This is a genomic window from Mesocryomonas fontinalis, from assembly GCF_055730125.2.
Genome location: NZ_JBUZWG020000005.1, coordinates 223,829 through 281,104 on the forward strand (window position 1 = coordinate 223,829; position 57,276 = coordinate 281,104).

Consider the following 57,276-nt stretch of genomic DNA (forward strand, 5'->3'; position numbering starts at 1 on the left):
CGAGGGACGCCTCGCGCCTTCGGTGGACGATGTGATGGCGCTGGCGGAGCCGATCCTGCAGCACCGCATGGCGCTGAATTTCTCGGCCCGCGCCGAGGGGATGACGGTGCGCGACGTCGTCGCCGCGCTGAAGCGCGACGCAGCGAAGGGCTAAGCGATTGACCATCGGCCAGACGGTCGACCTCACCGGTTCCGCCGATGCACTGACGCGCGCCCGCCAGCGGGCGGCCCTGATGCCCGACCTCCTGGTGGAGGCACGCCGCGTCGTCGCCACCGTCATCGCCGGCTGGCACGGCCGCCGCCGCCGCGGCATCGGCGAGAATTTCTGGCAGTTCCGCCCCTTCGTAGAGGGCGAGCAGGTCTCGCGTATCGACTGGCGCCGCTCGGCCCGCGACGACAGCCTCTACCTGCGCGACCAGGAATGGGAGGCGGCGCAGACCGTCTGGCTCTGGGCCGACCCCTCGCCGTCGATGCTCTACCGCTCCGATGCCGCGGCGGTATCGAAGGAGTCGCGCGCGCTCGTTCTGGTGCTGGCGCTGGCCGACCTGCTCTCCGGTTCCGGCGAGCGGATCGGCTATCCCGGCGTGATCGATCCGATCTCCGCCCGCAATGGCGCCGAGCGCATCGCCGCGGCGCTGGTCACCGGCCGCCCCGGCGGCTTCCCGCCGGACGACCGCCTGAAGCGCTTCAGCGAAGTGGTGCTGGTCAGCGACTTCCTCGATCCGCTGGACGAGATCCTCGAGCGCGTCGACCGCATCGGGCGGCGCGGCATTCGCGGCCATCTCGTCGCGATCGCCGATCCGGCCGAGGAAACCTTCCCGTATGCCGGACGCACCGAGTTCCGCGACCCCGAGACCGGCGCGAAGCTCACCGCCGGCCGGGCGGAACTGTTGCGTGCGGACTATGAGCGGCTCTACCGCGCACGGCGTGATACGATCGGCGAGCACTGCCGCCGGCTCGGCTGGAGCTTCATCTCGCACCGGACCGACCGGCTGGCGTCCGAGGCGCTGGTCGCGGTGCACAGCCGACTGAGCGGCATGCCGCAGGCCGTGGCCAAGCGCGGGGTCCCCGCATGATCGGCGGTCTGAGCTTCGGCGCGCCGCTGGTGCTGTTCGGCCTTCTGGCGCTGCCGGTGATCTGGTGGCTCCTGAAACTGACCCCGCCCCGGCCGCAGACCGAACCCTTTCCGCCGCTGAAGATCCTCGCCGAGGTTTTGAAGCACCAGGAAACGCCGGCGAAGAGCCCGTGGTGGCTGACGCTGCTGCGGCTGCTGCTGGCCGCGCTGATCATCCTGGCGCTGGCAGCGCCCGTGCTGAACCCCCGCGAAGGCCTCCTGTCCGGCAGCGGCCCGCTTGCGGTGATGGTCGACAATGGCTGGGCCAGCGGTGCCAACTGGGAAGCCCAGCGCGATGCCGCCGAGGCGCTCGTGCAGGATGCCGCCCAATCCGGCCGCCCCGTCTCGCTCACCTTCACGGCCGACGGCCCGACCGACGATGCGACGCCCGTCGAGGCCAGCACCGCGCTCGAGCGCATCGCGGCCGCGACGCCCCGCCCGATCCCGACCGACCGACCCGCCGCCGTCGCCCGCCTGACGACGGCTCTCGCGGGCAACCCGCCCGGTTCGGTCGCGCTCCTCAGCGACGGCATCGACAGCGACGGCGCCCCTGCCGCGCTGAAGGCGCTCGGCAGCCTCGGCGCCGGACAGACGATCTACTACCGGCCGGAGATCGCGGGTCTCGTCGGCCTGACGCGAACCGACAATGCCACCGACGCGCTGGTGATCCAGGGCGTACGGCCCGAAGCCGGCGCCGCCGCATCGTTCGCACTGCGGGCCGTCGATGCCCAGGGCCGGGCGATCGGCACTGCCGCCCTGGCCTTCACCGCCGATGCCACCACCGGGGAAGCGCGCTTCACCATTCCCGTCGAACTGCGCAACGACATCGCCCGCCTCGAGCTCGAGGGCGCGACGACGGCGGGCTCGGTGCGGCTCGTCGACGACAGTTTCCGGCGGCGCCGTGTCGGTCTCGTCTCCGGCGAGGCGGCCGATGCCGCGCAGCCACTGCTGTCGCCGCTCTACTACATCAGCCGGGCCCTCGAGCCCTTCGCCGACGTGGTGCGCGCGGACAGCGCCGATCTCGGCACCGCCATCCCCGCGATGATCGCCCGCAAGCCGTCGGTCATCGTTCTCGCCGACATCGGCGTCATGCCGGCGGCAGCGCGGACGGCGCTGACCGAGTTCGTCGACAAGGGCGGCTTCCTGCTGCGCTTTGCCGGCCCCCGGCTGGCGGCGACCACCGGCGAGGATACGCTGGTGCCGGTGCGGCTGCGCAGCGGCGAGCGCCAGCTCGGCGGCGCCCTGTCCTGGGCGCAGCCGCAAAAGATCGCGCCGCTGACGCCGACGAGCCCGCTGGCCGGCATCGCCATCGGCGAGGACGTCACCGTCTCCCGCCAGATCCTCGCCGAGCCCTCCGTCGACCTTGCCGACCGAACCTGGGCAAGCCTCGCCGACGGCACGCCGCTGATTACCGCCGGCCCGGTCGGCGCCGGCACGATCGTGCTGTTCCACGTTACCGCCGAGGCGACCTGGTCGAACCTGCCGATCTCCGGCGCCTTCGTCGACATGCTCCGCCGCATCGTCACTCTGTCGCGCTCCACCGGCCCGGCGGCAGTCGGCGGCACCCCGGGCGAGCCCGCAGCAGCTGCGCAGAGCCTTCCGCCCTACCGGTTGATGGACGCAGAGGGACGGCTGGCGGCACCCGGCCCCGACGCCGAGCCGTTGACCATCGCTGCCGACGCGGCACCGTCAGTTTCACGCCGGAACCCGCCCGGCCTCTACGGCACCGAGGAAGGATACGCCGCCTTGAACCTTCTTGCGCCCAACGCCGTGCTGCGGCCGCTGGCGGAAAGCGATTTCGGCGTGCCGCTGGTGCAGCGCGGCTACGCCCGTGCCGATACCCTCGATCTGACCCCCTGGCTTCTGGCCGCCGCCCTCGCGCTGTTCGCCGTGGATGCGCTGGCCCTGTTGTGGCTGAACGGCGTCATTTCCCGGCTCGGCCGACGGAGTGCCGGACGGCGGGGCGCCGTTGCGCCTGCCATCGCGGTCCTCGCTTTCGGTCTGGCTCTCGGTCTTGGCGGAACCGGCAAGGTCTTCGCGCAGCAACAGAGTGCCCCTGCCGCCGCGCGTTCCGCCGATGATGCCGAGCGCGCGAAGGCCGCGATCGCGGCGACCGAGACGACGCACCTTGCCTATGTCGAGACCGGTGACGGCAGCGTCGACGAGATCTCGCGCCGCGGCCTCGACGGACTGTCGCAGTTCATCGCCGCCAAGACCGCGCTGGAGCCGGGGCCGGCCGTCGGCGTCGACATCGCCCGCGACGAACTCGCCTTCTATCCCATCCTCTACTGGCCGATCGATGCAGCGGCGGCGATGCCGGACGCCGCCGCCGTCAGCCGGGTCGACGCCTACATGAAGCAAGGCGGGACGGTGCTCTTCGACGTCAAGGACGACGATCTATCGTCGCTGACCTCCACCGCCGTATCGCCCGGTCAGCGCCGCCTGCGCGACATCCTCGCCGACCTCGACATCCCGCCGCTGGAGCCGGTCCCTTCGGATCACGTGCTGACGAAATCCTTCTACATCATGGACGCGTTTCCCGGCCGTCACTCCGGCGGGGAGCTCTGGGTCGAGGCGCTGGTGCGCGATCCCAACGCGGAAAGCCGTCCGGCGAACGCCGGCGACGGGGTCTCGTCGATCATGATCACGTCCAACGACATGGCCAGCGCCTGGGCGGTCGATGATGCCGGGCTGTTCCTCTATCCGACCGATTCCAGCGATGCGTCGCAGCGCGAATATGCCTACCGGGCCGGCGTCAACATCGTGATGTATGTCCTCACCGGCAACTACAAGGCCGACCAGGTGCACGTGCCGGCTCTGCTCGAGAGGCTCGGCCAATGACCTGGTCCATCGACTTCGCGCCCTTCTTCTCCTGGACGGTGCTGGCCATTCTTGCGGTTCCGGCGCTGCTTCTGGCGCTGGCGCTCGTCTTCGCACGGTTGCGCGGCTCGCTGCTGCGCGTTGTCGCCATCGCGGCGCTGATGCTGGCACTGCTGAACCCGGTCGTGCTGCGCGAAGAGCGTGACCCGCTGAAGAGCGTCGTGGCGCTCGTCGTCGACGATAGCCAGAGCCAGACCATCGGCCAGCGAACCGCCGAGACGACGGCAGCGGTCAAGGCCCTGCAGGACAGCCTGGCCCGCTTCCCCGAGTTCGAGGTCCGGACCGTCAACGCCAAATCCGGTGCCGCCAATGCCGACGACGCGACGACGGCGCTGTTCGGCGCGCTGGGCTCGGCGCTCTCGGACGTCGCGCCGACGCGGGTGGCCGGCGCCATCATGGTCACCGACGGGCAGATCCACGACATCCCCGCCGCAGCCAGTGCGCTCGGCTTCGATGCCCCGGTGCACGGCCTCGTCACCGGCCGGCCCGACGAGTTCGACCGGCGCATCGAGATCACCACCAGCCCGCGCTTCGGCATCGTCGAGCAGGACCAGAAGCTCGCTTACCGCGTCATCGAGGACGGACCGCGGGCATCGGCCACGCCGGTCGAAGTCCGCGTCTTCCTCAACGGCGACCTGATCGGCCGACAGCAGGCGCGGCCGGGTACTCTCGAAAGCTATGACTTTAAACTGCCGCGCGCCGGCAAGAACATCGTCGAGCTCTCGGTCGCCCGCGACCCCGACGAGATCACGCCGATCAACAACCGTGCCATCGCGGTGGTCGACGGCATTCGCGAGAACCTGCGCGTGCTGCTCGTCTCCGGCGAGCCACATGCCGGCGAGCGGACCTGGCGCAATCTTCTGAAATCGGACGCGTCGGTCGATCTCGTCCACTTTACCATCCTGCGCCCGCCGGAAAAGCAGGACGGCACGCCGATCGACGAGCTGTCGCTGATCGCCTTCCCGACGCGTGAGCTCTTCGTCGAGAAGATCGATGATTTCGACCTCATCATCTTCGACCGCTACCAGCAGCGCGGCGTGCTGCCGGCGCTCTATTTCGACTACATCTCGCAATATGTGCAGAACGGCGGCGCGATGCTGATCGCCTCCGGCCCGGAATATGCCGGTGACGACTCCGTCGCCTCGACCTCGCTGGCCTCGATCCTGCCGGCGTTGCCGACCGGCGAGATCGACGAGGTGCCGTTCCGCCCGGCTTTGTCCGAGCTCGGCAAGAAGCACCCGGTGACGCGCGACTTGCCCGGCTCCGACCAGACCCCGCCGGCCTGGAGCGAGTGGTTCCGCTCCATCGGCGTCGGCGAGCCGCGCGGCGAGACCGTGATGACCGGCCCCGACAACAAGCCGCTGCTGGTGCTGGAGCGCGCCGGCGAGGGCCGCGTCGCGCTGCTCCTGTCGGACCAGGGCTGGCTCTGGTCGCGCGGCTTCGAGGGCGGCGGCCCGCATGTCGCCCTGTTCCGCCGGCTAGCGCACTGGCTGATGAAGGAACCGGAACTCGACGAGGAGGCGCTGAACGCCGAGGCGCGGGGCACGGACCTCATCATCACCCGCCAGACGATCGGTGACGATCCGGGTCCCGCAACGGTGGTGACGCCATCCGGCAAGGCGGAGCAGGTTCCGCTGACGCGCATCGGCGAGGGCCAGTGGCAGGGCGCGCTGAAGACGGAAGAGCTCGGGCTTTTCCAGGCGGCGAATGGCGAGTTGCGGACGCTGGCGAATGTCGGCCCGGTGAACCCGCGCGAATACCGCGAGGCCGTGTCGACGACGGCGAAACTCCAGCCCATCGCCGACGCGACCCGCGGCAGCGTCCGCCGCATCGCCGCCGACGGCACCGTTGGAGTGCCGCGGATCGTGCCGGTCAGCGGCCGGGCGGATGCGGAGGGGCGGGACTGGATCGGCTTGAAGACGACGGACGAGACGGTGCTACGCGGGGTCGAGCGGACGCCGCTGTTTGCCGGCTTCCTCGGTCTGGCGGTTCTTCTCCTGGCGATCTCCGCAACCTGGTTCCGCGAGGGTCGCTGACACCCGGCAAACCAGAGCGCGCCCTATCTTATTGAGGGTAGAGCATTGCGCGCCCGGACCACGCCGGACAAATTCTCCAAAGCACCCTCGACCAGCGGCAAGCCGAGGATGCGCGTCCGGTCCACCGGGCCCGGCATGATGACGGACCCGACCGGCAGCGGACGGTAGCCGATCGGCATGTAGTAGGCGCGGTCGCCGACCAGCATGATGACGCGCTCGCCCGCCATCAGCGCGGCGGTCTCCGCCGTCGCCATCAGCCGCCGGCCGATGCCTTTTCCCTTGAAACTTGGACGAACCGCCAGCGGCCCGAGCATCAGGCAAGGGGCTTCGCCGATCCGGATCGGCGTCAGCCGTACCGATCCGATCACCACGCCGTCGAGCAAGGCGACAAAGGACAGGCGCCGATCATGCGGCGCCATTTCCCGCACTCTTTCGGCCGCGCGGACAAAGCGACCAGGACCGAAAGCCTCGTCGGCAATGGCATCGATGACGGCATCATGCTCGGCGGTTTCAGGGATATAGACGACGTCGAAGAGAAGGGAGGACATGCAGCTTCCGGGGGACGGGCGCAGTCTGTCTCATGGACATCCGCGCGGGTACGGCTGTGACGGGTGGCGACCTAGAATGTCGTTCGTCGTCGCAGCATCACCGCCATGGTCGTCTTCTCCAACGGCATGGTGCCGGTTGAGGCGGGTTGTTATAGCGCTGGGAGCCGGACGGCAAGCGGCGATGACCGCGGACCATTATCGATGGCCCGTTCCAGGTCGTTGGCTCGTCGTTCGTCGCGTCCGCCTTACTTCCCTGGATATCATTCCGAAAGGACACAAAATGGGACTTCTGGTCGACGGCGTCTGGCAGGACAAATGGTACGAGACCAAGGACGGCGCGTTCCAGCGAACGACGACGAAGTTCCGGGACTGGATCACGCCCGACGGTGCGCCGGGGCCGGACGGGCAGAAGGCCTATCCTGCCGAAGCCGGGCGGTATCACCTCTATATTTCGCTCGCCTGTCCCTGGGCGCACCGGACGCTGATCGTCCGCCGACTGAAGAGGCTGGAGGACGTGATCTCGCTCTCGATCGTCGACTTCCTGATGGCGGAAAACGGCTGGGAATTCTCCGACAGGGCCGGCACCATTCCCGACACCGTCCTCGGCAAGACGAAGCTCTACGAGGTCTACACGGCGGCCGAGCCGCAGTTCAGCGGGCGGGTGACCGTCCCCGTCCTGTGGGACAAGAAGACGGGGACGGTCGTCAACAATGAGTCGGCCGAGATCATCCGCATCTTCAACTCGGGCTTCGGCGATCTGGCCGATGCCTCGGTCGACCTGTCGCCCTCAGCGCTGCGGAGCGAAATCGATACGGTGAATGAGGCGGTCTACGATGCCGTCAACAACGGCGTCTACAAATGCGGCTTCGCCACCACGCAGGAGGCCTACGAGAAGCCGTTCCATGCGCTGTTCGCCATGCTCGACCGGCTCGAGGAGCGCCTGGCCTCGCAACGCTTCCTCGCCGGCAGCGCGATGACCGAGGCGGACATCCGCCTGTTCACGACGCTGATCCGCTTCGACGCGGTCTATCACGGGCACTTCAAGTGCAACGCCCGGCAGATCCGGGACTATCCCAACCTCTTCGGCACCATGCTCGACGTCTACCAGACCGAGGGCATCGCCGAGACCGTCAATTTCGAGCACATCAAGGGGCACTATTACCAGAGCCACACCACGATCAATCCGACCCGGATCGTCCCGCTGGGGCCTGAACAGGACCTCTGGCAGCCGCATGGGCGGGAGCGCCTCTCCCGCCGCTGATGGCTACCAGTGCGGATCCCGCGGACCGCCCCCGAGTTCCGCGAGACGCCGCCGGGTCGATGCGGTGGTTCCCTCCGGCAGAGCGCTCAGGGAAAAGAATCCGCTCTCGGCGATCTCGCGGTCGGCCTCCTTCGGTGCCGTCTGCCGCACCGAGCGGCAGACGTAGAACAGCACGTGGTCGCGGCGGGAGGCACGTCGGTTGAAATAGATGCCGACGAGGCCCGGCGCTTCCAGAAGCTCGAGATTTCCCTCTTCGCGCAATTCGCGGCGCAGCGCCTCCTCCACCGTTTCGCCGGCATCGACCCCGCCGCCCGGCAGATACCAGCCGGGGACATAGGTGTGGCGCACCAGGAAGACGCGGCCCTCCCCGTCGAAGGCTGCGCAGCGCATGCCGAGCGTCATCGGTCGCATCAGCACGTGGGCGAGATGGAAAATCCGGGTGCGAAGCCTCGACATCAGCACCGTCGCAGGCCTCCGCCGCTCTTTCCCTTTGCGGCAGAGCGGCTAGATGGAGGCATATGTTCACCCTTGCGCATCTCTCAGACATCCATCTCGGCCCGCTTCCGGAGCTCTCGTTTCGCGAGCTCGCATCCAAGCGCGTCACCGGCTACGTCAACTGGCACCGCAACCGGCGGAGGGTGATGTTCGGCGATACCCTGGTCTCGCTGGTCAACGACCTGAAGGCCCAGAAGCCGGATCATGTGGCCGTCACCGGCGATCTCGTCAACCTCGCCACCAAGACCGAGATCGTCGGCGCCGGCCTATGGCTGCAGGATTTCGGACTGGCCCGGGACATCTCCGTCATTCCCGGCAACCACGACGCCTACGTGCCGGGGGCGCTGAAGCGGGCTTGCGCGGAGTGGCACGACTATATGGTCGGCGATACGCCGCAGCGGTCGATCGGCGGAATGTTTCCCTATGTGAGGATGCGCGGCAACGTCGCCATCTTCGGCGTCTCCAGCGCCGAGGCGACCGCGCCGTTCTTTGCGACCGGCACGTTCAAACGGCGCCAGGCCTTGGCGCTGGCCGAGATGCTCGGCGCCTGCCGCACCACCGGCCATTTCTGCGTCGTCATGATCCACCATCCACCGATCTCGGGCGCCGCTTCCTGGCACAAGCGATTGATCGGCAAGCAGTTCTTCTGGAAGGTTATCCGCGAGGTCGGGGCCGACCTCGTGCTGCACGGCCATACCCATCTCGACACGCTGAACTGGATCGCCGGGACCGATGGGCTGGTGCCCGTCGTCGGCGTTCCGTCGGCCAGCCAGAACGCCGGCAGCGAGAAGCCGGCGGCGCGCTACAACCTCTTCGATATCGACGGCGAGCCGGGCGCCTGGACCCTCGTTCAGCGCGAGCGCGGCCTCTACAAGGACGGCAGCGGCATCGGCTGGATCCGTCAGCGGCAGTTGATGGGCAATGGCGAGGCGATCGATGTCGCTCCATCCGCAGACGCGCTGGCGGCGATGCCAAATCTGCCGGCGGCGCGATAGCAGGCAAGACTGCGGTTGCGGTGCGACGCAGGGTGGCGATAGTCAGGCCATCTGTTTCCTGCGGTAGTCATCCTCATGCGCGCTCCCCCTGCCCCTGCGATCACCGCCGGCCTGCTCGCGGCCTTCGTCGGCTTCACCTCCTCCTTCTCGGTCATCCTCCAGGGACTCTCCGCGATGGGCGCGACGCAGGCGGAGGCGGCCTCCGGGCTGATGGCGCTGTCGATCGCGATGGGCGTCTGCGCCATCGGGGTCAGTCTCTGGACGAGGATGCCGGTCTCCATCGCATGGTCGACGCCCGGCGCCGCACTGCTGGCGACCTCCGGCCTGCCGGAAGGCGGGTTCCCCGTGGCCGTCGGGGCCTTTGCCGTGGCGGCGGGGCTGGTGATCGCGTCCGGTGTCTTTCGTCCCCTCGGCCGGCTGATCGCGGCGATCCCCGGCTCGCTCGCCAATGCCATGCTCGCCGGCATCCTGTTCTCGCTGTGTCTTGCACCGGTGAAGGCGGTCGCCGCCGATCCCGCCGGCGGCCTTGCGATCGCGGTGACATGGCTGGTGATGGCACGGATCAAACGCCTTCTCGCCGTCCCGGCCGCGGCGATCGTCGCCATCGCGGTGATCCTTCTGAAAGCGCCCGCCGGTGGGGTGGAGCTCGGGCACATGCTGCCCTCCCCCGTCCTGGTGATGCCGGCGTTCACCTTGGCAAGTCTCGTCGGCATTGCCTTGCCGCTGTTCCTGGTGACGATGGCCTCGCAGAACATTCCGGGCCTCGCGATCCTGAAGGTGAACGGCTACACGCCGCCGGCCGGGCCCCTCTTCGCCGCGACCGGCGTCTTCAGCCTCGCGGCGGCCCCTTTTGGCGGGCACGCTGTCAACCTTGCCGCCATCACCGCGGCGATCTGCGCCAGCGATGAGGCGGGGCCGGACCCACGGCGGCGCTACTGGTCGGGTGTCGTCTCCGGTGTCGCCTATGTCGGCTTCGGGCTCATCGCCGGCGTGGTCACCGCCTTTGCCAGCCTGTCGCCGCTGTTGATCCAGGCCGTGGCGGGACTTGCGCTGATCGGCGCCTTCTCCAGCGCCGTCCACGCGGCGATGGCGCGGCTCGACGAGCGGGAGGCGGCAACGCTGACGTTCCTCGTGACAGCGTCGGGCATTGCGTTCTTCGGGATCAGCGCCCCGTTCTGGGGCCTCACCGCCGGCGCTGGCGTTCTCGCCGCCTCGCGGTGGAGAACCGCGCACCCTGCCGCCACCTTGCCAGCAGAGACGGCCAAGCCGCCGCACTGATTCAAGGTTCCTACCGCGGAACAAGTCCGCGATAGGCGGCAAGCCCGTAGAGAATGCCGGCGCCGATCACGATACCGATCAACAGCCAGCCGATCGCCAGAAGGATCGTCGAGGGACGCTTCTGCGCCGCTGCAACAGGCCGGATCGGCTCGGCAGCGGCCGTGTCCGCCGTGCCCGAGCGGACCACCGCGCGCTGCCCCAGGCCGTCATTGTCGGCAAAAGCCTTTTCCCGCTCGACGATGCGCTCGGCGATATAGTCGGTGACGCGGTCGGCGATCACCGCCGTTTCGAGCGATTCGGCAAGCGTCAGGCGGCCGAGACGGGTCTCGCGGACGAAGCGATAGGTGCGGCGGTCACGCGCCATGCTCACATGGGCCGTCACATCGATCCAGAACCGCGGCTGCTGGCCGCCCGAAATGGAAAAGTCGAAACGGTCGTCGCCGGCCGGCACCTCGTCGATGACGCCGGCGAGTTCCTCGGCGAAGATCTCGAGCCGTGCCCGATCGGCCTCGCGGATGTCGACGGTGACGTCGCTGCGGTGGGCAGCCGCAATTTTGGCCGCGCGGACGGCATCGGCAAGCCGACGCGTGCCCATCAGGGAAGAGACGTTGTCCTTTCCTTCGCCCATCGCCGTTTCAGGACCCCGTTCCAGACTTGTCGTCTCCTCGAGCTTAAATGTCTTGTGTGCAATTGCAACGCGCTGCCGCGATCGCGGGACTATCGCCGGGACAACCGGGATGCCGCCGAAATCCGGTCGGGATCGACGACGAGATGCAGAAGCGCCGGCCCGTCGCTCGCCATCGCGGCTTCGAAGGCGGCGGCAAAATCGGCGTTGCAGTCGACCCGTTCCGAAAAGGCACCGTAACTTCTGGCCAGCGCGGCGAAGTCCGGATTCTGCAGCGCCGTTGCGGATATGCGGCCGGGATAATGCTTTTCCTGGTGCATCCGGATCGTGCCGTACTGGCTGTTGTCGACGACCAGCACGATCACCGCGGCGCCGACCTGGCAGGCGGTACCGAACTCCTGGCTGGTCATCTGGAAACACCCGTCACCGGCAAGGCAGATTACCTTGCGTTCGGGGTGGCGCAGCTTGGCGGCGATCGCGGCCGGTAGGCCGTAGCCCATCGAGCCCGAGGTCGGTGCCAGTTGCGACGCGCGGTCGGTGAAGCGATGGAAACGGTGCAGCCAGCCGGCATAATTACCGGCGCCATTGGTGATCGTGCTCGCGGCCGGCAAGTGCGTCTCGAGATGCGCCATCACGGCGTCCATGTCGACGAAACGAGTTGTTTCGTCGGCGAAATCCGCCGTCGCCTGAGGCTTCGGCGTCGACCAGTCGAGATATTCCCGGTGCATGGCCTCGGCCTCGCCGGACCAGGCGACGGTCGCCGGCGGTACCAGTTGAGCGGCCTTTCGGGCGAAGGAGACGGGATCGGCATGGATGCCGAGCGTCGGCTGGTAGAGGCGGCCTATGCCGTCGGGCAGGGTGTGCACCAGCCGCTGCTTCGGCGACGGCACGTCGAACAGCGCATAGCCCTGGCTCGGCATCTCGCCCAGCCGCGCGCCCAGCGCAATGACGAGGTCGGACGCAGCGATCCTGTCGCGCAGTTTCGGCGAGGGCCCGATGCCGAGGTCCCCGGCATAGTTAGGGTGGCGGCTGGGGAAGAGCGACTGGCGGCGGAACGAGCAGACGACCGGCAGGTGCCAGGCCTCGGCAAAGGCCGCGATATCGGCGATCGCCCCGTCGGTCCAACGGGAGCCGCCGAGAAGAAGGATAGGCGCGGTGGCGGTCTCCAGCAGCGACCAGAGGCTCTCAAGCTTGCTCTCCGCCGGCACGATGTCGATCGCCTCGACCCTTGCGGGAACCAGCGCCTCGGCCTTTCCGGACAGCGTGTTTTCCGGCAGCGCGACGATGACCGGCCCGGGCGAGCCGTCGAGCGCGATCCGGAAGGCTTCAGTGACGAGGTCCGGCAGTTCGTCCGGCGTCGCCGCCTCGAACACCGCCTTCGCCATGCCGCCGAAGAGAGCAGGATAGTCGAGTTCCTGGAAAGCGCCTCGACCCCGAAACTTCGTCGGCACCTGGCCGATGAAGAGGATCATCGGCGTCAGGTCATGGGCGGCGACGTGGACGCCCGACGCGGCATTGGTCGCGCCGGGCCCGCGGGTGACGAAGGCGATGCCGGGCCGGCCGGTGAGCTTGCCATCGGCTTCGGCCATCATCGCCGCCCCGCCCTCCTGGCGGCAGACGACCGTTTCGATCCGGCTGTCCACCAAGGCATCCAGCACCGGGAGATAGCTCTCGCCGGGCACGCAGAACACGCGGTCGACGCCCTGCGCTTCGAGCGCCTTGACCAGGAGGACGCCGCCGCTCTGCATCAGTTCGCCCCGAGGATGCGGTTCGCTGCCGAGACGATCGCCTCCAGCGATGCCGTCACGATGTTCTTGTTGATGCCGGCGCCGAACAGTTTTCCGCCGGCATGCTCGATCTCCATATAGGTGATCGCGCTGGCGTTCGACCCATGCTGGAGCGAATGCTCGGAGTAATCCGCGACGGACATCTCAAGCCCAAGATGTCGCGCCAGTGCATCGACAAAGCCGTCGATCGGACCGGTGCCCCGCCCGGTGATCGTCACTTCGGTCCCGTTGTCGAGGATCGTCGCCTCGATCATCCGCTCGCCGCGATGCTCGGGATTGGGCACCGTGTGATGGTCGATGAACTTCAGCCGCCCCCCCGGCTGCTCGACATAGCGCTCGATGAAGCGGTCATAGATCGCCTTGACCGGCAGCTCCTTGCCGCCCTCGTCGGTGATGCGCTGAATGTCCTCGCGAAACTCGACCTGGAGCGCGCGCGGCAGGTTGAGGCCATAGTCGGCCTGCAGCACATAGGCGATGCCGCCCTTGCCGGACTGCGAGTTGATGCGGATGATCGCCTCGTAGGACCGGCCGACATCCTGCGGGTCGATCGGCAGATAGGGCACTTCCCACAGCGCCTTGTTGGAGGCACGGCTCGCCTTCATGCCCTTGTTGATCGCGTCCTGATGCGAGCCGGAGAAGGCGGTGTAGACGAGCTCGCCGACGTAAGGATGGCGCTCGGCGATGGCAAGCTGGTTGCAGTACTCGTAGACGTCCTTCATCCGGTTGACGTCGGACACGTCGAGCTGCGGATCGACGCCTTGGGTGAACATGTTCAGCGCCAGCGTGACGATGTCGACATTGCCGGTGCGCTCGCCATTGCCGAAGAGCGTGCCCTCGACGCGGTCGGCGCCGGCGAGAAGGCCGAGCTCGGTCGCGGCGATCGCGGTGCCACGGTCGTTGTGCGGATGCAGCGAGATGATGAGGTTCTCGCGGTTGTCGAGGTTGCGGCACATCCATTCGATCTGGTCGGCATAGACGTTCGGCATCGACATCTCGACCGTCGCCGGGAGATTGATGATCAGCTTGTTGTCGGGCGTCGGCCGGACGATCTCGATCACCGCGTTGGAGATTTCGAGCGCGAAGTCGAGTTCGGTACCGGTGAAGCTCTCCGGCGAATATTCGAAGCGATAGCCGCCGCCGGCCTTGGCCGCCATGTCTGTGATCATCTTGGCCGCATCCGTCGCGATCTCGCGCACGCCGGCGCGGTCCTTCTGAAACACGACACGGCGCTGAAGTTCGCTGGTCGAGTTGTAGAAATGGACGATCGGATGGTTCGCGCCCTCGAGTGACTCGAACGTGCGGGTGATCAGCTCCGGCCGGCACTGCACCAGCACCTGCAAGGACACATCGTCCTCGATGCCGCCCTTCTCGACGCACCAGCGGATGAAGTCGAAGTCGGTCTGCGAGGCCGAGGGGAAACCGATCTCGATCTCCTTGAACCGCATCCACTTCAAGAGCTGGAAGAAGCGCTCCTTCTTCTCCTGCCCCATCGGGTCGACGAGCGCCTGGTTGCCGTCGCGAAGGTCGACCGAGCACCAGATCGGCGGCGTCTCGATGCGCTTTGACGGCCAGGTCCGGTCGGAAAGGTCGAGCTGGGGGTAGGCCTGATACTTCTGCGCAGCCTTGGTCATCACGGGCGCTGGCGCGGCGGTAGAGGTTGCTGGCCGATGGCCGGTGATACCGGTCTCGGGCATGGTGGCGGAAATAGACATGATGGCACCTTCGTCGCTTGTCCCGAACGCGCGGGTCTCTCGGACCTACGGCAGCGTCACTCGGGAATGGTGGACCCTATGGAAGCGGAAGGGGGCATGGCGCAGATGCGACCGGCTCGACCGCCGGACGCCCCCAGTCAACGGGTCCGACGATCGCTTCTTAGCGGAAGGAGCAGCAGGCGAGCGCGCAAGACCGCACCACCCATCGCAAGCGACAGGGACAGGATCATCAGGAGGGTCGGGGCGATGCTCATAGAGGCAGGTTAGCCGAAATCCGGGGAACTGCAAGAGGCCGGATTTGCGGCAGGCGGCCGCAAAGCCCTCAACGCCTCACACCACCGGCACCCCGGTCTGCTTGATCTCGCCCTCGGGCTCGACGTGGATCTGCACATGGGCATTGTCGAACTTGTCCTGCAGGGCATCCTCGATGCGGTCGCAGATCTCGTGCGCGTCTCCGACGGTCATCGCTTCCGGCACCACCATGTGGAACTCGATGAACAGCGCGCGCCCGGCTATGCGTGTCTTCAGATCATGCACCTCCAGCGCCCCCTCGCCGTGGACAGAGATAAGCGAGCGCACCTGCTCCTCGTCGGCCGGCTCCATCGCTTGATCCATCAGACCGCTGAGCGAGGCGGTGACGACGTGCCAGCCCTCGCGCAAAATGTTGACGGCGACGAGGGCGGCCATGATCGGGTCGAGCAGCGCCCAGCCGGTGACCGAGGCGACGCCGAGGCCGGCGAGCACCCCGATCGACGTGACGACGTCGGCCATGATGTGGCGACCGTCTGCGGCAAGCGCTGGCGAACGGCGGGCCCGGCCGGCTCGGATCAGGAACTGCGCCCAGACGAGATTGATGACGGTGGCGACACCGTTGATGGCGATGCCGACCATCGGCGCCTCGAGCGTGCGCGGCGACTCGAACGCGTTCCACGCCTCGCGCAGGATCAAAAGCGCTGCGACGATGATCAGCGCTCCCTCGACCACGGCGGAGAAATACTCGGCCTTGGTGTGTCCGAAAGGATGGTCGCTGTCGGCCGGCGTAAAGCTGACGCTGACCGCCCAAAACGCGATGATGCCGGCGACGACGTTGACGATCGATTCCAGCGCGTCGGAGTACAGCGCCACCGATCCGGTGACGTGATAGGCGTAATATTTGATGCCGAGCACCAGCAGCGCGACGCCGATCGTCGCCGTCGCGATGCGCTTGACGAGGACGGCGTCCGGGTGGACGCCGGTTGTCGATATCGTCTTGGACATCAGGCAGCTTTCACGCGGGCGCGGCGCGGCAGATGCGCAACGATGTTCTCGATCATCCGCATGCCGGCGGCACCGCCGAGGCTCATGATGCTCTCCGGATGGAACTGCACGGCGGCCACCGGCTCGGAGCGATGCTCGAACGCCATGACCACGCCGTCCTCGGTCTCGGCCGTGACCTCGAATTCCTTCGGCAGCCGCACCGGATCGGCGAAGATCGAATGGTAGCGGCCGACCGTCACCTCCTGGCCGAGGCCAGAGAAGATGATGCCGGGCTTCTGCACGCGGATGCGCGACGGCTTGCCGTGCACCGGCACATGCAGCGTGCGCAGCGTGCCGCCATAGGCCTCGGCCAGCGCCTGCAGGCCGAGACAGACGCCGAAGATCGGCAGGTTGCGCTGGCGTGCCGAGGCAATGGTGCCGGCGCAGTCGAAGTCGACCGGCTTGCCGGGACCCGGCGACAGCACCACGAGATCGGGCATGACGCTGTCGAAGATCGCCTGCGGCACCGGCGTGCGGACGGTGGTGACCTCCGCGCCGGTCTGGCGGAAATAGTTGGCGAGGGTGTGGACGAAGGAGTCCTCGTGGTCGACGAGGAGGATCTTGACCCCCTCCCCGACCTTGGCGCCCGAGCGCTCGCCGGCGACGCTGTTGGGCAGGCCGGCCTCGCGGATCGCCGAGATCAGCGCGGAGGCTTTCAACTCGGTCTCCGCCTCTTCTTCCTCCGGGTTCGAATCGTAGAGCAGCGTCGCACCGGCCCGCACTTCGGCGATGCCGTCCTGCAGGCGGATGGTGCGCAACGTCAGGCCGGTGTTCATGTCGCCGTTGAAGTGCATCATGCCGACGGCGCCGCCGTACCAGGCGCGCGGGCTCTTCTCGTGCGCCTCGATGAAGCGCATCGCCCAGAGTTTTGGCGCCCCGGTCACCGTCACCGCCCAGGCATGGCTGAGGAAGGCGTCGAAAGCGTCCATGCCCTCGCGCAGCCGGCCCTCGATGTGGTCGACGGTATGGATCAGGCGCGAGTACATCTCGATCTGCCGGCGGCCGATGACGCGCACCGAGCCGGGCTCGCAGACGCGGCTCTTGTCGTTGCGGTCGACGTCCGAGCACATGGTGAGCTCGGACTCGTCCTTCTTGGAATTCAGGAGCTTCAGAATCTGCTCGGAGTCCGAGATCGCGTCGTCGCCACGCTTGATGGTGCCGGAGATCGGGCAGGTCTCGACCCGGCGGCCGTTGACCCGCACGAACATTTCCGGCGAGGCGCCGATCAGGAACTCGTTCTCGCCGAGGTTGATGAAGAACGAGTAGGGCGACGGGTTGATCGTCTTCAGCCGGCGCGAGATCGCCGAGGGCGGGTTCTCGCAGCGCTCGAAGAAGGTCTGGCCGGGCACCACCTCGAACAGGTCGCCGCGGATGAACTTCTCCTTCGCCGACCGCACCAGGGCGGCGTACTCGCCCGGCTTGTGGTCGCCGCGCGGCGGAATGCGATCGGACGGCGTGAACGGCGCCTCCGGGCCACCGCCCTCGAGACCCTCGGTCGAGATCCCGTCCTTCTCGAAGCTGTAGCGATCGACATAGGCCTTGGCGGCATAGTGATCGACCATCAGGATCTCGTCCGGGAGGTAAAGGACGACGTCCCGGCGATTGTCGGCGCGCGTCAGAGATTCCGCGACCGGATCGAACTGGAAGGCGAGATCGTAGCCGAAGGCACCGTAGAGCCCGAGATCGGCATTCTCGTCGGACTTGAACAAGCCGACGATCGAACGCAGGACGGAGAAAACCGTCGGCATGCGCGAGCGCTCTTCCTCGGTGAAGGCGCGGTCCGGGAGCTTGACGCGCAGGTCGATGCGATCAGCGGAGACCGTCTGCTCGGCGATGTCCTCATGGCCTGCCAGCGCCCCGGCGACGAAACCGAGCAGCGCCTCGCCGCGCGGGTTCAGCGCCTCGATCGCCATCTGGCGTCCGGCCGAAGTCACCATCAGCGGCGGGTCGACGATCGCCGTATCCCAACGGGTGTAGCGACCGGGATACTCGTAGTTGGACGAAAACACCGCGCCCCGCCGGGTGTCGAGACGATCGACAAAGGGCTCGATCGCGCCGGCATAGGGCACCACTTCGCGCCGACGGGTCACCGCAACGCCGCCGAGGGTGTGATAGCGCTCGGCGCCGTCGGAGAGTATCTCGAGCGTCATACCTGTCTCCCGAACCTTCGAGCATCCTGCGCCGCTTGGGTCGCAACGAATGCACCGCCACAATGCTGGCGCCCTCGAACACGGCGGCGGCTAATAAAAAAGGCCGCCGGATGAACCAGGGCGACCTTTGTCTTCGAACGCGTGCGAAAACGCCTAGGGGCCGCCGATCAGGGAGCCTGCCACCAGAGCCGATTGCGCGCGACGTTCTTCATGCGGAAAGCGTTAGCGCGGGACGGCCGAAAGGGCAATCGGATTCAGGCGGCGGGGCGCCGTTGACGGCGAAGTCATCCCCGCACGCCCCGGGCGCGAGGGATAGCCCTCGCCGCGCGCTCAAAGTCGGCCGCCTGCTGGCTCAGAAGAGGCCCTGGATCAAGCCTTCGTCGTCGAGCAGGATCCGCTCGGCGGCCGGACTGCGCGGCAGGCCGGGCATGGTCATGATTTCACCGCAGATTGCGACGACGAAGCCGGCGCCAGCCGCCAGCCGGACTTCCCTGACATGCACGACATGCCCTTCCGGCGCCCCGCGCAAGGCAGGGTCGGTCGAGAAGGAATACTGCGTCTTCGCCATGCACACCGGCAGATGGCCAAAGCCCTTCTGCTCGAAGTCGGCAAGCTGCTGCACCACCGCCTTGTCCATGGTCACGGCGGCGCCGCGGTAGATGCGCTTGACGATGGTCTCGACCTTCTCGGACAGTCCCATCGCATCGGGATAGAGCGGCGCGAAGTCGGCGCTGCCGGAGTCGGCGAGCGCCGCCACCTTTTCCGCCAGCTCGAGGATTCCGTCCGATCCGTGCGCCCAGTGCTTGCAGACGATCGCCTCCGCGCCGAGGCCGGCGACGTACTCTTGGAGAGCATCGGTCTCCGCCTGCGTGTCGCCGGAGAAATGGTTGATGGCGACCAGCACGGGCACGTTGAAGAGGCCGATGTTCTCGATATGCCGGCCGAGATTGGCGCACCCCTCGACGACCGCCGACACGTTCTCGGCGCCGAGATCCTCCTTGGCGACGCCGCCGTTCATCTTCATCGACCGGACGGTCGCGACGAGGACGCAGGCGGAGGGCTTGAGGCCCGCCTTCCGGCACTTGATATCGAAGAACTTCTCCGCACCGAGATCGGCACCGAAACCGGCCTCGGTCACCACGTAATCGGCGAGCTTCAGCGCAGCGGTGGTGGCCACGACCGAGTTGCAGCCGTGCGCGATGTTGGCGAAGGGTCCACCGTGCACGAAGGCCGGGTTGTTCTCCAGCGTCTGGACGAGGTTCGGCTGCATCGCATCGCGCAGGAGCACCGCCATCGCGCCATCCGCCTTCACGTCGCGGGCGAAGACCGGGCTCTTGTCGGCGCGGTAGGCGACGATGATATCGCCCAGCCGGCGCTCGAGATCGTCGAGGTCCCGGGCGAGGCACAGGATCGCCATCACTTCCGAGGCGACCGTTATGTCGAAGCCGGACTCCCGGGGATAGCCGTTCGGAACGCCGCCGAGCGAGGTCACGACCTGCCGCAGCGAGCGGTCGTTCATGTCGAGCACCCGGCGCCAGACGACGCGGCGGGTATCGATCTTCAGCTCGTTGCCCCAGTAGATGTGGTTGTCGAGGAGTGCCGCCAGAAGATTGTGCGCCGAGGTGATGGCGTGGAAGTCCCCGGTGAAATGAAGGTTCATGTCCTCCATCGGGATGATCTGGGCATAGCCGCCGCCGGCGGCGCCGCCCTTGACGCCGAAACAGGGGCCAAGCGAGGCCTCGCGGATACAGACCACAGCCTTCCTGCCGATCTTGTTCAGCCCGTCGCCCAGTCCGACCGTCGTGGTGGTCTTGCCCTCGCCCGCCGGCGTCGGGTTGACGGCGGTGACGAGGATCAACTTGCCGTCCGGCCTGTCCGACAGCGATCGCAGGAAACCCGACGTGATCTTCGCCTTGTCATGCCCGTACGGGACGAGGTGCTCCTCGTCGATGCCGAGCTTGGCGGCGATCTCCCGTATCGGCCGCTTGTCGGCAGCACGTGCGATCTCGATGTCCGACTTCACGACAGCCATTTCCCGCATTCCCGTTCGCGCCCATTTTCTTGGGGAAGCGCGACAAGGCGATTCCCAAGTCTTGAGCATATGTCGGCGGTCGGTCGCCGCCAACCTCGGCTGCGCAGAACACAAAAAAGCCCGGGCGTGGGGCCCGGGCTTCCAATTGGCATGCCTGCATATGCGGATCGTCTGGCATGGGGAGGACATGCCTTGGATCCGGCATCATCTTCAGGAAGAGCCGCGCTGCTGCCGATCAACCGGGAGGAAGCCGCCGGCGGCTTGCCGATGCGTCCCTGAAGCGACGATCATGCCGACCGTCATTGGATCGAAACTGACTTGGAGCCTTTCTCGATCCAGTGACCCGACCTGCCCAAACCTGTCGATCGACGGCCCGATTCCGGCGCAGGACCTTGCTGGCTCCTATGCCTCCATCGCGATCAGGCTGGCATTGCCGCCGGCGGCCGCGGTGTTGGTGGAGATCACCTGCTCGCGGGCAAACCGCGTGACGTAGTTCGGTCCACCGGCCTTCGGTCCCGTACCGGAAAGACCCGAGCCACCGAAAGGCTGCGACCCCACCACGGCGCCGATCATGTTGCGGTTCACGTAGATGTTGCCGACCGTCAGCCGCTCGGTCACGGCCCGGATCGTCTCGTCGATGCGGCTGTGGACGCCGAGTGTCAGGCCAAAACCGGTTGCCTCGATGGCGTCGCAAACCTTGCCGAGCTCGCCGGCCTTCCATTTGACGATGTGGAGGATCGGCCCGAACACCTCGCGGTCGAGCGCCTCCGGCCTATCGATCTCGACGATATGCGGCGCGACCCAGTGGCCGTCCGCCGGCAATCCAGCCGGCAGCGCGCCGGCGAAACGAATGCGCTGGGTCTTCCTCATGCGGGCGAGATGTTCTTCCAGCATCGCCTTCTGCTCGGCGTCGATCACCGGCCCGACATCGGTCGCGACATCGCGCGGGTCGCCCATGGTGAGTTCCGCGGCCGCGCCCGCGATCATGTCCGTCATCCGCTCGGCGACATCCTCCTGCACGAACAGAAGGCGCAGCGCCGAGCAGCGCTGTCCGGCGGAGCGGAAGGCGGAGGTGACGACGTCGTCGGCCACCTGCTCGGGCAGAGCCGTAGCGTCGACGATGAGGGCGTTGATGCCACCGGTCTCTGCCACCAGCGGCGCGATCGGGCCGTTGCGGGCGGCCAGCGCCCGGTTGATCAGGTGCGCCGTTTCGGTCGAGCCGGTGAAGGCAACGGCCGCGGTGGCCGGGTGCGACACCAGCGCCGCGCCGGTGGCGCCATCGCCGGGCGCGAGGTGCAGGACCGCATCGCCGAAGCCGGCCTCGCGCAGGAGGTCGACGGCGAGCCCGGCGATCAGCGGCGTCTGCTCGGCCGGCTTCGCCACCACCACATTGCCGGCGGCCAAGGCTGCCGCGACCTGGCCGATGAAGATCGCCAGCGGGAAATTCCAAGGAGAGATCGCCACCACCACGCCCCGCGAGCGGTAGCGCAGCCGGTTCTCCTCACCGGTCGGACCCGGCAACGGAACCGGGGCCGAGAACAGCCGCTCGGCCTCGTCGGCATAGAAGCGGCAGAAGTCGACCGCCTCGCGGATTTCGGCAAGACCGTCGTCGACGGTCTTGCCGGCTTCGCTGGCGAGCAGCGCCATCAGGACGCCTCGACGCGCCTCCATCAGGTCGGCGGCCTTGCGCAGGCTGGCGGCGCGCTTTGCCGCCGGCACCTGTTCGGCCTCCGTGACGCCACGGCGGGCGGCGTTCATCAAGAGGACCGCCGCCTCGGCCGAGAGCGGGTGGCTGACGCCGACGAGATGGCCGTCGACCGGCGAGCGGACCGCCGCGCCCGAGGCCGAGGCGGAATGGTCGAAATCGCTGCGGGCCTCGATGGCCTTGTCGTGCGCCTTGTCGCGGTCGGCGATGAAGGCGCCGAGCGCCTTGCGGTCGCCGAACTCGACACCGCCCGAATTGTGCCGGCCGCCGAAGAGGTCCTTCGGCAAGCCGATCTTTGCGTTGCGGCCCGGCCCGACCTTCAGCATGTCGCGCGGTCGCTCGATCAGGCTCTCGATCGGAACGTCCTTGTCGCCGACCTTGGCGACGAAGGAGGAATTCGCGCCGTTCTCCAAGAGGCGGCGGACGAGGTAGGCGAGGAGATCGCGGTAGCCGCCGACCGGTGCATAGATGCGGCATGCCAGCGTCTCGCCGAACTCCGCGCGCACCGCCTCATAGAGCGCCTCGCCCATGCCATGCAGGCGCTGGAACTCGAACCCGGTCGGCTGGCGTCCGGCCATTTCGAGGATGGTCGCGACGGTCAGGGCGTTGTGCGTGGCGAACTGCGGGTAGAGCCGCTCGCGCCGGTCGAGCAGCGCCTTGGCGGCGACGAGGTAGGAAAGGTCGGTCGCCGGCTTGCGGGTGTAGACGGGATAGCCGTCGACGCCCTTCTCCTGCGCGTGCTTGATCTCGGTGTCCCAGTAGGCGCCCTTCACCAGCCGCACCATCATCCGGATGCCCTTCTCGGCGGCCAGCGCGTCGATGTGCTCGATCACCGCAAGCGTCCGCTTCTGGTAGGCCTGGATGGCGAGGCCGAACCCGTCCCAGCCGCTGAAGTCGGCGCTGCGCACCACCGCGTCGATGACGTCGAGCGACAGTTCCAGCCGGTCGGCCTCCTCGGCATCGACGGTGAAGTTCAGCTGGAAGCTCTTGGCCCGCATCGCGAGGTCGGCGAGCTTCGGCACCAGTTCCGCCATGACACGGGTCTGCTTCACCAACTGGTAGCGCGGGTGCAGCGCCGACAGCTTGACGGAGATGCCCGGGCGGTCCGGCAGCGCCTTGTTGCCGGCCTTCCGCCCGATCGCCTCGATCGCGTCGGCATAGGATTTGAAGTAGCGGTCGGCATCGGCCTGGGTGCGGGCGCCCTCGCCCAGCATGTCGTAGGAATGGCGGTAGCCTTTCTTCTCGAGGCCACGCGCCCGCTCCAGTGCATCCTCGATGTTCTCGCCAAGCACGAAGTGCCGGCCGAGAAAGCGCATGGCCTGCCGCGTCGCGGTCCGCACCGCCGGCGCACCAACGCGCTTGACCAGCGACGAGAGCACGCCCGTCGCCGTCTCGCCGGGGCGGATGATGCGAGCGGAAATGCCGAGCGCCCAGGCGGAGGCAGCCGTCAGCATGCGGTCCTCGCCGCCCTCGCGCGACACCCAGTCGCCGGCGCCGATCTTGTCCTCGATCAGCTGGTCCTGCGTCTTGGCGTCCGGCACGCGCAGCAGCGCCTCGGCCAGCACCATCAGCGCCAGGCCCTCTCGGCTCGACAGCCCGAACTCGCGCAGGAAATCCTCGACGCCGCCGATGCCGCCGGCCTTGCCGCGGATGTTCTCGATGAAGCGACGGGCGGTCGTATCGACCGAGGCCTCGTCATGCGTCCAGCGCGATGCGCTGGCCAGAAGGCTGGCCACCGCGGCATCGTCATCGGGCGCGAAAGGAGCGGAAAACGGGCGAAGGGCAGTGACGGACATGGATGACCCCGAGGTTGCGATGTCAGCGACAATATCAGCGGTCCGTGGTGGCGATCTCGCCAATCTCGCCCGGTTTTTCCGTGACTTTCACGGCCGATGGCGCCAAAACCATCCTTGATGACCGAAATCGACGCCAAAGACCGTAAGATCCTTGCCGCCCTGCAGGCCGATGGCAGGCTGACCAATCTGGAACTGTCCGAACGCGCGCATCTCTCGCCGACCGCGACATCGGAGCGGGTGAAGCGGCTGACGCGCGACGGCTACATCCTTGGCTACACCGCGATCCTCTGCCCGGAGAAGCTCGGCCGCGGCATGATCGTCTTCGTCGAGGTCAAGCTGGAACGGACCACGGACGACGTCTTCACCGCCTTTTCCGCCGCCGCCAAGGCCAATGGCGACATCATGGAGTGCCACATGGTGGCCGGCGGATTCGACTATCTCCTGAAGGCGCGGGTGAAGGACATGACGGCCTACCGGGCTTTCCTGTCGGACGCCCTGCTGACGCTGCCGGGCATTCGCGAGACCCATACCTATGCGGTGATGGAAGAGATCAAGAATTCGACGACGATCACGCTGTGATCGCGGAAATTGCGCGGCACCGCGTCGCGTTCTGACATTCGCCGGAAGAGCCCCCGGCAGCTAATCCCTGGTGAACCGCGTGTTCCCTGAAGCTTGCGTCCCGCCGAGGCGTCCGCGATAGTCGGGCCTAGAGATCAAACATCCGCCCGGGCCTTCGCCCCGAGGTCGACACTGGAAGGATCTGCATCCATGCGCGCTCCCCACACCCTCGCCGCTCTCGCACTGGCCCTGTCGGTCGCCGGGCCGGCCTTCGCTGCCGAGCCCGAGGCGTGCAAGACCGTGCGCTTCTCGGACGTCGGCTGGACCGACATCACCGCGACGACTGCCGTCACCAACGAAATCCTCAAGGGCCTCGGCTATACGCCGGACACCAAGGTGCTCTCGGTTCCCGTGACCTTCGCTTCGATGAAGAACAAGGACATCGACGTCTTCCTCGGCAACTGGATGCCCTCGATGGCCGCCGACGTGAAACCCTATCTCGACGACAAGACGGTCGACAGCGTGAAGGCCAACCTCACGGGCGCAAAGTACACGCTGGCGGTGCCGCAGTACCTTTACGACGAGGGCCTCAAGACCTTCGCCGATATCGCCAAGTTCTCCGACAAGCTGGACGGCAAGATCTACGGCATCGAGCCGGGCAATGACGGCAACCGGCTGATCCTCGACATGATCTCGAAGAATGCCTTCGGCCTCGGAAAATTCGAGCTGGTGGAATCCTCCGAACAGGGCATGCTGAGCCAGGTGGCGCGCGCCACCAAGTCGGAGAAGCCGGTGGTGTTCCTCGGCTGGGCGCCGCATCCGATGAACAAGAACTTCAAGCTCGCCTACCTGCCGGGCGGCGACGACTTCTTCGGTCCCGACCTCGGCGGGGCGACGATCTACACCACCACCCGCGCCGGCTACTCCGCCGAGTGCCCGAACGTCGGCAAGCTCCTCGCCAACCTCACCTTCTCGCTCGACATGGAGAACGCCGTGATGGGCGCGATCCTCGACGACAAACAGGATCCGGCCGATGCGGCCAAGGCCTGGCTGAAGGCCAATCCGGATGCGGTGACGGGCTGGCTCGGCGGCGTGACCACGATCGACGGCAAGGACGGGCTGCCTGCCGTGACGGCGGCTCTCGGCTCCTGACAGCCAGGCGCACCGCCGCGAAAGCTCGCTGAGCGCGGCACCCCAAGCGAGGGCGGCGCCCTCCCCCCTTCCAGCCAGAAGGCCCGGCGCCAGCCGGGCCATGGCTTTCGACAAGAGAGTGACGTTGCCCCGTGGAATGGATTGAAGGCCACCGCCTGCCGATCGGCAGCTATGCCGCAGCTTTCGTCGACTGGCTGACGGACAATTTCACCGGGGTTTTCGACGCCATCCAGGTCGGCCTCGAAGCCTTTATCGACGCCATCCTCTACGTTCTGCAGACGCCACATCCCTTCGTGGTGATCGCAGCTTTCGGCGCCATCGCCTACGCCATGCGCCGCTCGGTGCCGATCGTCCTTTTCACGATCCTCGGCTTCCTGCTGATCGTCAATCTCGGCTACTGGAAGGAAACCACCGAGACGCTGGCGCTGGTCATCGCCTCGACGTCCGTCTGCATGATCATCGGCATACCCGTGGGTATCGCCGCCGCCCGCCGCCCCTGGCTCTATGCTGTCCTGCGGCCGGTGCTCGACCTCATGCAGACCATTCCGACCTTCGTCTACCTCATCCCGGCCCTCATCCTGTTCGGGCTCGGAATGGTGCCCGGTCTCGTCGCCACGGTGATCTTCGCCTTGCCCTCGCCCATCCGGCTGACGCGCCTTGGCATCGCCTCGACGCCGCTGCAGCTGATCGAGGCCGGCGACGCGTTCGGCGCGACGCCGTTCCAGCGGCTGATGAAGGTGGAGATCCCCTATGCCGCGCCGCAGATCATGGCCGGCCTGACGCAGACCATCATGCTGTCGCTGTCGATGGTGGTGATCGCGGCCCTCGTTGGCGCACCAGGCCTCGGCGTGCCCGTGCTGCGGGCGCTGAACTCGATCAACATCGCCCAGGGCTTCGAGGCGGGCCTTGCCATCGTGCTCCTCGCCATCATCCTCGATCGCTTCTTCCGCGTCGACGAAGGAGGCCGCCGATGAGCTCGATCGACCGCTCCCCGCCTTCGCAGACGACGGCAAAGCCCATCGTCTCCTTCCAGAACGTTTCCATCGTCTTCGGCAAGAAGGCCGAGGCCGCCTTGCCGCTGGTCGATGCCGGCGCGACGCGCCAGGCGATCAACGAGCAGCTCGGCGTCATCCTGGGCGTCGCCGACGCCAGCCTCGACATCGCCGAGGGCGAGATCGCCGTGCTGATGGGCCTGTCCGGTTCCGGCAAGTCGACGCTGATCCGGGCCGTCAATGGCCTCGCGCCGATCACCCGTGGACGCGTGGTCGTCGACACTGGCCGTGGCCCGGTCGATCCGAAGGACTGCGGCGGCAAGCGCCTGCGTGAGCTGCGCCGGCACGAGGTGGCGATGGTTTTCCAGCAGTTCGCGCTGCTGCCCTGGCGCTCGGTCGCCGAAAATGTCGGCCTCGGCCTCGAGCTCTCGGGCTGCGGCAAGACCGAGCGGCGCGACAGGGTGATGCGCCAGCTCGAGCTGGTCGGCCTCAGCGACCGCGCCCATTCGCTGGTCGGCCAGCTCTCCGGTGGCATGCAGCAGCGAGTCGGCCTCGCCCGCGCCTTCGCCACGGACGCGCCGATCCTCCTGATGGACGAGCCCTTTTCTGCGCTCGACCCCTTGATCCGCACCCGGCTTCAGGACGAACTCCTGGAGATCCAGGCGCGGCTGAAGAAGACCATTATCTTCGTCAGCCATGACCTCGACGAGGCGTTCAAGCTCGGCAACCGCATCGCCATCATGGAAGGCGGGCGGATCATCCAGGTCGGCACGGCGCAGGACATCGTGATGCGGCCAGCCAACGACTACGTTGCCGCCTTCGTCACCCACATGAACCCGCTGAATGTGCTGACCGCTGGCGATGTCATGGTGCCGCTCGACCGGGCAGCCGGCGGCCTCGACGCCCGCATTGCCGGCTCGGCGCACAGCCACACGCCCTTGCGCAAGGTGATGGAGGTGGTCTCGGAGGGCGGCGGCGAGGTCATGGTGTCCGAACAGGGCCGCATCATCGGCCGCATCGGCGCCCAGGAAATCATCACCGCACTCGGCCGGCACCAAAAACGGAATTAGAGCGGCGGAAAAACCTGGTTCTTCTCACCTAGGGGGAGAAGTGGCCGGCAGGCCGATGAGGGTCGCCGAAGCCGTACTGCGGTGGACCGCAGATGCAGTCCGATCGGCGCCCGGCATCTCATGCCAGCCCCTCATCCCGCTGCCGCGACCTTCTCCCCTGAGGGGCGAAGGAAGCAGCGTCGCCGCCGCCGATCTCAGGCGGCTGCGGCGGCCTTCTTGGCAGCGACCCGCTTGCGGATGCTGTCGACATCGGTGATCGGCGTCGCGGCAAACAGCGTGCGGGTATATTCGTGCTGCGGGTCGGCGAAGACGCTCGCCTTGGGCCCATGCTCGACCACCTCGCCGTAGTACATCACCATCACCTCGTCAGCGATGAAGCGGACGACCGAGAGGTCGTGGCTGATGAAGACGTAGGTCAGGCCGAATTCCTGCTGCAGGTCGGCCAGAAGGTTCAGGATCTGCGCTTGGACGGAAAGATCCAGCGCCGAGACCGGCTCGTCGAGGACGAGGATGCTGGGGTTCAGCATCAGCGCGCGCGCGATGGCGATGCGCTGGCGCTGGCCGCCGGAGAACATGTGGGGGTAGCGGTTGTAGTGCTCCGGGCCGAGGCCGACCTTGACCAGCATCTGCATCGCCAGTTCGCGCCTTTCGGCCGCCGAGTGCGGGGTGTTCAGCACCAGCGGCTCGGTCAGGACGTCGCCGACCTTCTGCCGCGGGTTCAGCGAGGAATAGGGGTTCTGGAAAACGATCTGCACCTTGCGGCGGAGATCGGCTCCAGGCTTGGAAGCGCCGATGTTCACCGGCAGGCCATCGATCAGCAACTCGCCTGCGGTCTGCGCGTCGATCAGCGCCAGGATGCGCGCGAGGGTCGACTTGCCGCAGCCGCTCTCCCCGACGATCGCCAGTGTCTTGCCCTTCTCGACCGAAAAGCTGACGCCCTTGACCGCGTGCACCTTCTTCAGCGGCTTGAACAGGCCGGCAGGGACCTCGTAGTCGCGCTTCAGGTTGCGCGCCTCGATCACGATGCTCATGCGCTTGCTCCCGCAGCGGTTTCGGCGAGGACGAAGTCGGACACCGTCGGCAGCCGCGAGCCCGTGGCGTTTTCCGGCAAGGCCGACAGCAGAGCCCGGGTGTAGCTGCTCTTCGGCGCGGTGAAGAGCGACAGCACGTCGGCCTCCTCCATCTTCTTGCCCTTGTACTGGACGATGACGCGGTCCGCCGTCTCGGCGATGACCCCCATGTCATGGGTGATCATGATCAGCGCCATGCCGTGCTTCTGCTGGAGGTCGAGCAGCAGGTCGAGGATCTGCTTCTGGATGGTCACGTCGAGCGCCGTGGTCGGCTCGTCGGCGATCAGCAGTTTCGGCCCGCAGGCGATGGCGATGGCGATCATCACCCGCTGGCACTGGCCGCCGGACATCTGGTGCGGGAAGCTCTTCAGCTTCTCTTCGGCATCGCGGATACCCACAAGGTTCAGCAACTCGATCGCCCGCGCCCGCGCCGCCTTGCCGCCGAGACCGAGATGCTGGCTCAGCACTTCCTCGATCTGGAAGCCGACATTGAAGCACGGATTGAGGCTGGCGATCGGCTCCTGGAAGATCATCGCGATGTCGCGGCCGATGATCTCGCGGCGCTGCTTGCCGGTCATCGACAGCATGTCGCGGCCTTCGAAGGTCATCTCGTCGGCGGTGACGGTGGCGGTCCCGGGCAGTAGCCCCATGACGCCCAGCATGGCGACGGACTTGCCCGAGCCGGACTCGCCGACAATGCCCAGCACTTCGCCGACATCGACGGAAAGGTCGATGCCGTCGACGGCCCTGAACGGGCCCGACGCGGTGTCGAAGGTGACGGTGAGATTGCGAAGGGAGAGGAGAGCCATGCCTTACATCACCAACTTTTTCATCTTAGATTCCAACCCGAAGGAGAACGCTATGTCGACAACCAACCCGCAGGAACGACCCAAACCGATCAGCGGTCCTACGGGACCCCGGCCGATCTACTAGGTCACAGCTTCAAGGAAGCCTCGAGAGACTTCACCGCGTCCTTGCCAAGGATCGCTGCGAAATCCTTGAGGGCCAGATAGTCTCCTATCCGCTTTGCCCGCCGACACCCTTCGATGGCATTTGAGCTTCGCCAACTGACGTACCACCCGATCGCCGCAATGAAGGAGGAGATCAGGGTCGCAGCGACGACAGGACCAACCCAATCTCCCCCCAAGCATCAACTCCGCTTCAGCTTCGGATCGAGCGCATCGCGCAGGCCGTCGCCGATCAGGTTGATCGCCAGAACCGTGATCAGGATGGCGAGACCGGGGAAGGTGACGACCCACCAGGCCCGCAGTACGAACTCGCGGGCCTCGGCCAGCATCGTGCCCCATTCCGGCGTCGGCGGCTGGGCACCCATGCCGAGGAAGCCGAGCGCGGCCGCGTCGAGGATGGCGTTGGAGAAGGACAGCGTCGACTGGACGATCAGCGGGCCCAGGCAGTTCGGCAGGATGGTCTTGAACATCAGCCGCAGCGGCCCTGCCCCGACGACGCGGGCGGCGGTAACGTATTCCCGCTGCTTCTCGGCCATCACCGAGGCGCGGGCGAGCCGAACGAAATGCGGCTGCAGCACGAGGGCGATGGCGATCATCGCGTTGACCAGGCCGGGTCCGAGCACCGCGACGAGCACGAGTGCCAGCAGCAGCGACGGGAACGCCAGGATAATGTCCATCACCCGCATGATAACGGTGTCGACCCAGCCGCGGACGTAGCCGGCGATCAGGCCGAGCACGACGCCGGTCGACACGGCGATCGACACCACGAAGACGCCGACGAACAGCGAGAAGCGTGCGCCGTGGATCAGCCGGGAGAGGACATCACGGCCGACGGCATCGGTGCCGAGCGGAAAGGCGATGCGACCGCCCTCCTGCCAGAACGGCGGGATCAGCAGCGCGGTGCGGTCCTGCAGCGTCGGGCTGTGCGGCGCGATCAGCGGCGCGAACACCGCCGCGAACACGATCAGCGCGAACACCACGAGGCCGAGCACGGCACCCTTGTTGACCGAGAAATAGAACCAGAACTCGGAGAACTGCTGCGCCCTGATGCTGCGCGGCTTGGCGGTGGGGATATCCGTGCCGACGCCCTCGGCGGCCTTCTGTGCGTCGATGCTCATGAGTTGCGAACCCGCGGGTTGATGAGGCCGTAGGTAAGATCGACCAAGAGATTGACGACCATGATGATGACGGCGACGAACAGCAGTCCGCCCTGCACCACCGGATAGTCGCGCTTGAACACCGAATCGACCATCCACTTGCCGATCCCTGGCCAGGAGAAGATCGTCTCGGTCAGGATCGCGCCGGCCAGCAGCACGCCCACCTGCAGGCCGATCGTGGTGATCACCGGGATCAGCGCATTGCGCAGTGCGTGGATGCCGACCACGCGAAAGCGCGACAGGCCCTTGGCGCGGGCGGTACGGACGTAATCCTCGCCCAGGACTTCCAGCATGGCCGAACGGGTCTGGCGTGCGATGACGGCGAGCGGGATCGTGCCGAGCACGATGGCCGGCAGGACGAGATGGCTCAATGCCGATTTGAAGGCGCCGGACTGCCCCGACAGAAGGCTGTCGATCAGCATGAAGCCGGTGACCGGCGGGAAGAAGTACATCAGCGAGATGCGCCCCGACACCGGCGTCCACTGCAGATAGCCGGAGAAGAAGATAATGAGGAGAAGCCCCCACCAGAAGATCGGCATCGAGTAGCCGACGAGCGCCGTTCCCATGATCGACTGGTCGAACCAGGTGCCGCGCTTGATCGCTGCGAAGACGCCGGCGGGAATGCCGATGACCACGGCAAACAGCATGGCGACCAGCGAAAGTTCGATCGTCGCCGGAAACAGCGCCATGAACTCACGCAGCACCGGCTGCTTGGTGGTGATCGAATTGCCGAAATCACCCCGAAGGATGTCCCAGAAGTAGATGAAGTACTGCGTGTAGAGCGGCTTGTCGTAGCCGAACTGCACGACGAGCTGCTGGTACCGTTCCGGCGACAGGCCGCGCTCACCCGCGAGCGCGATGATCGGATCGCCGGGCAGGAGCCGGATGAAGAAGAAGGAGACAAGCGTGACCCCGATGAAGGTCGGGATCAGCAGGCCAATCCGCTTGAGTAGAAATCCGAACATGGAAAGTGCCCTTGACGCCTGCCGCATCCGGGAGACGTCCCAGTGCGACAGACCAAAAAAGATGAGCGCCGCCGGACGGACCGGCGACGCTCTTTATAGCCTCAGAACAGTCTACTCGTCGATGTCGACGCCGTCGAAGCGGTGCGAGCCGAGCGGATCCATCAGGTAGCCCTTGACCTTGGTGGACATCGGCAGGCTGACGAGCGAATGCGCGATCGTCGCCCAGGGAGCCTGGTCCTTGAAGATCTTCTGCGCCTCGGCATAGAGCTTGCTGCGCTCGGCCTGGTCGGAGATCGTGGCGGCCTTCTTGATCAGCGCGTCATAGTCCTTATTGCACCAGGCAGCCTTGTTGCCGCTGCCGATGCCATCGCAGCCGAGCAGGATGGCGAGGAAGTTGTCCGGATCGCCATTGTCGCCGGTCCAGCCCGCGAGGACCGCGCCGTCGTGCTTCGGATCGCCTGCGAGCTTCAGGTACTGCGTCCAGTCGTAGGTCACGATCTCGACCTCGACGCCGACCTTGGCGAAATCGGCCTGGATCAGCTCGGCCATGCGGCGAGCGTTCGGGTTGTACGGACGCGCCACCGGCATCGCCCAGACCTTCATCTTCAGCCCGCTGACGCCGGCCTCGTCGAGCATCTTCTTGGCCGCGTCCGGATCGTACTTATCGTCGACGATCTTCTCGTTGTAGGACCACATGGTCGGCGGGATCGGGTTCTTTGCGACCTGGCCGATGCCGGGGTAGACGGCCTCGAGGATGGCGTCCTTGTTGATCGCCATGTTGAGCGCGCGGCGGACCTCGACCTTGTCGAACGGCGGCTGCGAGGCGTTGTAGGCGAGGTAGCCGACGTTGAGGCCGGCCTGCTCCATCATCGTCACCGACGAGTCGCTCTTCAGCGCCGGGATGTCGGCGGGGTTCGGGTATCCAGCGACGTGGCACTCGCCGGCCTTCAGGCGCTGAAGGCGCACCGAGGCGTCCTGGGTGATCGCGAAGACCAGATCGTCGATCGGCTGCTTGCCACCCCAGTATTCCGGGTTGGCCTTGTAGCGGATGACCGCGTCCTGCTGGTAGGCGACGAAGGCGAACGGACCAGTGCCGAGCGGCTGCTGGTTCAGCTTCTCCGGCGTGCCGTCCGCGAGCAGCTTGTCGGCATACTCCTTCGACATGACCGAGGCGAAATCCATCGCGAGGTTGGCGATCATCGGCGCGTTGGGGGTCGTCAGCGTCAGCTTGACCGTCAGATCGTCGACCTTCTCGAACGACTTGACGAGCGTCGGCATCGACATGTCGTTGTAGTAGCCCCAGGTGGTGTCGCCCGCGTAGGAGAAGTACGGGTTCGCCTTGTCGCTCTGGCGGTTGAAGGTGAAGAGCACGTCATCGGCATTGAAGTCGCGGGTCGGGGTGAAGAAGTCCGTGGTCTGGAACTTGACGCCCGGACGGAGCTTGAAAGTGTAGACGAGGCCGTCCTCGGAGACTTCCCAGCTTTCAGCGAGGCCTGGCACGACCTCGGTGGTGCCGCGCTTGAACTCGACCAGACGGTTGTAGACCGGCTTCGACGACGCATCGAAGGTGGTTCCGGCGGTATACAGCGCGGGATCGAAACCCTCCGGCGAACCTTCCGAGCAATAGACCAGCGACTTGGCGGAAGCCGCCGAACCAAGGGTCAGGGCAAGCGCCGTCGCAGCCAGAAGCGTCGTTACAATTTTCATTCGCGATCTCCGTTGTATTGAAAGCCGATGTATTGAAAGCCAAATTTGCGCTCGCAAAGGCCTGGCCTTGGCATGCTCGCATGGAGGCGCATCCCATAGCTTCAGCGAATTCGATGCAAGCTTAATTTTTGATCATTCACTCAAAAACGATCCGCGGCGCCGGTATTTTACGCGATGCCACGGAATCCATTGCGGTTAGTGTATTGGCAGCTATCGACTTGTAGATCGCAGCGTGCGGCCCATCCGGCTCCAAGGCCACCACCGGGCGGCCCGCATCGGACGTCTCGCGGATCCGCATGTGCAGCGGAACCTCGCCGAGAAACGGCACCCCGAGCCGCGTGGACTCGGCCTGCGCGCCGCCATGGCCGAAGATGTCCGAACGCTCCCCGCAGGAGGGGCAGAGGAAATAGCTCATGTTCTCGACGATGCCGAGCACCGGCACGTCGACCTTGCGGAACATCGCAAGGCCCTTGCGGGCATCGAGCAAAGCGAGATCCTGTGGCGTCGAGACAATGACGGCGCCGGCCAGCGGTACCTGCTGCGCCATCGTCAGCTGCGCATCACCGGTGCCGGGTGGCAAGTCGACGACGAGGAGGTCAAGCTTCCCCCACTCGACCTCCCGCAGCATCTGCGTCAGCGCGGACATCACCATCGGCCCGCGCCAGATCATCGGCACTTCCTCGTCGACGAGAAGGCCCATCGACATCGCCTTCAGCCCGTAAGCCTCGATCGGAATGATGATGCGGCCGTTGCTTTTGGGCTTCTCGCGGATGTCGAGCAACCGCGGTATCGATGGACCGTAGACGTCGGCATCGAGGATGCCGACTTTGAGCCCGAGCGCTGCGAAACCGAGCGCCAGATTGACCGCCGTGGTCGACTTGCCAACGCCGCCCTTGCCCGACGCCACCGCGATAATGCGGTCGATGCCGGGGACACCGGGCTTTGCGGTGTTCGTCCGGGGCGCCGGGGGAACTGCGGGCGTCGCAGGACGGGAGCCGGCCGGTGCATGGGAATGGGCATGTCCATGCGAATGGCTGTGTGTATGCCCCGCGGTGGCCGCAGGTGCCGGCCTCGGTGGGACAGGGGCGCCGGTACCCGCGGTCTTCTCCGCGGTGAGCGCCACCATCCCCGATCTCACGCCTTCGATGCCCGTCAGCCTGCGCTCGATGTCCTGCCGGAACGGCTCGAAACGCTGGGCCTCCTCAGCCGGGACCGAGAGAGAGAAGAAGGCTTTGCCGTCGGCGATGAAAATATCCGAGACCATGCCGCGGGAAACGACATCGCCCTTGCCGTCGGGCGCGTCCAGGCCTTTCAGCAGAGCGATGATCTGATCCTTGATGATGGCACTCATGTGAACCTCTCCAGGGTCGCTGTCGGCGATTTCATCCAGCCCATACCGGTGATGCCCTGCTTCCGCAAACCGGGAACGTTCCCGTCTTCGGCATAGGCCTGAAATCCAAAGGCAAAATCCGCCGGTTGCTTGCCGCTGTGACGCGCCGTGTCGGGGCCGAGAAGAGCAGACTTCCCCAGTTGTCGGACGGGCGCAGCCATGATGGAACACGTTGCGTGCATCGATCGCCTTAAAGCCGGTGTACATCGGCGAAATGCGAAGAAGGGAGCCAATGATGGACCGACTGAAAAAGTATCCCTGGCGGGGTGTCGACGACGAGACCCGTGCCTTGGCGCGTCGGCTCGTTCGAACCGCCCGTTTCGCGGCAATCGCAACCCTTCATCCGGAGACCGGCTGGCCACAGGCAACCCGCGTCGCCGTAGCGACAGATGCTTCCGGTCACCCGATTGTCCTGATTTCCAACCTCGCGCCGCACACCCCGGCCCTCAAAGCCGACCCGCGTTGCGGCGTGCTCCTGGGCGAACCGGAAGACGGCGACCCACTGGCGCATCCCCGTATTTCGCTCGCCGCAACTGCCCACTTCATCGCATTTGCTAGCCAGGAGGAGAAGGCACTGAAAGCGCGCTTTCTCGCCCGACACCCGCAGGCTTCGGCCTATTGCGATCTGGCGGACTTCCAATTGGCGAGGCTAGCCGTCGGCAGCGCGAGCCTTAACGGCGGGTTTGCGAAAGCCTACAGGATGGAGGCGGACGACATCGTGGATCCACCGGTCGATCCAGCACTCCAGGCAGCGATCCTTCGCGCCCTCACCCACATGAATGCCGACCATCTCGACGCCATCGATACCCTCGCCCAACGGAGCGGCGCGGATACCAAGGGCTGGCACATCCTGTCGGGTGACGCCCGCGGCTTCGAGATCGGCCACCGCGACGAGGTCAGACGCATCGAGTTTCGCCAGAGGGTCACCGCCGGCGACCAATTGCACCGCGCCTACCTCGACCTCTTCGAACCGAGCTAGGCAATCTCAGGAAGAGCAACCGGCCCGGAAACGGTTTCCAGCCTTGGTCTCCCAAATACAAAGTTCCGGATTGTTGGCGGCCTTGCCGACGACACGATCACCGGGCGCAGGCTGCGGCTCGGGAACCTTGCCGGGCGTGTATGGCGTCACGGCTGCACCGCTGACACCGAACACGGCGCCGAAGACCGGCGAGTCCTTGCTGACACTGCTGCACGCCGACAATCCGAGAAGCCCACATACGGCAACTGCGACCGTTTTCCGCATTGCGACATCCTAGAAAGTGAGAGAAGCCAAAAGGTAAGAAGACGGGTAGCTCAAACGAAAAAAGCACCGCCGGTAAGGGCGATGCTTCTCTCAAGCTCTCGAAGATAAGCTTTACGGGCAGGCAGCCACGTAGCGCTCGCCGGTCCGCTGATCGCGATAGATGCAATCGCCAGCCTGCGAGCGGCCGATCACGTTACCAACGACGGCACCCGTACCGGCGCCGATCAGGCCACCGACCAAAGCGCCCTTGCCACCACCGACACCAGCACCGATCGCCGCACCGCCGAGACCGCCGATCGCCGCACCCGTGCCAGTCGCACGCTCCGTCTGCGAACAGCCCGCGCTAACCAGCAGCAGACCGGCAACAGCCCCCATCATCATCTTTTTCATGAACGCGCCTCTACCAGATTTGTTTTCGTCCCACCCCTCAACTCGGGAGTGGCACCGAAGTTCCGTATCTTTGCATTTTTGCCGAAGGCCAAGATTATCCAGCCGCTGCGATCAACGCGCGGCAACGATCTGGGGTGCCGCATCGAAACTGACGATGAGGTTGCCATTGCGTCCGATGGTCCAGTCCACCGTGGCAGAGTCCTCGAAGACTTCTTCGGAGACTTCCTTGCAGGCGCCATACACCTTCGTGTCGGCAGTGGCGCTCAGGCGCATCTGCAACGACAGATCTTCCGTGCATTCGCTCTGATCTTCGTAGGCAGCAACCGGGACCGGGATTTCCTTGCAAACCGACGCATCGGCATTGCAGCCTACCAGCAACATGAATGCAGCAATATGTTCCATCGGTCCGTCTCCTTCGGCAAGAAGAACATTCCGCTAGGACAACGGTTCCAGCACGCGTTAAGTCAATATTCACACTTGAGTGAAGGGACGATTTACGGGTTGCGTTGCGAACACGCAGTCTCCCGGACGATCGACAAGACGATCACCGTCGAGGAAGCTACTCGGGACTGTTGATCTCGAACTGCGATTCTGGAATCAGCAGAGTGTAGTGCAACCCATCGACCCGGTAATCCAGTTCGGCCTGGCCACCCACCGAGTTGGGAACAATGCGCTCCAGCGTCGATGTTCCAAACCGCGTATCGTTGTCACTGCGAACACGCGGACCACCGGTCTCGCGCCACATCAAACGCAGATTCCGCTCCCCGTCCCGGTCAACGAACTCCGATGAAATCGCAACCCGGCCGCCGGGGATCGAGAGAGAGCCATAGGACGCCGCGTTGACGGCGAGCTCGTGCAGCGCCAGCCCGACATGCAGGGATGCCGTCGGCGACAGATAGACATCCACACCCTCGAACGAGATCTGCCCCATTCCATCCGGTGCATAGCGCTCGACCTGCATGACGATGAGGCTGACGAGATCAGCCCCTCGCCAGTCCGCATCCGTGACGATGTCCTGCGATGACGCCAATGACTGGATACGCCCCCTAAAACGGACGAGGAACTCCGGGACCGTTACCGAATGGCGGGCGGTCTGGCTTGCCAGGCTCTGAATAATGGCAAGCAAATTCTTCGAGCGGTGCGACAGCTCTCGCAGCAGGATCTTCAGGGTTTCTTCGCGGCGCTTCTGCTCGGTGATCTCGAGCGATGTTCCGACAATCCCCACCACGACTTCATCGACCTTGTCGACGTCGACCCGGATATCGAACCAGCGCGTGACGGAACCGGAAGTCGACGAGAGTTCGAAACGGGCCGGGCGCTGCGACCGCAGGACCTCGTTCTTGACCAAGACAGATTTGGAGGCGGCGCCGGCATCGAGGATATCGTGATCACCTCGCCCTACCACGCTCTCGTCGAGCCAGGAGTTCGTGGCGTTGAAGACCCACAGATACGTCAGGTCGCGGCTTTGCGCGAACAACGTCATCTCGGTATTGGCGAGAGCTTTTAAAGCCTTGGAGGCAACCATCTGCAGACGCTCAAACCTTTACGCATGCTCTTTTCCGCCTGACCCACCCGTTGTTCGGGAAGCCAGTGTTTAGCTGGGCATGCCTGCCTGTAGCCGCTGCCTATTCAAATTTTAGATGCCGCGGAAACCGTTTGGTCTCGGCTGCTCGGATCGCTTTATGACCCTGCTCCAACAACGCGTCCTTCTGTCCGCGGTTCCTGAGATTCTCGACCTGCGATAGGTTCTGCACACACAAAAACACCGCCGGAATGCCGGCGGTGTCTTCACGGTTTAGCCGAGCGTTCAGGCAGCCGCCCGCTTTTCGGTTTCGAAGAACAGTGCCTGGCTGATCAGCGCCTTCACCATGTCCGGATTGAACGGCTTCGTAACGAGGAAGGTCGGCTCAGGGCGCTCTCCCGTCAACAGCCGCTCCGGGAAGGCTGTGATGAAAATGACGGGGACGCTGACCTTCGACAGAATGTCGTTGACCGCGTCGATGCCGGAACTTCCGTCGGCAAGCTGGATATCCGCCAGCACCATGCCGGGCTTCTGCTGCTCGAACAGAGCGAGCGCTTCCTTATGGGTCCGCGCGATACCGGTCACAGTGTGGCCGAGGCTCTCGACCATCTGCTCGATGTCCATCGCGATCAGCGGCTCGTCCTCGATGATCATGATCTCGGTCGAGACCTGCCGGCCGATGTCGATGCTCGCCTCGTCGATGAGGCTCGAGAACTCCTGTTCGCCGACGGACAGGATTTGCGCCGCCTCCGTCGTGGTGAAGCCTTCGACGGCCACCAGCAGGAACGCCTGACGTGGCAGAGGAGAGATCGCACGAAGATTGCGCGACGCACTCTCCTCCCAGGCCGAAACCGGCGCGTCGTCGCGCACGTTCACTTCCACCGACTGCCAGAGCGAAGAGAACAGGCGGTACAACGAAATACGCGGGCTGTTCTCGGTGCTGAACAGGCTGGGATCGGCGATGAGGGTCTCCAGCACGGCAGCGACGTATGCATCGCCGCTCGCCTGCGAGCCACTCAACGCACGCGCATACCGCCGGAGATACGGAATATGCGGCGCTATACGAGACGACATCGACATGAAAACATTCTCCAATGCCGAATGACCGGCAAAACATGTTCGGCGCCACGACAACGCCGGCGCACCCTTACAGTTCCCTCCAGAGGAACCTTTCCGCTGTGGCGCGGTTATGACCGATCTGCCAGCGCTCGGCCATATCAAAGATTGATGACCTCAGCGCTGCGTCGTAAAGAGTTGCAGAATCGGAATCGACAAACACATCCGGGAAATGGCGATGCGGGAGACAGGCCAGTCTCTGCGCTCGTTCAGGACGAGGCTGCGAGAGGCTTGATGGAAGATCGAGAAAACGAGGACGGGAAGATGCAGATGACCCATAGCGTGCAAACCGGGGCCACTGCACACGACCTCGGCTCCAACTCAGCCATCGGGCGGCGGTTGAAGGCCTATTACGATGACGTGGCGAGCGAGCCGGTTCCCGACCGCTTCCTTGCTTTGCTCGATGCACTCGATGCAGCCGAGACGTCCACGACAAGTCCGGAACGCGAATAGGAACTCGATGAGCCAGGATCCGGAATTTCGCCGCGAACTGATTTCCATCATCCCCAACCTCAGAGCGTTCGCTGCATCGCTGTCGGGCTCGTTCGACCGCGCCGACGATCTGGTGCAGGAGACCTTGGTCAAGGCTTGGGACAAGCAGCATACCTTTCAGCCGGGCACCAACCTGAAGGCATGGCTTTTCACCATTCTGCGCAACGAGTTCTATACGCAGATGCGCAAGAAGGGCCGTGAGGTCCAGGACGTCGATGGCATTCACGCCATGCAGCTCGCGGGCCATCCCGAGCAGCATGGGCACCTCGACTTGCAGGACTTCCGCAAGGCGCTGGAGCAGCTTCCCGACGACCAGCGTGAGGCGCTGATCCTGATCGGCGCATCGGGCTTCTCCTATGAGGAAGCAGCCGAGATCTGTAAATGCGCCGTCGGCACGATCAAGAGCCGGGTCTCGCGGGCACGGACAAAGATCTCCGACGTCCTCGGCATCGAGGGAGACGGCGAATACGGACCAGATTCCATCTCGTCCCAGATCATCGGCGTCGCGCCGGCAGCTTGATAAGAATCTCGAGGGGGTGTCGGTAGCCGTCGCCCCCTTCGCCTCCTCGCCAGACGTCCGCAGTTGGAACGATAGTTTCACCGGTCGGAAATGCTGGAGGTTGGGAACCGGGCCGAGGCTAGGCCATTGTCCTCGGGCAGAAGGCATAAACCCTTCGACACCCTAGCCGCTTGCAAATCGCATGCCCCGGCCAACTCAAAGCGAGGATGCTTCAATGCAGTCCGATACCATTCCGAATGACTTCGAAGCTGGTGCCGCCGGTGGCCCGCGTTCTACCGATGCCGAGCTGGAAGTTCAGGTTGCGAACCTTCGCTCCGATGTCGCCGGTATCGCCGAGACGCTGAAGTCGATGGCATCCGAGCGCGCCGATGGCGCCAAGCGCCAGGCCTATGCTCTGCGGGACGACGTGCGCGATCGCGGCGAGCAGTATGTGCGCCAGGCGAAGGACGCCGTTTCTGATATTGAGGAGCAGGTGTCCGAGCAGGTCCGCGCCGAGCCGATCAAGGCCGTGATCGTCGCTGCAGCGATCGGCTATCTCTACGCGCGCATCTTCCACTGAACATGGTCTTTGCGCTGATCACACGGCTTTTCACGGGCGAGGCAGGGATCTACCTGGCTCGCCTCAAGCGGCTGGTGGGACTCTATGTAATGCTGGGCGTGTCTGCGCTCCTGCTACTCATTTTCCTCATCATCGCGCTATTCACTTGGTTGGCGCAGCACTTCGGCAGCTTGCCGACCGCCCTCACCTTCGCTGGCATTTCGCTTCTATTGGTCATCGTCAGCTATATCTTGACGGTGATGGCCAAGCGGCCACCGGTCACAGAGGCAGACGACCGGTTGAAGCGTGATATCGCTTCGATTGCCGGTGTAACGGCGATGACGAATGCGCCGCAAATCATGCGAGCCGTCCGCCGTCAGAAGAAGCTTTTGTTCGTTCCGATCGCCGGAATGGGTTTCTACGGGCTCTACAAGCTTCTCACCGGTCGGCAGCGCCGATTTTAAGAAGCTTTTAGGCTGCTCTATTTCTCCGGGCAGTCCTTGCCAGCGCCTCGGTCTCATTTGGCTGACATTTTCAACATGGAGTAGCTGATGACCCGCCTCGACCCGCAAGACGCCCGCCAGGGAAAGAAGGGGACGCCTGTCCTCAAAGTGCTCATTGGCGCGCTGGTGCTGTGTGTCATAGTCGCTATCGGTCTCGCGCTGTTTGCGAAAGCAACGCCTGAATCGGCGATCCCTGCAGCGAGCGTCGGCAATAATCCAAGCTCTTCTGCAGCGCCGTCCGATCCGACGACAACCCCCACGCCGGCAACGCCTGCACCGGCAAATTGATGGGCCAGGATCCCTTGAACACCGAGAGCTCTGATCAGATGCTGTCTGGCACGGCGGACGTTTCGTCCGCTGACCAGATGGCCGATCTGTCGGACGGCGACATAGACGCGGTTCTGGATGATCCGACCATGTCGCCTGAAGAGAAGATGGCACGGCTGGAAGAGCTTCGCGAAAGGGTGACGCACCGGGATGACGAAGCTTACGCTCCGTTATCTGCGCGTCTTGCCGATGCATTCTCCATGCTGGCGCAGGGCGGCCATAGCTACGCTGATACCAGCGGCGATGAGGATAAACCGGTACGCTGACCCTATGTCATCCGGTCTAGCTTCTGGTTTGCCAACGCCTCACAAGAAACCTAACGCCGGCCCCTCAGGCCGGCGTTTTTTGCGTCGGTCCCTATCGTCTTCGCAGCATGGTAGCGCGCATCCGAGGGAACGAGGACGCGAAGAGCTTTGGCGTGAATCTCGACCACTGAGCGAGCTTCGAGATCCCGAAGCTCGCCATCGCAAACGGCGCGGTCACGGTGGTGGCTGCCGGAATAGTCGATCACCACTTTCTGGGCGGTATAGGTCTTGAGCGAGGAATTGCCGCGCCAGGCCCCCACCAGAATGTCCAAGGTGAGGCGCGTCACCGACCGCACGTCGCGGGTCTCGCAGATGTAGACGCCGAGCTCGCCGCCCTGGGGATTATCCGCGAACGGCAGGTGCCCGTCGCCATACACATTGTTGGAGACCGCCAGCGCCGGGGTTCGGATACGCCGGGTCGTGCCGTCGATATCGATCTCGGCTTCGACGAGCGGCAGGCTTTTCAGGGTGGCAACAAGGGCCCGCGTGGTGGCGAACATCTTGCCGATCCGCGATCCGTAGTCGAACTTCTGGCGCATTCGGACCATGCGCGCATGCATGCCGACTGCGAACTGGTGGATAAAGGGCGTGCCGTTCACCGTCGCGATGTCGACCTCGATGATGGTGCCGTCCGAAAGCGCCGCGACAGCCGTGTTGATGTCCTGCGGGATCTGCAGGGTCCGGGCAAACAGGTTCATCGTCCCCGCCGGAATGATGCCGAGCGCGATCTTCCCGTTCATCAAGGCGCCGGCGGCCGTCGAGACCGTGCCGTCGCCGCCACCGACCAGGAGGACGTCGATGTCATCACGCCCTGCCGCCCTGCGCAGCGCCTCCTCAATGTCGTCGCCGGCAATCGGCTCGACGGTCGCAGCATGGCCGTGAAGGCGGAACTCGTCGATGATCAGACTGGAAAAGAGATCGAGGTCGGTCGTCTTCAGCGTACCGCCGTCGCGGTTGAGAATCGTGTGGATTTTCATCTTGTCCTGTCGCCGGTCGGTCCGGTCATTTGCCATTCGCCTGATCGAACCATTTCGGCGGCGAGATTGCGACGATTCACGTGGTGCTTGCTCGCTGAGGGCATTTAGTCGGCCGACAGCGCGCCGAGAGGCGCCATTGAGCGCTGGCATCTAAGGCTGAAATTGCGCGGGACGAGGGCTGTCGAACCAACCCGTCTTCAAGATCAGCATCCGGTTGCAAATGACTTTCTCCGGAACTTCGACGCGCCGAGTTCGGTTATCAAGCTGTGAAGGGCGCGATGCCATGCTGTGACGAAGCAACAAGCGCGGCGTGCCCACATCCTGATAATGAAGACGAGGAATTACGCCATGATCCGCACACTTTTGGCCACCACGGCACTCGCCAGCATCATCGCAACCAGCGCCTTTGCTCAGGCGACTACTTCCGAGCAGAAAACACCGGCAGCTGCGACCGGTACGATGTCGGCGCCTTCAACAGGTGCCGAGGCCACACCGCTGTCGTCCGATAGCGCATATATGCAGCAGATCGGTACGGACGAATATCTGGCCAGCGACCTCACCGGGTTGACTGTCTACGCGACGAGCGCTGCTGATGCTGCCTCGGCCGGCAAGATCGATAACTTCCTGGTCGGCAACGACGGCAAGATCGCCGCTGCGATCATCAGCACCAGCGGCCTTGAGGACGACAAGACGGTTGCCGTTCCTTTCGAGAAGATCACTTGGTCGGTCGACGAGAACAACGCGCCCCGCGCCGTGCTGACCGCGACCGCGGAAGAACTGGCTGCCGCACCGGCCTTCACCGAGTCCACGGCGACTGCTGCGGCCGCAACGGGCGCTTCCGCGCCGATGACCACCGCGACGGCAACGGACACGACGACCGGGACTGCCGCGACCAGCGGCGCCACGACGGCGGCCCCCGCCGCTCCGACTAAGGCAGCGCCGGTTCAGACAGCAGCCGCCATGGGGGATACGACCTATCCAGCGACTGTTGCCGGCGATCAGTATCTGACGCAGGACCTGATCGGCAGCACCATCTACTCCGGCCCCGGCAATGATGCCGAGAAGGTAGGCTCGGTCAACGATCTCGTCGTGAAGAAGTCGGGCGATGTTGCGGCCGCTGTCGTCGGCGTCGGTGGCTTCCTCGGAATCGGCGAGAAGAACGTCGGTGTTCCGTTCGCCGAGCTGCAGCTGTCGAAGGTGGATGGTGACGAGACGCGTGCTGTTCTGGCTGCCACCAAGGACCAGCTGAAGGCTGCGCCGGGCTTCGAGGCGGACGCGACGAAGGTTGCCGCCAACAATACCGCCACGACGACGGAGACCGGCAGCATGGTGGCGGCACCAATGGCAGCGACGACGGCGACAGGGACGAACGCCGCGACAGCCCCTGCCGCTGGCACGGATGCCTCTTCCACCGCCTCGACGGGCGGCGCCACGGACCGTGCTTCGATGACGCCGGTGACCGGTGCCGAGCTGACCGCCGACAAGCTGAAGGGCACGACGGTCTATGGGCCGAACGACGAGAGCATTGGTGAAGTCGGCGACATCGCCCTCAGCCAAGCCGGCCAGGTCGATGCGGTGATCGTCGATGTCGGTGGCTTCCTCGGCATCGGCGAGAAGCAGGTTGCCGTTGCGATGGACAATCTTCAGTTCATGAAGGACAGCGGCGGTTCGATGTATCTCTACACGCAGTTTACAGAGAACCAGCTGAAGAATGCGCCGGAGTACAACAGCGACACCTACGCGGCAAACCGTGACCAGATGCGGATCGCACCGGACGCCACGCTACCGGGCGCTGCCACCGAGGGCATGACCCCGGCTCCTGCCGCGGGTACCGCCGCACCGGCCCAGTAAGCCAAGGACGACCTCCTGAAGTGGAAAGGCCCGCCGCAAGGTGGGCCTTTTTTTCGTTTCTTTCCGCGGTATCGGAGCCGGCGGGCTCACGAAATTGTCGGGCGGGCGTCGAGCGATCATCGGCTATCCTGTAACGGATTCAGGACGTTTCATCCTCCGTTCATCGACAAACCCCTATGGAACGTCATGGCTCTTTACCGACAACTCGGCGTTACCCTCGCAGCCCTCGGCATCGGAGGCGTGATCTGGCTCTCGCTGGACCCAAGGCCGGGCGAGTATCTTCTCTCGCTGTCGCTTCCAGCGCCCGTCGCAAATGCGGTATCGGCTGTGATGCCGGCCAAGTCGGAAACGACGAGTGCGCCACCGGCCCGGCAGGCGGGTCGCGGACCACGACCGACGATCGTCAGTGCCGGTCGCGTCACCACTTCCCTCACCCGCAACCAGGTGCGGGCGATCGGGACAGGCGAGGCCGAGCGGTCGGTGACGGTTTATCCCGACGTGACCGGGATCATCGAGACCGTGCCTTTCAAGTCCGGCGATACGGTTGCGGTTGGGGACAGTCTGGCGCTTCTCGAGGACGATACCGAGCAGCTTGCCGTGGATCGCGCGCGTATCGCGGTGGCCGCAGCCGAGGAGAAGGTGGTGCGCATTGCGCGGCTGCTGGAGTCGCGCGCGATCACCCAGGTCGAGGTCACCGCGGGCGGGCGTGAGCTCGACAACGCCCGGCTTGATCTGCGCAGTGCCGAGATCGCCCTGCAGAAACGCAAGATCGTCGCGCCGATTGCCGGCCGGGTCGGCATTGTCAGCGTCGATACCGGCGACCTCGTTTCCAACCAGACGGTCATCACCACCATCGACGACCGCCGTCAGCTGAAGGTCATCTTCTACACCCCCGAGCCCGTCGTCTCCGAGCTGGAGATCGGCGGTCCGGTCGAGGCTGTGAGTACCGCACGGCCGGAAAAGATCCACGCGGGCCGGATCACCGCCATCGACAGCCGCCTCGACGAGGCCAGCCGCACGCTGCGCACCGAGGCGACGATCGACAACGCCGCGGACGAGCTGCGGCCTGGCATGTCGTTCTCGATCAACCTTGCGCTTGCCGGAGAGCGGCTGCTCTCGGTCGACCCGCTCTCCGTCCAGTGGGAGCGCAAGGGGCCGATCGTCTGGCGCATCGAAGGCGACACCGCGGTGAAGCTCCCGGTGCGGATCATCGAGCGCAACATCGACCGCGTCCTCGTCACCTCGAACGTCCTCAAGGAAAACGACGTGGTCGTGGTCGAGGGCGTGCAGGCCCTGCGGGAAGGCGGCAAGGTCGAGGTCCAGAACGCCGAGGCGATGAAGCAGCCGCCGGTCCCCCGCGAGCTAGAGCCGGTGGCAGAGCCGACGATCGGCGATGATGGCGTTCCCATCCGTCCGGACGCGTCGGTTGCGCCGAGCGTGCGCGACGGCAAGACTGCCGCGGCGCCCCGGGCCGCCGGGACCCGGGTCGAATGAGCGTCTCGCCCTCCAAGCCGGACGGACTGACCGCCCTCACCAGCCTGTTCATCCGCCGGCCGGTGCTGACCATCGTCCTCAATCTCCTCATCGTCGTCGCCGGGCTGGCCTCCCTGCGGGCGGTCGAGGTTCGCGAATTGCCGAACATCGACCGGCCGGTGATCACCGTCTCGATCGACTTCGAGGGCGCCGCGCCCGAGGCGGTCGACCGGCAGATCACCAGCGAGGTCGAGAGCGCCGTCGCCCGCGTGTCCGGCATCGCGTCGGTGTCGTCGAGCTCGCGCTTCGGGTCGAGCCGCGTCACCATCGAATTCACCGATTCCACCGATCTGAACGTCGCCGCCTCCGACATCCGGGACGCCATCAGCCGCATCGCCAACAGCCTGCCGGACGAGGCGGACGAACCGCGCATCGTCAAGGCCGACGCCGACGCCGATCCCATCATGCGCCTGGCGGTGATCGCACCGGGCATCGCGATCGAGGATCTCACGACCCTCGTCGAGGATCGGATCGCCGATCAGCTCGCCGCCGTCGAGGGCGTTGCCGACCTCCAGCTCTCCGGCGAGCGGGAGAAGCTCGTCTATGTCGATATCGAGCCTGACCGCCTGGCGACGCGCGGCCTGACGGTGGCCAATGTCGCGACGGCGCTCGCCAACGTCGCGCTCGACGTTCCCGCCGGCTCGCTCGCCTCCCCGACGCAGGACCTCATCGTGCGCGCCGACGCCAATGTGACGTCGCCGGCCGAGTTCGAGAACATTGCGCTGAACGACCGCACACGGCTGCGCGACGTCGCCAGCGTGCGCTTCGGCCCGGACGAGGCCGCCTCGCAGCAGCGGGTGAACGGTCAGACCGGCATCGGCCTCGGGGTCATCCGGCAGGCCGGGTCGAGCACGCTCGACATCTCCACCGGCATCCGCGCCATGGTGCAGCAGTTGAACCGGACCTTGCCGGAGGGCGTCTCGGTGCGCGTCACCTCCGACAATGCGGTGTTCATCAACGGCGCCATCCACGAGGTCGAGCTGTCGCTGATCTTTGCCGTCATCATCGTCGTGGCGGTGATCTACCTCTTCCTCCTTAACGTCCGCGCGACCTTCATTCCGGCGGTGACCATGCCGGTGGCGCTGATCGGGACGCTGACCTTCATCTATCTCGCCGGCTTCTCCATCAATATCCTGACGCTGCTGGCGCTGGTGCTGGCCACCGGCCTCGTCGTCGACGACGCGATCATCGTGCTCGAGAACATCGTGCGGCGCCGCGACATGGGTGCGCGACCGGCGGCGGCAGCGGTGCTGGGCACGCGGCAGGTGTTCTTCGCGGTGATCTCGACGACCGCGACGCTCGCCGCCGTGTTCGTGCCGATCTCGTTCCTGCCGGGCGCGGCCGGCGGACTGTTTCGCGAGTTCGGCTTCGTTCTGGCGGTGGCGGTGGTCATCTCCTCCTTCATCGCGCTGACCCTCTGCCCGATGCTGGCGGCAAAGTTCCTGAAGGCGCGCGAGGACGAGAAGCCGGCCGGGCGGTTCACCAAGGGCGTCCGCTGGTTCGGCGGCAAGCTTGCCGGCATCTACGCGGTGACCGTCAGGGCCTGCCTGAACTTCCCGTTGGCTGTGGTGGTCGCCTCGGCGATCTTCTGCGTCGCGGCGTTTCTGACCTTCCAGACCTTGCCGCAGGAGCTGACGCCCGCCGAGGACCGCGGCCAGGTCGTGTTGCGCATCACCGCGCCGCAGAGCGCCAGCCTCGACTACACCGCCGCGCAGATGCGGCGGATCGAAAGCATCGTCCTTCCCTATGTCGAGAGCGGCGAGGCGACCAACATCTTCGCCACCACCGGCCGCGGCTCGCCCAATTCCGGCTTCATGGTGATGACACTCGCCGACTGGGCGGTGCGGACGCGCTCGCAGCAGGAGATCGTCGCCGAGGTGAACGCCGCCGTGCGCAACGTGCCGGGCGTCCGGGCCTTCGCCATCCAGCCGAACTCGCTCGGCATTCGCGGCGGCGGCCAGGGCCTGCGCTTTGCCATCGCCGGGCAGAACTACGACGAGCTCGGCAATGCCGCGGCGAAGCTGAAGAGCGCGATGGACACCGACGGCCGCTGGGGCCGCACCCAGCTGGCCTCGGAAGCCGCGCAGCCGCAGGTCTCGGTGCTGATCGACCGCGCGCGGGCCTCGGACCTCGGCATCGACATCGACGGCCTCGCCACCGCCATGCAGTCGCTGCTCGACGGGCGCGAGATCGCTCGGACCTATATCGAGGACAAGCAGATCCCGGTGCGGATCGTCGCCACCTCCAACCCGATCAACGATCCCGGCGATCTCCGCAACGTGTTCCTGAAGGCCAAGGACGGCCGCATCGTGCCGATGTCCTCGGTCGCGACCACCGAGGAACGGCCGATCGCGCCGACGCTCGACCGCGAGAACCGCTCGCGTGCCGTCTCGCTGTCGGCAGAGCTGCCGGAGGGCTATTCGCTGGCCGAGGCCTGGGCCGACATCCAGCCTTTCGCCGACACCGTGCTGCCGGACGGCATGCGGCTGGTGCCGTTAGCGGAAGCGGCGACGTTGGAGGAGACCTCGGGCGGGCTCGCCATCGTCTTCGGCTTTGCCATCGTCATCATCCTCCTCGTCCTCTCCGCCCAGTTCGAGAGCTTCGTCTCGGCCCTCATCATCATCGCGACGGTCCCGCTGGGCCTTGGCTGCGCGGCCTTCGCGCTGGCCTTCTTCGGCGTCAGCCTCAACCTCTACAGCCAGATCGGTCTGGTGCTGCTCGTCGGCATCATGGCCAAGAACGGCATTCTGGTGGTCGAGTTCGCCAACGAGCTGCGCGAGGAGGGCATGGGCCTGCGCGAGGCGATCGAGCAGGCGGCGCTGATGCGGCTGCGGCCGGTGATGATGACGATGGTCGCGACCGTCGTCGGTGGCGTGCCGCTGATCTTCGCCTCGGGCGCGGGCGCCGAGGCGCGCGTCGCGCTCGGCTACGTCATCGTCGGCGGGCTCGGCCTTGCGACCTTCGCGACGCTCTACGTCACCCCCGTCGCCTACCTGCTGCTCGGCCGCTTCTCGAAACCGGTGAAGGCGCGGACCGCCGAACTGCACCGCGATATCGCCGAGGCCGAGCGTTTCGGCGAGCCCGGCCACGCCTGATCGACAAGCTAGCCGCGGTAACCGCGTGCAGTGCATTTCGCCGCGCGCCGAAATGGGTTAGAGCCTCACCATGGCTCTTCCCCCCCTTCTTCGTCTCGACGGCATCAAGCTGACTTTCGGCGGCACGCCGCTCCTCACCGGCGTCGAACTCGGCGTCCTGCCGGGCGACCGCATCGCACTCGTCGGTCGCAATGGCTCCGGCAAGTCGACGCTCCTGAAAATCGCCGCCGGCTTCGTCGAGCCGGATGCCGGCGAGGTGTTCCGCCAGCCGGGCGCCACCATCCGCTACCTCGCGCAGGAGCCGGACTTCGGCGATGCCGTCAGCGTCGAGGCCTATGTCGCCGCGGGCCTCGGCCCGGCCGACGACCCGTACCGCGTCACCCGCTGCATCGATGCGCTCGGCCTCGACCCGAACGCCCGCCCCTCCGACCTTTCCGGCGGCGAGGCGCGCCGCGCCGCGCTCGCCCGCGTGCTCGCGCCCGAGCCCGACATCATCCTTCTCGACGAGCCGACCAACCATCTGGATCTGCCGACCATCGAATGGCTGGAGGACGAGATCCGCTCGCTCCGCAGCGCCATCGTCGTCATCAGCCATGACCGCCGCTTCCTCGAGAAGACCACCACCGCGACCGTCTGGATCGACCGCGGCGGCGCACGGCGGATCAACGAAGGGTTCGGCGCCTTCGAGGCCTGGCGCGACAAGACGCTGGAGGAGGAAGAGCGGGACCTCCAGAAGATGGACCGCAAGATCGTCCGCGAGGAGCATTGGCTGCGCTATGGCGTCAGCGCCCGGCGCACCCGCAACCAGCGCCGCCTCGGCGAGCTGCACGCCATGCGCGCCGACCGCAAGAACGTCCGCCGGGCCGTGGGCATGGCCGAATTGAACGCCGGCGAAACCCGCGAGAGCGGCAAGCTGGTGATCGAGGCGGAGAACATCTCCAAGGGCTATAACGGCCGCACCCTCGTCGACGATTTCTCGATGCGCATCCAGCGCGGCGACCGAGTCGGCTTCGTCGGCCCGAACGGCGCGGGCAAGACGACGCTCCTGAAGATGCTGATCGGCGAGACCAAGCCCGACACCGGCAAGATCCGCCTCGGCACCAATCTCGACCTCGCCTTCCTCGACCAGAAGCGCGCGGCGCTCCGCGACGAGCAGTCGGTCTCGGAAGCCCTCACCGACGGGCGCGGCGACCAGGTGATGGTCAATGGCGAGCCACGGCATGTCGCCGGCTACCTCAAGGACTTCCTGTTCCAGCCCGAGCAGATCCGGACGCCCGTCGTGAACCTTTCCGGCGGCGAGCGCGCGCGGCTGCTGCTGGCGAAGACCATGGCGACCCCCGCCAACTTCCTGGTGCTGGACGAGCCGACGAACGACCTCGACATGGAGACGCTGGACCTGCTGCAGGAGCTGATCGCCAACTATCCGGGCACGGTCATGCTGGTCAGCCACGACCGCGACTTCCTCGACCGCACGGTGACCAGCATCGTCACCCCCGACGACCAGGGCAAGTGGATCGAATATGCCGGCGGCTATTCCGACATGCTCACCCAGCGCCGCTCCGACGCCAAGACGGCGCGTGGCATCCCCGCGCGCCAGGACCAGAAGGCCCGCAAGGGCGGCCGCAACCACGACCTCACCGGCGCCTCCAAAATGACTGTGACCGCCCCGCCCCCGGCCAACCCGTCCGGCGCCAAACTCTCCTACAAGCAGAAATTCGCCCTCGAAAGCCTGCCGAAAACCATCGCGACCCTCGGCAAGGAGATCGCTGATCTAGAGACCGAAATGGCCAGCCCGACGCTGTTCACGAAGGACCCGTCAAGGTTTGCCAAGCTCGCGAAGAAGCTGGATGCGAAGCGGGCGGATCTGGCGAAGGCGGAGGATGAGTGGCTGGAGCTGGAGATGCTGAGGGCGGAGGTTGAGGGGTGAGGCGAGTACGAACGAGAACCACTCGGAAACTTTGTATTTTCGACCAAACTTTAAACTGAGCAGTGACGGTAGCTAGCTACAATATTTTGACCGGCTATCCGGTCGACTCCCTCGTCCGATATTGGCAGATCTTTGATGGTTAAAAGATAACAAAGCGCCTCCATGGCGTATACCGACTTTGAAAATGCCCTGTATTCACTATCATCCTCCAGCTGAAAGTGCCCATGGGCCAAGCGTCCCCGATACTGGAGCGCCTTTGACAAATAGGAAAATATATCGACGGGTAGTACGTTATCACCAAAACGCTCGCAAACCGCTTTATACAACCGTAGGAAACGCTCGGAATTGCTTTCTTTCTTCAGCTGACCTTTAATCACGCCTGCAATGCGCGGACCATAGTCCTTGTGGCCTCGCCGCTCGGCCTCAGATGCAGCAACGAGGGCTATTGCCTCAATATCTGACCTAAAAACTTCAACTTTAGAATTTGCTCCTGGAATCTCCTCAAGCCATCTACATGCGTTCATAAGTCGCTCACCCGACATAGTATTATGAAGCTTAAATGCACCCATCATCAAACTATTAGCGGCGCTCCATTTGCTCTGACGTTGAATCCAATAACGTAGGCACTTGAGAAAGTCGACCAGATGGTTGTCGTCGCGAACATGCGCAAACGCGTGACCAACCCACATATCTTCTTGGGGCGGGTCAACCGGCCAGATATATCGAACGGCATGATCCTGGTAGCCGTTTCGCGCCTCGATCGCCTTGATAAGTTCATCGCGAGACAATCGCGAAACACTAATTTCAGATGGCGAGAAGCGGTGACAAAGAGCTGCAGAAACAAATTGAATGACGCAGTCAACATCTCGAAGATAGTTTTTTAGCTTCCGTGGTTCAGTAAACTCAATTTCAAATCGAACACCGATATTTGTTGGCCGCCCAATTTCCATAGTACCAGATGAAGGATACCAGACTCTAATTCTTAGGCCATCAACTAATATATCAAATAGCGTTGAATCAGGCATACTACCAAGCTCGGAGTCGGCGATGGCCGTAAATTTATCGTAGTGACGAAGCAGTTTATCCGCGTAAGGAATGCAGAAACTAACTCGGTGAACCGCATCCTCTGACAACCAAGCGTCCTCACCCACCAGGACAATATTGGAAATTACGCGCACTGATGACGAACTTAATTCCCGTCCAACGCTGTAATGGCTTAACGGACCATTTAAGACGTTACTATGGAGCGAACATATTCGATTGTCTTCAAGCCTAATTACTATAATATTTCCAATATTGCGGGGTATCTCTTGATCGAAAGCATAGAGCTTTAATTCCATGCTCTTCTCATTGATGTAAAATATCCCAGAATAGCTTTTTTTCGTTGTCTGCTCTCGACAGAAATAGTGACGACCGCTCTCGATAACTTCTCTGACCACCAACGAACCTCACCGAAATTTCCTGCGACGATAGCGGCCATCTGACGGTTTGCAACCATCCACGATGTTCCCCACCCTTGACGCACCGCACAAAAACACGCATATCCGCCCTGCAAACGCCGTGACGCGCTGCGCTCCCTTCCTCCCGTTGATCATGCCCTCGGCACGAACGCAGGAATGCAAGACGAGCGCCCTCGGACTCCCGATCCGATCACGGCCCGTGCCGACCTGGTCCGCAAGCGCGAAGACCGTCGGCCGTTTAGCGGGCAGATGCCCGCATCATGTCAAAGGCATTTCTTGACCCATACCAGCTTCTCGACGCTCGGCCTGTCCGACGTTCTGCTCACCGCGCTTGCGCGTGCCGAAATCACCACCCCTACCCCGATCCAGGCCCAGGCGATTCCGGTCGTCCTGTCGGGCAAGGACGTCCTCGCCATCGCCCAGACCGGCACCGGCAAGACCGCTGCGTTCGCCCTCCCCGTCATCGACGCGCTGATCAAGAGCGGCCGTCATGCCCAGCCGAAGACGCCGGTCGCCGTCTTCCTCGCCCCGACCCGCGAGCTCGCCTCGCAGATCGCCGACAGCGTCAAGAACATGCTCGCCGGCACCCAGCTGCGCCAGCACGTGATCTTCGGCGGCGTCTCGGCGCGTCCGCAGATCGAGGCCATGCGCCGCGGCGTCGACATCGTCATCGCCACCCCCGGCCGCCTGCTCGACCTCGTCGACCAGAACGCGCTGTCGCTCGGCTCGGTCGAGCACATCGTCCTCGACGAGGCCGACCGCATGCTCGACATGGGCTTCGTGCGCGACGTCATGCGCATCGTGAAGTCGCTGCCGACCAAGCGCCAGTCGCTGCTGTTCTCGGCGACCATGCCGCAGAACGTCGAGGCGCTCGCCGCCAAGATCCTGAAGAACCCGGTGCGTGTCGAAGTGACGCCGGAAGTCGTGACGGTCGAGAAGATCTCGCAGAGCGCCTATCTCGTGCCGCAGAAGGCCAAGAAGCATTGGCTGGTGAAGCACCTCGCCGATCCCGCGCTCGATAAGGTCGTGGTCTTCACCCGCACCAAGCACGGCGCCAACCGCCTGTCGGAAGACCTGATCAAGGCCGGCATCGACTCGGCCGCGATCCACGGCAACAAGAGCCAGGCCGCCCGCCAGAAGGCGCTCTCCGCCTTCCACGCCGGCGAAACCCGCGTTCTCGTCGCCACCGACATCGTAGCGCGCGGCATCCACGTCAACGACATCAGCCATGTCGTCAACTTCGACCTGCCGGAAGAGCCGGAGAGCTACGTCCACCGCATCGGCCGGACCGCACGCGCCGGCAAGTCGGGCTTCGCGATCGCCCTCGTCGATCCGTCCGAGCGCGCAAAACTGCGCTCGATCGAGAAGCTCACGGGCCAGCGTTTCGACCTGAAGGAATCCGAGTTCGCCGGCGCCGAGCTGGCGGCGATGGAAGAGGAAAAGGCGCGTCCGCCACGGCCCCCACAGGGTCGTCCGGGCGGCCACGGCAAGCCGGGCGGCCAGAACCGTTCGGGCGCCCGTCCGAGCGGCAACGGCGCCGGCGCCGGTCGTGCCAAGACCGAGGGCCATCGCGGCCAGCGCGCCCGCCCGTCGGGCCCGCGCGCCGTCGCCTGATCGCGGCAAGCATCTGATCTGAAAACGGCCGGGAGAAATCCCGGCCGTTTTCGTTTGGCGGCTCTCAACGCGCGGATGTTGCAGCCCTTCCCTCCCCTCTCCATATGAAATCGAGGAGACAGGGAGAGCCGCATGGCCGAGACGATCAAGATCGACATTCCGCACAAGCTGACGCGCGAGACCGCCCGCGTGCGGATCGCGGAAGGGTTCGGCAAGATGCGCGACCAGGCGATCGGCGGCATGGTGAAGTTCGAGGACGTCTGGACCGGCGATCGCCTGGATTTCCGTGCGAAGATGCTCGGGCAGACCGTCGTCGGCCGCGTCGACGTCGGCGACGGCAATGTCCACGTCGAGATCGACCTGCCCGGCTTCCTCGCGGCCATCGCCAGCAAGATAAAGGGCAAGATCGCCCAGGGCGGCCAGATCCTGCTCGAGAAGAAGTAGCGGCGCGTCAGGCGCGTCGAGACCTCCAACCCCTATTCGGCGACGCTCCGCAACGTTGCCGCAGTCGCCTTGACGGTGCCGCCAGTGTCGGTGGCGTCGATCGCCAGCACCGTACCGAGGCCCGGCACCTCTGAGCCCACCTTGACGCGCCAGAGCTCCTTGTCGGTCGCCAGGATCGCCTCGTCCTGAAACACCATGACGATCTGGAAGTCGGCCGGCGCGAGCGGCGTCGCCCTGACGATCGCCGGCACCGGCATCGACGTCCCGTCGTCTGCCTTGACCGCGCCGGTGATGATCGGGTCGACGTCGCTCGGCCGCATCGAGGCGAGCAGCTGCCGGTTGAAGTAGTCGGGGTCGTTGACCGAGATGGTATAGGCGGCGAGAAAGAAGCCGATCGAGGCAATACAGAGGCTGGTCGCCAGCATCCGGTCGAGGGTGGCCAGGCCGCGCAGGTCGGGGAGCCGGCGCATTGCGCGACCAGCGGCTTCTGGCCATTCGGGCCGGGACAGGCGGGCGGAAATGACGGCGAACATGGTCGACCCCGAGCGGTAGAGAAGGCTCTATCCTTCCATTGGCCGCTTAAGGGTTCCTTGTTCCTGATGGCCGATCGCCGGGGAATGTGCCGTTAAGGTTTACCAGCGGTAAACGCCGGCGGTGCGGCTGATGCTTGTGATTAACGATCCGTTAGAAGATATGACGGGCGGCACTGCCCTTCCGCAACCGAAAGTCCCATGCTGGGCTTTGCTGCTGGAGAGACGGCGATACGCCGTCGGCTGCCATCGGAGGCTGGAAGACCCATGTCGGAACGCGAAAAACGCAGCGCCTCGCGCATTCGCTCCCGCCTGCGGCCGGGCAAGCTCCTGAGCGAGGAAGGCGCCTTCATCGGCGACTGCGCGATCACCGACAGGACGGCGTCGGGCGCGCGGGTGCGGGTCTTCGACGCTTCGGTGCTGCCGGCGGAAATGGCGCTGTTCGACGAGCGCGAGACGGAGCAGTGGCAGGTCGAGCTGGTCTGGGCCGCCGGTGCCGAGGCCGGATTGCGGTTCCTGACACCGGCGACGCCCGTCGAAGAGGGCGACGTGGAGCAGATCGCCGGCCGCTACTACGCCGTCCGGCCATAGCGGAAAGGGCGCCGCCGCCCCAATGAGGAAGCCGCCGGGATCGTCCGGAGGCTTTCGGTCTAGAGGACCGACAGCAGCCCGCCGACGTTGCCGAAGAGGCCGAGCACGGGCGAAGCCGACGTGTCGGCGTTCTTCACGTCATAGAGCCCTGCAAAGCGCGACAGGAAGGCGTCGAGCTTCTTCGGGTCCTGGAAATCCTTGACGTCGATGCGCTTGGAGATGATCGCCGCCTGCTTGTCGATGTCGAGCGTTGAAAACGCATCGGGCAGGCCGAGCGAGGTCTTCACCACCTCGACGATGGCCTTGTCCGCCAGCATCTTCAGCGGCGACGTCAGTTCGGGAGCGTGCCGCAGAAAATACAGCGCCAGCCGCGTGCCCTCATTGGTATCGCCAGCCTCCGCCTCCATCGTGGTGAGAAGGTAGAGGTTCTCGGTCGACAACCGCTGCCCCGGCTGCTGCACGCTGCTCTCGCTGACCTTCACCTTGCCGCTCGTGTCGAAGTTGAACGAGGCGGCGAAGTCGGAATAGCGGCTGTCGCCAAAGGAGTTGGCGTAGCTCGACCGGTCGCCGAGGTCGCTTGTCAGGAGCTTCTTCAGCTGCGTCGTCGTTAGCTTCTCGTCCTGCAGGCCATAGGCCTTCAGCGTGTAGTCCAGCACCGTCTTGTTGGCGAGGAGGTCGTCGAGCGAGCGCAGGCCGCCCGCCGCATCGACGTATTTCGCCGTTTCCGACTTCAGCACTTCCTTCTTCGCTGCACTGAGGTCCGTGCCGAAGCTTGCCGTGTACTTGGTGCCGACCGTCGTCATCGCCGCGGTCGAGACCACCTGCTGCTGCTCCCGCAGCTTGCCCGTCGCATCGAAGTTGAAGGCGGCGGCGAGCTTCTCGTAGCGCACGTCGCCGAGCTTGTTGACGTAGCTGTTGGGGTCGGAGACGTCGCTCTGCAGCACGCGGCGGATGCGGGTCAGGCTCTCGGTGGCAGGATCGAGATCGAACGCGCGCAACACGTAGTCCAGGGCATCGCGGCCGAACACCGGGTCCTTGATCAGAAGGTCGCTCAGCGACTTCATCTTCGACAGCTGCAGCTTGTAGGTGCTGGTGCGCGACGCGTCCTTGGCGCCGGCATCGGTCTGGTAGTTCTTGTAGTAGCCCGCGGTGGTCGTCTCGGTCATCGCCGCGGACTGGGCCGCGCCGCCACCGGCAACGTTGCCGTCGGTACCGAAGCTGAAAGCCTCGCGCATCGCCGTCATCTTCTGCTTGTAGGCGACGTCCGAGGAGGTCGCCGTCGACATCTGGTTCAGCGCGCTGGTGGTATCGCTGACGTCGCTGGTCAGGATGCTGCGGACGAAGGCGGTGTCGGTCGTCGACGTCACGCCGAAGGCGGTCCTGACATAGGCGAACAGCCGATTGTCCGACAGCAGCGCGTCGACATTGGTGATCTTCGTGATCTTGTCGGTGAAGTAGGACGTCTCGTAGGCAGCGGTCTTCGAGCTCGCCATGTTGTCGGACTTGACGTTGAAGTCGTAGATCAGCTGGCTGGTATCGGCCGCATCCATCGCCGTCGT

At 65.3% G+C, this 57,276-nt stretch carries 49 protein-coding genes (2 of these 49 only partly in view); 25 read left to right on the top strand and 24 right to left on the bottom strand.

Annotated elements, in window-relative coordinates; all coding sequences use genetic code 11:
- The 4 genes in view from ACZL02_RS14265 to ACZL02_RS14280 are tightly spaced (at most 4 nt apart) and all read left to right on the top strand, a layout consistent with a single transcriptional unit that may run on beyond the window.
- On the top strand, positions 1-154 hold the end of the coding sequence (locus ACZL02_RS14265) for an AAA family ATPase (protein WP_472938092.1). The gene continues 857 nt to the left of window position 1, outside the view; the window shows 154 of its 1,011 coding nt (coding positions 858-1,011); its start codon lies beyond the left edge, outside the window; it ends in the stop codon at positions 152-154.
- Positions 155-158: 4 nt separating this feature from the next.
- Positions 159-1,076 (top strand): DUF58 domain-containing protein, encoded by a 918-nt coding sequence (locus ACZL02_RS14270; RefSeq protein ID WP_472936833.1) that lies wholly within the window; start codon positions 159-161, stop codon positions 1,074-1,076.
- The gene (locus ACZL02_RS14275; protein WP_472936832.1) at positions 1,073-3,955 is read left to right on the top strand and encodes a DUF4159 domain-containing protein; all 2,883 of its coding nucleotides are present in this window, start codon (positions 1,073-1,075) and stop codon (positions 3,953-3,955) included. The genes ACZL02_RS14270 and ACZL02_RS14275 overlap by 4 nt, the downstream gene beginning before the upstream one ends.
- Entirely contained in the window at positions 3,952-6,030 is a 2,079-nt protein-coding gene (locus ACZL02_RS14280) for a hypothetical protein (protein WP_472936831.1), read from the top strand. The genes ACZL02_RS14275 and ACZL02_RS14280 overlap by 4 nt, the downstream gene beginning before the upstream one ends.
- Before the next feature lie 23 nt (positions 6,031-6,053).
- Here the strand turns inward: ACZL02_RS14280 and ACZL02_RS14285 are convergent, their stop codons facing one another.
- A complete protein-coding gene (locus ACZL02_RS14285; RefSeq protein WP_472936830.1) occupies positions 6,054-6,578 on the bottom strand; it encodes a GNAT family N-acetyltransferase in 525 nt (174 codons plus the stop codon).
- A gap of 280 nt (positions 6,579-6,858) precedes the next feature.
- Here ACZL02_RS14285 and ACZL02_RS14290 point away from each other — a divergent pair, with 280 nt between their 5' ends.
- Positions 6,859-7,839 carry a glutathione S-transferase family protein gene (locus ACZL02_RS14290; protein ID WP_472936829.1) on the top strand — a complete coding sequence of 327 codons (981 nt, stop codon included), beginning with the start codon at positions 6,859-6,861 and terminating at the stop codon, positions 7,837-7,839.
- A 3-nt stretch (positions 7,840-7,842) separates the two neighbouring features.
- On the opposite strand, the gene ACZL02_RS14295 is transcribed toward ACZL02_RS14290, so the two are convergent.
- Positions 7,843-8,295 (bottom strand): NUDIX domain-containing protein, encoded by a 453-nt coding sequence (locus tag ACZL02_RS14295; RefSeq protein WP_472936828.1) that lies wholly within the window; start codon positions 8,293-8,295, stop codon positions 7,843-7,845.
- A gap of 62 nt (positions 8,296-8,357) precedes the next feature.
- On the opposite strand from ACZL02_RS14295, the gene ACZL02_RS14300 reads away from it, so the two are divergent.
- Both ACZL02_RS14300 and ACZL02_RS14305 read left to right on the top strand, forming a co-directional pair.
- Positions 8,358-9,329 carry a metallophosphoesterase family protein gene (locus tag ACZL02_RS14300; protein ID WP_472936827.1) on the top strand — a complete coding sequence of 324 codons (972 nt, stop codon included), beginning with the start codon at positions 8,358-8,360 and terminating at the stop codon, positions 9,327-9,329.
- Between the two features lie 75 nt (positions 9,330-9,404).
- Positions 9,405-10,607 carry a benzoate/H(+) symporter BenE family transporter gene (locus ACZL02_RS14305; RefSeq protein ID WP_472936826.1) on the top strand — a complete coding sequence of 401 codons (1,203 nt, stop codon included), beginning with the start codon at positions 9,405-9,407 and terminating at the stop codon, positions 10,605-10,607.
- Between the two features lie 10 nt (positions 10,608-10,617).
- Here ACZL02_RS14305 and ACZL02_RS14310 read toward each other — a convergent pair whose 3' ends face one another.
- The 7 genes from ACZL02_RS14310 to putA form a co-directional block, all read right to left on the bottom strand.
- Positions 10,618-11,235 carry a hypothetical protein gene (locus ACZL02_RS14310; RefSeq protein WP_472936825.1) on the bottom strand — a complete coding sequence of 206 codons (618 nt, stop codon included), beginning with the start codon at positions 11,233-11,235 and terminating at the stop codon, positions 10,618-10,620.
- Positions 11,236-11,324: 89 nt separating this feature from the next.
- Positions 11,325-12,980, bottom strand: coding sequence for a thiamine pyrophosphate-binding protein (locus tag ACZL02_RS14315; RefSeq protein ID WP_472936824.1), 1,656 nt, complete (start codon positions 12,978-12,980; stop codon positions 11,325-11,327).
- Complete coding sequence (leuA, locus tag ACZL02_RS14320) at positions 12,980-14,650, bottom strand: 2-isopropylmalate synthase (RefSeq protein ID WP_472938091.1); 1,671 nt, start codon at positions 14,648-14,650, stop codon at positions 12,980-12,982. Before leuA ends, ACZL02_RS14315 begins: the two co-directional genes overlap by 1 nt.
- A 411-nt stretch (positions 14,651-15,061) precedes the next feature.
- On the bottom strand, positions 15,062-15,988 hold the full coding sequence (locus ACZL02_RS14325) for a cation diffusion facilitator family transporter (protein WP_472936823.1): 927 nt from the start codon (positions 15,986-15,988) through the stop codon (positions 15,062-15,064).
- Entirely contained in the window at positions 15,988-18,177 is a 2,190-nt protein-coding gene (locus tag ACZL02_RS14330) for an anthranilate synthase (RefSeq protein WP_472936822.1), read from the bottom strand. The genes ACZL02_RS14325 and ACZL02_RS14330 overlap by 1 nt, the downstream gene beginning before the upstream one ends.
- A gap of 352 nt (positions 18,178-18,529) precedes the next feature.
- The gene (locus ACZL02_RS14335; protein ID WP_472936821.1) at positions 18,530-20,209 is read right to left on the bottom strand and encodes a formate--tetrahydrofolate ligase; all 1,680 of its coding nucleotides are present in this window, start codon (positions 20,207-20,209) and stop codon (positions 18,530-18,532) included.
- A 402-nt stretch (positions 20,210-20,611) separates the two neighbouring features.
- Positions 20,612-23,710, bottom strand: a complete 3,099-nt coding sequence (gene putA / locus ACZL02_RS14340) for a bifunctional proline dehydrogenase/L-glutamate gamma-semialdehyde dehydrogenase PutA (protein WP_472936820.1) — start codon at positions 23,708-23,710, stop codon at positions 20,612-20,614.
- A gap of 117 nt (positions 23,711-23,827) precedes the next feature.
- Between putA and ACZL02_RS14345 the strand changes: the two genes are divergently transcribed.
- The 4 genes from ACZL02_RS14345 to choV all read left to right on the top strand — a co-directional run bounded on the left by ACZL02_RS14345 (position 23,828) and on the right by choV (position 27,482).
- Positions 23,828-24,289 (top strand): Lrp/AsnC ligand binding domain-containing protein, encoded by a 462-nt coding sequence (locus tag ACZL02_RS14345; protein ID WP_472936819.1) that lies wholly within the window; start codon positions 23,828-23,830, stop codon positions 24,287-24,289.
- Positions 24,290-24,478: 189 nt separating this feature from the next.
- Positions 24,479-25,420 carry a choline ABC transporter substrate-binding protein gene (locus ACZL02_RS14350; RefSeq protein WP_472936818.1) on the top strand — a complete coding sequence of 314 codons (942 nt, stop codon included), beginning with the start codon at positions 24,479-24,481 and terminating at the stop codon, positions 25,418-25,420.
- A gap of 131 nt (positions 25,421-25,551) precedes the next feature.
- Positions 25,552-26,394, top strand: coding sequence for a choline ABC transporter permease subunit (gene choW, locus ACZL02_RS14355; protein ID WP_472936817.1), 843 nt, complete (start codon positions 25,552-25,554; stop codon positions 26,392-26,394).
- A complete protein-coding gene (choV, locus tag ACZL02_RS14360) occupies positions 26,391-27,482 on the top strand; it encodes a choline ABC transporter ATP-binding protein (RefSeq protein WP_472936816.1) in 1,092 nt (363 codons plus the stop codon). The genes choW and choV overlap by 4 nt, the downstream gene beginning before the upstream one ends.
- A gap of 194 nt (positions 27,483-27,676) precedes the next feature.
- Here the strand turns inward: choV and ACZL02_RS14365 are convergent, their stop codons facing one another.
- The 6 genes from ACZL02_RS14365 to ACZL02_RS14390 form a co-directional block, all read right to left on the bottom strand.
- Complete coding sequence (locus ACZL02_RS14365) at positions 27,677-28,513, bottom strand: dipeptide ABC transporter ATP-binding protein (protein WP_472936815.1); 837 nt, start codon at positions 28,511-28,513, stop codon at positions 27,677-27,679.
- Positions 28,510-29,361: an ABC transporter ATP-binding protein gene (locus tag ACZL02_RS14370; RefSeq protein ID WP_472936814.1), complete on the bottom strand. Its 852-nt coding sequence runs from the start codon at positions 29,359-29,361 to the stop codon at positions 28,510-28,512. Before ACZL02_RS14370 ends, ACZL02_RS14365 begins: the two co-directional genes overlap by 4 nt.
- Positions 29,362-29,702: 341 nt before the next feature.
- A complete protein-coding gene (locus ACZL02_RS14375) occupies positions 29,703-30,638 on the bottom strand; it encodes an ABC transporter permease subunit (RefSeq protein WP_472936813.1) in 936 nt (311 codons plus the stop codon).
- Positions 30,635-31,642, bottom strand: coding sequence for an ABC transporter permease subunit (locus ACZL02_RS14380; protein WP_472936812.1), 1,008 nt, complete (start codon positions 31,640-31,642; stop codon positions 30,635-30,637). Before ACZL02_RS14380 ends, ACZL02_RS14375 begins: the two co-directional genes overlap by 4 nt.
- Positions 31,643-31,753: 111 nt before the next feature.
- Positions 31,754-33,349: an ABC transporter substrate-binding protein gene (locus ACZL02_RS14385; protein WP_472936811.1), complete on the bottom strand. Its 1,596-nt coding sequence runs from the start codon at positions 33,347-33,349 to the stop codon at positions 31,754-31,756.
- Between the two features lie 136 nt (positions 33,350-33,485).
- Positions 33,486-34,700, bottom strand: coding sequence for an Mrp/NBP35 family ATP-binding protein (locus tag ACZL02_RS14390; protein WP_472938090.1), 1,215 nt, complete (start codon positions 34,698-34,700; stop codon positions 33,486-33,488).
- 211 nt (positions 34,701-34,911) lie between these two features.
- On the opposite strand from ACZL02_RS14390, the gene ACZL02_RS14395 reads away from it, so the two are divergent.
- Positions 34,912-35,718, top strand: a complete 807-nt coding sequence (locus ACZL02_RS14395) for a HugZ family pyridoxamine 5'-phosphate oxidase (RefSeq protein ID WP_472936810.1) — start codon at positions 34,912-34,914, stop codon at positions 35,716-35,718.
- A 6-nt stretch (positions 35,719-35,724) separates the two neighbouring features.
- Here the strand turns inward: ACZL02_RS14395 and ACZL02_RS14400 are convergent, their stop codons facing one another.
- From ACZL02_RS14400 to ACZL02_RS14420, 5 genes are all read right to left on the bottom strand, one after another.
- Complete coding sequence (locus tag ACZL02_RS14400) at positions 35,725-35,982, bottom strand: hypothetical protein (protein WP_472936809.1); 258 nt, start codon at positions 35,980-35,982, stop codon at positions 35,725-35,727.
- 111 nt (positions 35,983-36,093) lie between these two features.
- Positions 36,094-36,372, bottom strand: a complete 279-nt coding sequence (locus tag ACZL02_RS14405; RefSeq protein WP_472936808.1) for a YMGG-like glycine zipper-containing protein — start codon at positions 36,370-36,372, stop codon at positions 36,094-36,096.
- Between the two features lie 111 nt (positions 36,373-36,483).
- Positions 36,484-36,774, bottom strand: a complete 291-nt coding sequence (locus tag ACZL02_RS14410; protein ID WP_472936807.1) for a hypothetical protein — start codon at positions 36,772-36,774, stop codon at positions 36,484-36,486.
- Between the two features lie 157 nt (positions 36,775-36,931).
- A complete protein-coding gene (locus tag ACZL02_RS14415; protein WP_472936806.1) occupies positions 36,932-37,897 on the bottom strand; it encodes an HWE histidine kinase domain-containing protein in 966 nt (321 codons plus the stop codon).
- Between the two features lie 282 nt (positions 37,898-38,179).
- The gene (locus ACZL02_RS14420; RefSeq protein ID WP_472936805.1) at positions 38,180-38,974 is read right to left on the bottom strand and encodes a response regulator; all 795 of its coding nucleotides are present in this window, start codon (positions 38,972-38,974) and stop codon (positions 38,180-38,182) included.
- Positions 38,975-39,244: 270 nt separating this feature from the next.
- Between ACZL02_RS14420 and ACZL02_RS14425 the strand changes: the two genes are divergently transcribed.
- The 6 genes from ACZL02_RS14425 to ACZL02_RS14450 all read left to right on the top strand — a co-directional run bounded on the left by ACZL02_RS14425 (position 39,245) and on the right by ACZL02_RS14450 (position 41,656).
- Positions 39,245-39,463: a NepR family anti-sigma factor gene (locus tag ACZL02_RS14425; protein WP_472936804.1), complete on the top strand. Its 219-nt coding sequence runs from the start codon at positions 39,245-39,247 to the stop codon at positions 39,461-39,463.
- A 7-nt stretch (positions 39,464-39,470) separates the two neighbouring features.
- The gene (locus ACZL02_RS14430) at positions 39,471-40,022 is read left to right on the top strand and encodes a sigma-70 family RNA polymerase sigma factor (RefSeq protein ID WP_472933095.1); all 552 of its coding nucleotides are present in this window, start codon (positions 39,471-39,473) and stop codon (positions 40,020-40,022) included.
- 214 nt (positions 40,023-40,236) lie between these two features.
- Positions 40,237-40,581, top strand: a complete 345-nt coding sequence (locus ACZL02_RS14435; protein ID WP_472936803.1) for an ElaB/YgaM/YqjD family protein — start codon at positions 40,237-40,239, stop codon at positions 40,579-40,581.
- 2 nt (positions 40,582-40,583) lie between these two features.
- On the top strand, positions 40,584-41,024 hold the full coding sequence (locus ACZL02_RS14440) for a hypothetical protein (RefSeq protein WP_472936802.1): 441 nt from the start codon (positions 40,584-40,586) through the stop codon (positions 41,022-41,024).
- Positions 41,025-41,111: 87 nt separating this feature from the next.
- Positions 41,112-41,351, top strand: coding sequence for a hypothetical protein (locus tag ACZL02_RS14445; protein ID WP_472936801.1), 240 nt, complete (start codon positions 41,112-41,114; stop codon positions 41,349-41,351).
- The gene (locus ACZL02_RS14450; protein ID WP_496258435.1) at positions 41,351-41,656 is read left to right on the top strand and encodes a hypothetical protein; all 306 of its coding nucleotides are present in this window, start codon (positions 41,351-41,353) and stop codon (positions 41,654-41,656) included. Before ACZL02_RS14445 ends, ACZL02_RS14450 begins: the two co-directional genes overlap by 1 nt.
- Positions 41,657-41,706: 50 nt before the next feature.
- Here ACZL02_RS14450 and ACZL02_RS14455 read toward each other — a convergent pair whose 3' ends face one another.
- On the bottom strand, positions 41,707-42,672 hold the full coding sequence (locus ACZL02_RS14455; RefSeq protein WP_472936799.1) for a diacylglycerol/lipid kinase family protein: 966 nt from the start codon (positions 42,670-42,672) through the stop codon (positions 41,707-41,709).
- 348 nt (positions 42,673-43,020) lie between these two features.
- Between ACZL02_RS14455 and ACZL02_RS14460 the strand changes: the two genes are divergently transcribed.
- The 4 genes from ACZL02_RS14460 to ACZL02_RS14475 all read left to right on the top strand — a co-directional run bounded on the left by ACZL02_RS14460 (position 43,021) and on the right by ACZL02_RS14475 (position 51,078).
- Positions 43,021-44,523: a PRC-barrel domain-containing protein gene (locus ACZL02_RS14460; protein WP_472936798.1), complete on the top strand. Its 1,503-nt coding sequence runs from the start codon at positions 43,021-43,023 to the stop codon at positions 44,521-44,523.
- 186 nt (positions 44,524-44,709) lie between these two features.
- On the top strand, positions 44,710-46,017 hold the full coding sequence (locus ACZL02_RS14465; protein WP_472936797.1) for an efflux RND transporter periplasmic adaptor subunit: 1,308 nt from the start codon (positions 44,710-44,712) through the stop codon (positions 46,015-46,017).
- The gene (locus ACZL02_RS14470) at positions 46,014-49,151 is read left to right on the top strand and encodes an efflux RND transporter permease subunit (RefSeq protein WP_472936796.1); all 3,138 of its coding nucleotides are present in this window, start codon (positions 46,014-46,016) and stop codon (positions 49,149-49,151) included. Before ACZL02_RS14465 ends, ACZL02_RS14470 begins: the two co-directional genes overlap by 4 nt.
- A 70-nt stretch (positions 49,152-49,221) precedes the next feature.
- On the top strand, positions 49,222-51,078 hold the full coding sequence (locus ACZL02_RS14475; RefSeq protein WP_472936795.1) for an ABC-F family ATP-binding cassette domain-containing protein: 1,857 nt from the start codon (positions 49,222-49,224) through the stop codon (positions 51,076-51,078).
- A gap of 50 nt (positions 51,079-51,128) precedes the next feature.
- Here ACZL02_RS14475 and ACZL02_RS14480 read toward each other — a convergent pair whose 3' ends face one another.
- Positions 51,129-52,517, bottom strand: a complete 1,389-nt coding sequence (locus ACZL02_RS14480) for an ApeA N-terminal domain 1-containing protein (protein ID WP_472938089.1) — start codon at positions 52,515-52,517, stop codon at positions 51,129-51,131.
- Positions 52,518-52,814: 297 nt separating this feature from the next.
- On the opposite strand from ACZL02_RS14480, the gene ACZL02_RS14485 reads away from it, so the two are divergent.
- Both ACZL02_RS14485 and ACZL02_RS14490 read left to right on the top strand, forming a co-directional pair.
- Positions 52,815-54,152, top strand: a complete 1,338-nt coding sequence (locus ACZL02_RS14485) for a DEAD/DEAH box helicase (RefSeq protein WP_472936794.1) — start codon at positions 52,815-52,817, stop codon at positions 54,150-54,152.
- Between the two features lie 132 nt (positions 54,153-54,284).
- On the top strand, positions 54,285-54,596 hold the full coding sequence (locus tag ACZL02_RS14490) for a polyhydroxyalkanoic acid system family protein (RefSeq protein ID WP_472936793.1): 312 nt from the start codon (positions 54,285-54,287) through the stop codon (positions 54,594-54,596).
- Between the two features lie 32 nt (positions 54,597-54,628).
- On the opposite strand, the gene ACZL02_RS14495 is transcribed toward ACZL02_RS14490, so the two are convergent.
- Complete coding sequence (locus ACZL02_RS14495; protein ID WP_472936792.1) at positions 54,629-55,066, bottom strand: hypothetical protein; 438 nt, start codon at positions 55,064-55,066, stop codon at positions 54,629-54,631.
- 327 nt (positions 55,067-55,393) lie between these two features.
- On the opposite strand from ACZL02_RS14495, the gene ACZL02_RS14500 reads away from it, so the two are divergent.
- The gene (locus ACZL02_RS14500; protein ID WP_472936791.1) at positions 55,394-55,717 is read left to right on the top strand and encodes a hypothetical protein; all 324 of its coding nucleotides are present in this window, start codon (positions 55,394-55,396) and stop codon (positions 55,715-55,717) included.
- Between the two features lie 59 nt (positions 55,718-55,776).
- Here the strand turns inward: ACZL02_RS14500 and ACZL02_RS14505 are convergent, their stop codons facing one another.
- Positions 55,777-57,276, bottom strand: the 3' portion of a protein-coding gene (locus ACZL02_RS14505; RefSeq protein ID WP_472936790.1) for a DUF1217 domain-containing protein. It continues 672 nt past the right edge of the window; 1,500 of the gene's 2,172 nt are visible here — the last part of the coding sequence; the start codon falls outside the window, past its right edge; the stop codon is at positions 55,777-55,779.

Excerpts from the sequence above, each read along its gene's own strand:
- choV (WP_472936816.1), top strand. The coding sequence starts at position 26,391 with ATGAGCTCGATCGACCGCTCCCCGCCTTCGCAGACGACGGCAAAGCCC.
- ACZL02_RS14490 (WP_472936793.1), top strand. The coding sequence starts at position 54,285 with ATGGCCGAGACGATCAAGATCGACATTCCGCACAAGCTGACGCGCGAG.
- ACZL02_RS14410 (WP_472936807.1), bottom strand. The coding sequence starts at position 36,774 with ATGGAACATATTGCTGCATTCATGTTGCTGGTAGGCTGCAATGCCGAT.
- leuA (WP_472938091.1), bottom strand. The coding sequence starts at position 14,650 with ATGACCAAGGCTGCGCAGAAGTATCAGGCCTACCCCCAGCTCGACCTT.
- ACZL02_RS14495 (WP_472936792.1), bottom strand. The coding sequence starts at position 55,066 with ATGCGCCGGCTCCCCGACCTGCGCGGCCTGGCCACCCTCGACCGGATG.
- ACZL02_RS14425 (WP_472936804.1), top strand. The coding sequence starts at position 39,245 with ATGGAAGATCGAGAAAACGAGGACGGGAAGATGCAGATGACCCATAGC.
- ACZL02_RS14315 (WP_472936824.1), bottom strand. The coding sequence starts at position 12,980 with ATGCAGAGCGGCGGCGTCCTCCTGGTCAAGGCGCTCGAAGCGCAGGGC.
- ACZL02_RS14415 (WP_472936806.1), bottom strand. The coding sequence starts at position 37,897 with ATGGTTGCCTCCAAGGCTTTAAAAGCTCTCGCCAATACCGAGATGACG.
- ACZL02_RS14400 (WP_472936809.1), bottom strand. The coding sequence starts at position 35,982 with ATGCGGAAAACGGTCGCAGTTGCCGTATGTGGGCTTCTCGGATTGTCG.
- ACZL02_RS14450 (WP_496258435.1), top strand. The coding sequence starts at position 41,351 with ATGGGCCAGGATCCCTTGAACACCGAGAGCTCTGATCAGATGCTGTCT.
- ACZL02_RS14325 (WP_472936823.1), bottom strand. The coding sequence starts at position 15,988 with ATGTCCAAGACGATATCGACAACCGGCGTCCACCCGGACGCCGTCCTC.
- ACZL02_RS14465 (WP_472936797.1), top strand. The coding sequence starts at position 44,710 with ATGGCTCTTTACCGACAACTCGGCGTTACCCTCGCAGCCCTCGGCATC.
- ACZL02_RS14375 (WP_472936813.1), bottom strand. The coding sequence starts at position 30,638 with ATGAGCATCGACGCACAGAAGGCCGCCGAGGGCGTCGGCACGGATATC.
- ACZL02_RS14335 (WP_472936821.1), bottom strand. The coding sequence starts at position 20,209 with ATGGCTGTCGTGAAGTCGGACATCGAGATCGCACGTGCTGCCGACAAG.
- ACZL02_RS14475 (WP_472936795.1), top strand. The coding sequence starts at position 49,222 with ATGGCTCTTCCCCCCCTTCTTCGTCTCGACGGCATCAAGCTGACTTTC.
- ACZL02_RS14385 (WP_472936811.1), bottom strand. The coding sequence starts at position 33,349 with ATGAAAATTGTAACGACGCTTCTGGCTGCGACGGCGCTTGCCCTGACC.
- ACZL02_RS14305 (WP_472936826.1), top strand. The coding sequence starts at position 9,405 with ATGCGCGCTCCCCCTGCCCCTGCGATCACCGCCGGCCTGCTCGCGGCC.
- ACZL02_RS14300 (WP_472936827.1), top strand. The coding sequence starts at position 8,358 with ATGTTCACCCTTGCGCATCTCTCAGACATCCATCTCGGCCCGCTTCCG.
- ACZL02_RS14435 (WP_472936803.1), top strand. The coding sequence starts at position 40,237 with ATGCAGTCCGATACCATTCCGAATGACTTCGAAGCTGGTGCCGCCGGT.
- ACZL02_RS14290 (WP_472936829.1), top strand. The coding sequence starts at position 6,859 with ATGGGACTTCTGGTCGACGGCGTCTGGCAGGACAAATGGTACGAGACC.
- ACZL02_RS14390 (WP_472938090.1), bottom strand. The coding sequence starts at position 34,700 with ATGAGTGCCATCATCAAGGATCAGATCATCGCTCTGCTGAAAGGCCTG.
- ACZL02_RS14345 (WP_472936819.1), top strand. The coding sequence starts at position 23,828 with ATGACCGAAATCGACGCCAAAGACCGTAAGATCCTTGCCGCCCTGCAG.
- ACZL02_RS14310 (WP_472936825.1), bottom strand. The coding sequence starts at position 11,235 with ATGGGCGAAGGAAAGGACAACGTCTCTTCCCTGATGGGCACGCGTCGG.
- ACZL02_RS14500 (WP_472936791.1), top strand. The coding sequence starts at position 55,394 with ATGTCGGAACGCGAAAAACGCAGCGCCTCGCGCATTCGCTCCCGCCTG.
- ACZL02_RS14445 (WP_472936801.1), top strand. The coding sequence starts at position 41,112 with ATGACCCGCCTCGACCCGCAAGACGCCCGCCAGGGAAAGAAGGGGACG.
- ACZL02_RS14370 (WP_472936814.1), bottom strand. The coding sequence starts at position 29,361 with ATGGCTCTCCTCTCCCTTCGCAATCTCACCGTCACCTTCGACACCGCG.
- ACZL02_RS14470 (WP_472936796.1), top strand. The coding sequence starts at position 46,014 with ATGAGCGTCTCGCCCTCCAAGCCGGACGGACTGACCGCCCTCACCAGC.
- ACZL02_RS14420 (WP_472936805.1), bottom strand. The coding sequence starts at position 38,974 with ATGTCGATGTCGTCTCGTATAGCGCCGCATATTCCGTATCTCCGGCGG.
- ACZL02_RS14440 (WP_472936802.1), top strand. The coding sequence starts at position 40,584 with ATGGTCTTTGCGCTGATCACACGGCTTTTCACGGGCGAGGCAGGGATC.
- ACZL02_RS14295 (WP_472936828.1), bottom strand. The coding sequence starts at position 8,295 with ATGTCGAGGCTTCGCACCCGGATTTTCCATCTCGCCCACGTGCTGATG.
- ACZL02_RS14430 (WP_472933095.1), top strand. The coding sequence starts at position 39,471 with ATGAGCCAGGATCCGGAATTTCGCCGCGAACTGATTTCCATCATCCCC.
- ACZL02_RS14275 (WP_472936832.1), top strand. The coding sequence starts at position 1,073 with ATGATCGGCGGTCTGAGCTTCGGCGCGCCGCTGGTGCTGTTCGGCCTT.
- ACZL02_RS14405 (WP_472936808.1), bottom strand. The coding sequence starts at position 36,372 with ATGAAAAAGATGATGATGGGGGCTGTTGCCGGTCTGCTGCTGGTTAGC.
- ACZL02_RS14460 (WP_472936798.1), top strand. The coding sequence starts at position 43,021 with ATGATCCGCACACTTTTGGCCACCACGGCACTCGCCAGCATCATCGCA.
- ACZL02_RS14380 (WP_472936812.1), bottom strand. The coding sequence starts at position 31,642 with ATGTTCGGATTTCTACTCAAGCGGATTGGCCTGCTGATCCCGACCTTC.
- ACZL02_RS14350 (WP_472936818.1), top strand. The coding sequence starts at position 24,479 with ATGCGCGCTCCCCACACCCTCGCCGCTCTCGCACTGGCCCTGTCGGTC.
- ACZL02_RS14365 (WP_472936815.1), bottom strand. The coding sequence starts at position 28,513 with ATGAGCATCGTGATCGAGGCGCGCAACCTGAAGCGCGACTACGAGGTC.
- ACZL02_RS14285 (WP_472936830.1), bottom strand. The coding sequence starts at position 6,578 with ATGTCCTCCCTTCTCTTCGACGTCGTCTATATCCCTGAAACCGCCGAG.
- putA (WP_472936820.1), bottom strand. The coding sequence starts at position 23,710 with ATGTCCGTCACTGCCCTTCGCCCGTTTTCCGCTCCTTTCGCGCCCGAT.
- ACZL02_RS14280 (WP_472936831.1), top strand. The coding sequence starts at position 3,952 with ATGACCTGGTCCATCGACTTCGCGCCCTTCTTCTCCTGGACGGTGCTG.
- ACZL02_RS14455 (WP_472936799.1), bottom strand. The coding sequence starts at position 42,672 with ATGAAAATCCACACGATTCTCAACCGCGACGGCGGTACGCTGAAGACG.
- ACZL02_RS14330 (WP_472936822.1), bottom strand. The coding sequence starts at position 18,177 with ATGACGCTCGAGATACTCTCCGACGGCGCCGAGCGCTATCACACCCTC.